General features: G+C 73.0%; 44 protein-coding genes and 2 pseudogenes (1 of these 46 only partly in view). 29 read left to right on the top strand and 17 right to left on the bottom strand.

Annotated elements, in window-relative coordinates; genetic code table 11:
- From B5D80_RS15695 to B5D80_RS15680, 4 genes are all read right to left on the bottom strand, one after another.
- Positions 1–2,222, bottom strand: a 2,222-nt coding sequence (locus B5D80_RS15695; protein WP_144081687.1) for an AMP-binding protein, incomplete at its 3' end; no start/stop codon positions are given.
- A 21-nt stretch (positions 2,223–2,243) separates the two neighbouring features.
- Entirely contained in the window at positions 2,244–2,462 is a 219-nt protein-coding gene (locus tag B5D80_RS15690; protein ID WP_088644613.1) for an MbtH family protein, read from the bottom strand.
- Between the two features lie 70 nt (positions 2,463–2,532).
- On the bottom strand, positions 2,533–3,831 hold the full coding sequence (locus tag B5D80_RS15685) for an MFS transporter (RefSeq protein ID WP_088644612.1): 1,299 nt from the start codon (positions 3,829–3,831) through the stop codon (positions 2,533–2,535).
- 63 nt (positions 3,832–3,894) lie between these two features.
- Entirely contained in the window at positions 3,895–4,254 is a 360-nt protein-coding gene (locus tag B5D80_RS15680; protein WP_088644611.1) for a winged helix-turn-helix transcriptional regulator, read from the bottom strand.
- 80 nt (positions 4,255–4,334) lie between these two features.
- Here B5D80_RS15680 and B5D80_RS15675 point away from each other — a divergent pair, with 80 nt between their 5' ends.
- Positions 4,335–5,315: a zinc-dependent alcohol dehydrogenase family protein gene (locus B5D80_RS15675; RefSeq protein ID WP_088644610.1), complete on the top strand. Its 981-nt coding sequence runs from the start codon at positions 4,335–4,337 to the stop codon at positions 5,313–5,315.
- Between the two features lie 118 nt (positions 5,316–5,433).
- Here B5D80_RS15675 and B5D80_RS15670 read toward each other — a convergent pair whose 3' ends face one another.
- Positions 5,434–6,024 carry a TetR/AcrR family transcriptional regulator gene (locus B5D80_RS15670; protein ID WP_088644609.1) on the bottom strand — a complete coding sequence of 197 codons (591 nt, stop codon included), beginning with the start codon at positions 6,022–6,024 and terminating at the stop codon, positions 5,434–5,436.
- Positions 6,025–6,133: 109 nt separating this feature from the next.
- On the opposite strand from B5D80_RS15670, the gene B5D80_RS15665 reads away from it, so the two are divergent.
- Positions 6,134–6,778 (top strand): O-methyltransferase, encoded by a 645-nt coding sequence (locus B5D80_RS15665; protein ID WP_088644608.1) that lies wholly within the window; start codon positions 6,134–6,136, stop codon positions 6,776–6,778.
- Here B5D80_RS15665 and B5D80_RS15660 read toward each other — a convergent pair.
- On the bottom strand, positions 6,756–7,397 hold the full coding sequence (locus tag B5D80_RS15660; protein ID WP_088644607.1) for a TetR/AcrR family transcriptional regulator: 642 nt from the start codon (positions 7,395–7,397) through the stop codon (positions 6,756–6,758). The genes B5D80_RS15665 and B5D80_RS15660 overlap by 23 nt on opposite strands.
- A gap of 96 nt (positions 7,398–7,493) precedes the next feature.
- Here B5D80_RS15660 and B5D80_RS15655 point away from each other — a divergent pair, with 96 nt between their 5' ends.
- Positions 7,494–8,543: an NAD(P)-dependent alcohol dehydrogenase gene (locus B5D80_RS15655; protein ID WP_088644606.1), complete on the top strand. Its 1,050-nt coding sequence runs from the start codon at positions 7,494–7,496 to the stop codon at positions 8,541–8,543.
- A gap of 159 nt (positions 8,544–8,702) precedes the next feature.
- Here the strand turns inward: B5D80_RS15655 and B5D80_RS15650 are convergent, their stop codons facing one another.
- Genes B5D80_RS15650 through B5D80_RS15640 form a run of 3 tightly spaced genes read right to left on the bottom strand, consistent with a single transcriptional unit; the run spans position 8,703 to position 11,349 of the window.
- Positions 8,703–9,617: an alpha/beta fold hydrolase gene (locus tag B5D80_RS15650; RefSeq protein ID WP_245854618.1), complete on the bottom strand. Its 915-nt coding sequence runs from the start codon at positions 9,615–9,617 to the stop codon at positions 8,703–8,705.
- A complete protein-coding gene (locus B5D80_RS15645; RefSeq protein ID WP_088644605.1) occupies positions 9,614–10,303 on the bottom strand; it encodes a TetR/AcrR family transcriptional regulator in 690 nt (229 codons plus the stop codon). Before B5D80_RS15645 ends, B5D80_RS15650 begins: the two co-directional genes overlap by 4 nt.
- Positions 10,304–10,362: 59 nt before the next feature.
- On the bottom strand, positions 10,363–11,349 hold the full coding sequence (locus tag B5D80_RS15640) for an aldo/keto reductase (RefSeq protein WP_088644604.1): 987 nt from the start codon (positions 11,347–11,349) through the stop codon (positions 10,363–10,365).
- Positions 11,350–11,477: 128 nt separating this feature from the next.
- Between B5D80_RS15640 and B5D80_RS15635 the strand changes: the two genes are divergently transcribed.
- From B5D80_RS15635 to B5D80_RS15625, 3 genes are all read left to right on the top strand, one after another.
- On the top strand, positions 11,478–12,326 hold the full coding sequence (locus tag B5D80_RS15635) for a helix-turn-helix transcriptional regulator (RefSeq protein WP_088644603.1): 849 nt from the start codon (positions 11,478–11,480) through the stop codon (positions 12,324–12,326).
- A gap of 72 nt (positions 12,327–12,398) precedes the next feature.
- On the top strand, positions 12,399–13,316 hold the full coding sequence (locus tag B5D80_RS15630; RefSeq protein WP_245854614.1) for an AraC family transcriptional regulator: 918 nt from the start codon (positions 12,399–12,401) through the stop codon (positions 13,314–13,316).
- Positions 13,317–13,457: 141 nt separating this feature from the next.
- Entirely contained in the window at positions 13,458–16,223 is a 2,766-nt protein-coding gene (locus B5D80_RS15625; protein WP_088644602.1) for an ATP-binding protein, read from the top strand.
- Here the strand turns inward: B5D80_RS15625 and B5D80_RS15620 are convergent.
- Positions 16,159–16,761: a ferritin-like domain-containing protein gene (locus tag B5D80_RS15620; protein ID WP_144081686.1), complete on the bottom strand. Its 603-nt coding sequence runs from the start codon at positions 16,759–16,761 to the stop codon at positions 16,159–16,161. The two genes, B5D80_RS15625 and B5D80_RS15620, sit on opposite strands and share 65 nt — an antisense overlap.
- Before the next feature lie 318 nt (positions 16,762–17,079).
- Between B5D80_RS15620 and B5D80_RS15615 the strand changes: the two genes are divergently transcribed.
- From B5D80_RS15615 to B5D80_RS15555, 14 genes and pseudogenes are all read left to right on the top strand, one after another.
- Positions 17,080–17,385 carry a putative quinol monooxygenase gene (locus B5D80_RS15615; protein ID WP_088644600.1) on the top strand — a complete coding sequence of 102 codons (306 nt, stop codon included), beginning with the start codon at positions 17,080–17,082 and terminating at the stop codon, positions 17,383–17,385.
- Positions 17,386–17,438: 53 nt separating this feature from the next.
- Positions 17,439–18,425, top strand: a complete 987-nt coding sequence (locus B5D80_RS15610) for an alpha/beta hydrolase (RefSeq protein ID WP_088644599.1) — start codon at positions 17,439–17,441, stop codon at positions 18,423–18,425.
- Positions 18,422–19,051: a class I SAM-dependent methyltransferase gene (locus tag B5D80_RS15605; RefSeq protein WP_088644598.1), complete on the top strand. Its 630-nt coding sequence runs from the start codon at positions 18,422–18,424 to the stop codon at positions 19,049–19,051. The genes B5D80_RS15610 and B5D80_RS15605 overlap by 4 nt, the downstream gene beginning before the upstream one ends.
- A 29-nt stretch (positions 19,052–19,080) precedes the next feature.
- Entirely contained in the window at positions 19,081–20,364 is a 1,284-nt protein-coding gene (locus B5D80_RS15600) for a low temperature requirement protein A (protein WP_088644597.1), read from the top strand.
- 62 nt (positions 20,365–20,426) lie between these two features.
- On the top strand, positions 20,427–20,966 hold the full coding sequence (locus B5D80_RS15595; RefSeq protein ID WP_088644596.1) for a 2Fe-2S iron-sulfur cluster-binding protein: 540 nt from the start codon (positions 20,427–20,429) through the stop codon (positions 20,964–20,966).
- Positions 20,963–21,958, top strand: a complete 996-nt coding sequence (locus tag B5D80_RS15590; protein ID WP_088644595.1) for an FAD binding domain-containing protein — start codon at positions 20,963–20,965, stop codon at positions 21,956–21,958. Before B5D80_RS15595 ends, B5D80_RS15590 begins: the two co-directional genes overlap by 4 nt.
- Positions 21,955–23,537: pseudogene (locus B5D80_RS35115) on the top strand (xanthine dehydrogenase family protein molybdopterin-binding subunit); the annotation flags it as partial. The gene B5D80_RS15590 and the pseudogene B5D80_RS35115, both read left to right, overlap by 4 nt.
- Before the next feature lie 42 nt (positions 23,538–23,579).
- Positions 23,580–24,068, top strand: coding sequence for a molybdopterin cofactor-binding domain-containing protein (locus B5D80_RS35110; RefSeq protein WP_425437211.1), 489 nt, complete (start codon positions 23,580–23,582; stop codon positions 24,066–24,068).
- Positions 24,058–25,044 (top strand): XdhC family protein, encoded by a 987-nt coding sequence (locus B5D80_RS15580; protein WP_088644594.1) that lies wholly within the window; start codon positions 24,058–24,060, stop codon positions 25,042–25,044. Before B5D80_RS35110 ends, B5D80_RS15580 begins: the two co-directional genes overlap by 11 nt.
- The gene (locus B5D80_RS15575; protein WP_088644593.1) at positions 25,037–25,690 is read left to right on the top strand and encodes a nucleotidyltransferase family protein; all 654 of its coding nucleotides are present in this window, start codon (positions 25,037–25,039) and stop codon (positions 25,688–25,690) included. The genes B5D80_RS15580 and B5D80_RS15575 overlap by 8 nt, the downstream gene beginning before the upstream one ends.
- Before the next feature lie 158 nt (positions 25,691–25,848).
- Positions 25,849–26,796: a helix-turn-helix domain-containing protein gene (locus B5D80_RS15570; protein ID WP_088644622.1), complete on the top strand. Its 948-nt coding sequence runs from the start codon at positions 25,849–25,851 to the stop codon at positions 26,794–26,796.
- 125 nt (positions 26,797–26,921) lie between these two features.
- On the top strand, positions 26,922–28,142 hold the full coding sequence (locus B5D80_RS15565) for a sensor histidine kinase (protein WP_088644592.1): 1,221 nt from the start codon (positions 26,922–26,924) through the stop codon (positions 28,140–28,142).
- Positions 28,139–28,801 carry a response regulator gene (locus B5D80_RS15560; RefSeq protein ID WP_211291513.1) on the top strand — a complete coding sequence of 221 codons (663 nt, stop codon included), beginning with the start codon at positions 28,139–28,141 and terminating at the stop codon, positions 28,799–28,801. The genes B5D80_RS15565 and B5D80_RS15560 overlap by 4 nt, the downstream gene beginning before the upstream one ends.
- A gap of 78 nt (positions 28,802–28,879) precedes the next feature.
- On the top strand, positions 28,880–30,373 hold the full coding sequence (locus tag B5D80_RS15555) for a serine hydrolase domain-containing protein (RefSeq protein ID WP_211291512.1): 1,494 nt from the start codon (positions 28,880–28,882) through the stop codon (positions 30,371–30,373).
- Between the two features lie 15 nt (positions 30,374–30,388).
- Here B5D80_RS15555 and B5D80_RS15550 read toward each other — a convergent pair whose 3' ends face one another.
- A complete protein-coding gene (locus B5D80_RS15550; protein WP_088644590.1) occupies positions 30,389–31,003 on the bottom strand; it encodes a TetR/AcrR family transcriptional regulator in 615 nt (204 codons plus the stop codon).
- A gap of 63 nt (positions 31,004–31,066) precedes the next feature.
- Here B5D80_RS15550 and B5D80_RS15545 point away from each other — a divergent pair, with 63 nt between their 5' ends.
- Positions 31,067–32,005, top strand: coding sequence for an NAD(P)H-binding protein (locus B5D80_RS15545; RefSeq protein ID WP_211291511.1), 939 nt, complete (start codon positions 31,067–31,069; stop codon positions 32,003–32,005).
- A gap of 139 nt (positions 32,006–32,144) precedes the next feature.
- Here B5D80_RS15545 and B5D80_RS15540 read toward each other — a convergent pair whose 3' ends face one another.
- The 3 genes from B5D80_RS15540 to B5D80_RS15530 form a co-directional block, all read right to left on the bottom strand.
- The gene (locus B5D80_RS15540; protein WP_088644589.1) at positions 32,145–33,125 is read right to left on the bottom strand and encodes a GlxA family transcriptional regulator; all 981 of its coding nucleotides are present in this window, start codon (positions 33,123–33,125) and stop codon (positions 32,145–32,147) included.
- Positions 33,115–33,714 carry a DJ-1/PfpI family protein gene (locus B5D80_RS15535; RefSeq protein WP_245854611.1) on the bottom strand — a complete coding sequence of 200 codons (600 nt, stop codon included), beginning with the start codon at positions 33,712–33,714 and terminating at the stop codon, positions 33,115–33,117. The genes B5D80_RS15540 and B5D80_RS15535 overlap by 11 nt, the downstream gene beginning before the upstream one ends.
- 345 nt (positions 33,715–34,059) lie before the next feature.
- On the bottom strand, positions 34,060–37,203 hold the full coding sequence (locus B5D80_RS15530) for an AfsR/SARP family transcriptional regulator (protein ID WP_088644587.1): 3,144 nt from the start codon (positions 37,201–37,203) through the stop codon (positions 34,060–34,062).
- Positions 37,204–37,345: 142 nt separating this feature from the next.
- On the opposite strand from B5D80_RS15530, the gene B5D80_RS15525 reads away from it, so the two are divergent.
- Complete coding sequence (locus B5D80_RS15525) at positions 37,346–38,305, top strand: hypothetical protein (protein WP_144081685.1); 960 nt, start codon at positions 37,346–37,348, stop codon at positions 38,303–38,305.
- Positions 38,306–38,475: 170 nt separating this feature from the next.
- Here the strand turns inward: B5D80_RS15525 and B5D80_RS15520 are convergent, their stop codons facing one another.
- Complete coding sequence (locus B5D80_RS15520) at positions 38,476–42,696, bottom strand: FG-GAP-like repeat-containing protein (protein ID WP_144081684.1); 4,221 nt, start codon at positions 42,694–42,696, stop codon at positions 38,476–38,478.
- A 402-nt stretch (positions 42,697–43,098) separates the two neighbouring features.
- Between B5D80_RS15520 and B5D80_RS15515 the strand changes: the two genes are divergently transcribed.
- From B5D80_RS15515 to B5D80_RS15510, 3 genes and pseudogenes are all read left to right on the top strand, one after another.
- The gene (locus tag B5D80_RS15515) at positions 43,099–43,392 is read left to right on the top strand and encodes a hypothetical protein (protein WP_144081683.1); all 294 of its coding nucleotides are present in this window, start codon (positions 43,099–43,101) and stop codon (positions 43,390–43,392) included.
- 102 nt (positions 43,393–43,494) lie between these two features.
- Positions 43,495–43,602: pseudogene (locus B5D80_RS32950) on the top strand (IS5 family transposase); the annotation flags it as partial.
- A 120-nt stretch (positions 43,603–43,722) separates the two neighbouring features.
- Positions 43,723–44,922: a pectate lyase gene (locus B5D80_RS15510; RefSeq protein ID WP_088644583.1), complete on the top strand. Its 1,200-nt coding sequence runs from the start codon at positions 43,723–43,725 to the stop codon at positions 44,920–44,922.
- A gap of 115 nt (positions 44,923–45,037) precedes the next feature.
- Here B5D80_RS15510 and xylB read toward each other — a convergent pair whose 3' ends face one another.
- Positions 45,038–46,435: a xylulokinase gene (gene xylB / locus B5D80_RS15505; RefSeq protein ID WP_088644582.1), complete on the bottom strand. Its 1,398-nt coding sequence runs from the start codon at positions 46,433–46,435 to the stop codon at positions 45,038–45,040.
- Between the two features lie 126 nt (positions 46,436–46,561).
- The gene (locus B5D80_RS15500) at positions 46,562–47,542 is read right to left on the bottom strand and encodes a helix-turn-helix transcriptional regulator (RefSeq protein WP_088644581.1); all 981 of its coding nucleotides are present in this window, start codon (positions 47,540–47,542) and stop codon (positions 46,562–46,564) included.
- 64 nt (positions 47,543–47,606) lie between these two features.
- Here B5D80_RS15500 and B5D80_RS15495 point away from each other — a divergent pair, with 64 nt between their 5' ends.
- The 4 genes from B5D80_RS15495 to B5D80_RS15480 all read left to right on the top strand — a co-directional run.
- On the top strand, positions 47,607–48,545 hold the full coding sequence (locus B5D80_RS15495) for an alpha/beta fold hydrolase (protein WP_088644619.1): 939 nt from the start codon (positions 47,607–47,609) through the stop codon (positions 48,543–48,545).
- Positions 48,546–48,907: 362 nt separating this feature from the next.
- A complete protein-coding gene (locus tag B5D80_RS15490) occupies positions 48,908–50,089 on the top strand; it encodes a Cmx/CmrA family chloramphenicol efflux MFS transporter (protein ID WP_088644580.1) in 1,182 nt (393 codons plus the stop codon).
- A gap of 36 nt (positions 50,090–50,125) precedes the next feature.
- Complete coding sequence (locus B5D80_RS15485) at positions 50,126–50,563, top strand: hypothetical protein (protein ID WP_088644579.1); 438 nt, start codon at positions 50,126–50,128, stop codon at positions 50,561–50,563.
- 160 nt (positions 50,564–50,723) lie between these two features.
- Positions 50,724–50,964: the 5' portion of a thrombospondin type 3 repeat-containing protein gene (locus B5D80_RS15480; RefSeq protein WP_144081682.1), read on the top strand. The gene runs 1,238 nt beyond the window's last position; only the first 241 of its 1,479 coding nucleotides appear in the window; the start codon lies at positions 50,724–50,726; its stop codon lies off the right edge, out of view.

Genomic DNA, 50,964 nt, shown 5'->3' with positions numbered 1-50,964 from the left:
GCGTTCTCGGTCGGCCCGTACGCATTGACCAGCGGGAGCCCGCCGCGGGCGGCGAGCACGGCACGGACCGTGCCCGGGTCGGCCACGTCCCCACCGGTGAGCAACTGCCGCACTCCCGCCAGCGCCGTGACGTCGGTTCCGGCGAGCTGCCGGAACAGCCCGGCGGTGAGGAAGGCGACGGTGACCCCACCGTCGCGGATCAGCGCGGTCAGGCCGGTCAGGTCCACCGGGTCCGGCGGTGCGACCACCGCGGCGGCGCCGGTCAGCAGCGCACCCCAGATCTCCCAGGTGGAGGCGTCGAACGCGGTCGGGGCGAACTGGAGCAGCCGCTCGCCGGGGCCGAGGGTGGCGAAGTCGGGGCCGGTCACCAGCCGCACCACGCCCCGGTGGGTGATGCCGACCCGCTTGGGTGCCCCGGTCGAGCCGGAGGTGTGCAGGACGCAGGCGAGCTGCAACGGGTGGATCCGTGGCGGCGGACCGGCCGGCACCGGGTCCCCGGCCGGGGTGTCGACGTCCAGCACCCGGACCGGCCCCAGGTCGGGCAGGCCGGCGGCGGTCGCCGGGGTGGTCAGCAGCAGCCGGGTGCCGCTGGCGGCGAGGAGGCCCGCGATCCGGGCCGGCGGGGTGGTCGGGTCCACCGGCAGGTACGCCCCGCCGGCCTTGAGCACCCCGAGCAGGGCCCGGATCAGTGGTTCGCCCCGGGGCAGCAGCACGGCGACCGGATTCTCCCCGGTCACCCCGTGCCCGCGTAGCGTCCCGGCCAGCCGGTCGGCCGCGCGGTCCAGTTCCGCGTACCCGACCGTGCGGTCACCGACCACCAGCGCGGGGGCGTCCGGGTCGTCGGCCACCCGGGCCGCGAAGACGTCGGGGATCGACGCCTGCCGGGGATAGGGCCGTCGGGTGGCGTTCCAGGCGGCGCGCAGCGGCGCCTCGGCGGCGGCACCGAGATCCAGGTCGGCCAGGGCGGCGTCCGGCTGCTCGGCGATCTCGCACACGGTGCGGTGCAGTTGGGCGAGGATCCGCCGGGCGGAGGCGTCCAGCAGCCGGGCGGCGTCCCACGTCACGCCCAGGCGCAGCTCCGGTTCGTCGAAGGCGTGCACCGTCAACGGCCAGCCGGGCAGCCGGTGCACCCGGGCGGAGCGTCGGGCCGGCTCCGGCCCGCCCTCGGCCAGGGCCGTGGCCAGGGTCTGCCGTTCGAACACCACGAGGCTGTCCAGCAGCGGCGTGTCGGGTATCAACCCCGCCTGACCGAGGATGTGGTGCAGCGGTGTGAGCTGGTGCGCGCGGAGCTGCCGGATCCGGTCGGCCACGTCGGCGAGCAACCGGCGCACCGGCCACCGCCGGTCGAGCCGGATCCGCAGGGGCACCGTGGTCAGGAGCAGCCCGAGGATCTGCCCGGCGTCCGGGACGCTGCCGTACCGGCAGGATCTGGTGACCGCGACGGTGACGTCGTCCACGCCGCCGTACGCGCCGCGCAGCAGCGCCCAGGCCGCGTGGACCAGCACACCGACGCTGACGTCGGCGTGCGCGGCGGCGGCGCGGACCCGGTCGGAGTCGGGTCGGGTCAGGATGATCTCGTGCGCCGCCGGCACGCTGCGCGCGCCGGCGGCCGTGGCGGTGTCCAGCCGGCCCGGGAGGGCCCGGGGGATCGGGGCGTCGGCGAGGTACCCCTTCCAGAACGCGTCGTCGGCGGCCGGGTCGCGCGCCTCCCACCAGCGCACGAAGTCCACGAACGGCGGCCGGTGCGGCGGGTGCGGCGGCCGGCCGGCGCGACGCGCGGCGTAGTCGGCGAAGACCTCGTCGAGCAGCATCCGGGTGGAACGGCCGTCGAGGATCGCGTGGTGGAACGTGACGACGACGTGGTGGTCACCCAGGACGGTGACCCGCAGCAGGGGTGCCCGGCCGACGTCGAAGGGTTCGCGCCGGTCGGTGGGCAGGAACCCGTCGACCGTCGCGTCCCGCCACCGCAGGTCGGGCGGCACGGCGGGGTGGACGACCTGGACCACGCCGTGCTCACCGTCGACCTCGAAGGCCGTACGCAGCACCGCGTGCCGGCCGGTCGCGGCCTGCCAGGCGGCGGCGAAGGCGTCCCGGTCCGGCGGACCGTCCCAGGCGAGGGTGACCTGCTGGACGTCGATCCCGGCGTCGGGCTGCCGGAGCGTCTGCAGCACCATCCCGCGTTGCACGGCGAGGGCCGGATACCGCTGGGGACTGCCGTTCATGCGCCCTCGCCCGTCACGATGTCAGCCGCTGGTGGCGTGCTCGTCCATCCACCGCCGCAACGACAGCGGCCGCATGTCCGTCCACACCTCGTCGATGTGGGCGAGACACTCGTCGCGTGACCCGGTGGTGCCCTCACGACGCCAGCCGGCGGGCAGTTCCCGGTCGTCCCACCAGATCGAGAACTGTTCCTCGTCGTTCACGACCACGGCGTACGTCCGGGTGTCATCGTCAGCGCCCATCGGACCCCCTTCCGCCCGAAGGATTTCAACGCGTCGATGTGCTGTCAAGGAGTTCGCCGGTCCTGCGCCGTCAACCGGAGGCGGGGCGTGCCGCGGTCCCGGAACCCGGATCGGGTCCCGCCGTCGCCGCGCCGGTGTGCCCGTCGGTGCGGGGCGTGCGGGCCACCCAGCCGACGACCGGACCGGCGGCGAGCGCACAGCCGACGAAGATCGCGGCGACGACCCACCAGCCCCAGCCGCCGGTGCCGACCGCGAGCAGGGTCAGTCCGACCGGGGCGAAGACGTCCGCCGCCGAGCTGATGGTCTGCGCCGTGCCGAGGTACGCGCCACGCTCCGCGGCGGGCGGCACCGTGGTCTGGAAGTACCAGAGTGCCGCCGAGAACCACAGTTCCGTCGTCGTCACCAGCACCACGACCCCGATCAGCGCGACGACGGTCCACCAGCCGCCGGTCCGCCCGGCGACCGCGGCCACCGGGCAGGCGACCGCCGTGACCAGAGCGCCGCGGCGGATCAGGCGGGCCGCGCCGGTGAGCGAGTCCGCACCCCGCGCCGCCGGCACCTGCAAGCTGATCACCAGCACCGTGTTCAGGGCCAGCATCGCGCCGAGCAGCGGCTTCGGAGCGTCGGTGTGGGTGATCGTCCACAGCGGCAGGATCTCGATGAGGATCACCGCGTGGAACATCATGACGGCGAGGAGCACCGCCGACGTCACGTAGGGCACGTCCCTGAGGACCGCCCACCGGGAGGGGCCGGCCGAGCGTTCGTGCCGCGCCGCCGGCGCGGCCGGCAGCCGGGCCACCAGGACGGCGTTGAGCAGTGACAACGCCGAGTTGAACAGCACCATGGCGACCAGCGCGGCGGTCGAGTCGAACGCCAGGGCCAGCGCGCCGAGCCCGGTGCCGACGGTGAACCCGGCGTTGAGGTACGAGCGCGCGTACGCCATCGTGCGCACCCGGTCCGCGGCGGGCAGGGCGGCGGCGGTGTAGACGGTGCGTCCGGCGTTGGCGAACGAGGCGGTGGCCGCGGCCACCACCATCAGTACCACGAAACCGACGAAGGACGTCACGAGCGGGTAGGCGGCGAACGTCACCGCCGCGCCGAGCGCACCGGCCGCCCAGGACCGCTGCCCGCCGAGCCGGTCGGCCAGCGTGCCCAGCGGCAGCGAGGTGAGCACCCCGGCGAGCCCGGCGATCGAGAAACCGACCCCGATCTGCACCGGGGTGAGGCCGAGCACCTCGGTGAAGAACACGATGCTGCCGCTGAGGAACGTGCCGCTGCCGACGGCCACCATGGCGGTCTGGTACGCGATCGCCCGGGGCAGTCCGGGGGGCGGCAGGAGCCGGTACACGGCGAATCGGTGACCGTCCATGGTGTCGGTCAGGCTACCCGGGCTGCGCGGCGCCGTGACCCTCCAAGGTGGAGGCGGGCCGGTTCAGTGTCCGTTCTGTTCCTGGAAGTCGACGATGGCTTCGCCGTGGTCGCGGGCCCAGTCGGTCAGGACCGTGATCGGCCCGACCAGGGTCTGCCCGAGTGCGGTGAGGCTGTATTCGACACGCGGGGGAGCTTCGGCGTACGCGCGGCGTTCGACCAAACCGTACGCCTGCAGGCGGCGCAGGGTCTGGGTGAGGACCTTGTGGGAGACGCCGCCGATGAGGTCGGCCAGTTCGCCGGGGCGTCGGGGTTGCAGACTGAGCGCGAACAGCACGATCACCGCCCACTTCTCGGTGATGATCTCGACGGCCAGGCGGGTGGGACAGTCGGCGAGGAAGACCTGACCGTGGGCGTCGGGCACAGGGCCAAAAGTTACCAGCAGGTTCCTATCGGCTCCGTAGCGTTCCCCGGTGACCCCATCAGGAGCACAGGGAGCCTTCCATGCCACGAGTAGTCGTGTTCGACGAGACCGGCGGTCCGGACGTGCTGCGCGTCGTCGACGAGCCGGTCGTCGAGCCCGCAGCCGACGAGGTCCGCGTACGGATCGAAGCCTTCGCCGTCAACCCGATCGACCAGCTGGTCCGGGGTGGGCAGTCCCCGCGGCCCGTGCGGTTGCCGCACGCGCGGCTGGGCGTCGAGGGAACCGGTGTGGTCGACGCGGTCGGGTCCACGGTGACCGGGCTGGCCGTCGGTGACCCGGTCATCCTCGGTGCGATACCCGACTTCGAGACCAGGGGCGCGTACGCCGAGTACACCACGCTGCCGGCCGACCGGGTGGTGCCACGGCCCGCCGGGCTGGAGCCCGTCGGGGCGGCGGCGCTCTGGGTGTCGTACTTCACCGCCTACGGTGCGCTGGTGGAGAGGGCCGGGATGCGACCCGGGGACCGGATCCTGATCACCGCGGCGTCGGGCGGGGTGGGGCGGGCCGCGATCCAGATCGCCCACCAGATCGGCGCGGTCCCGATCGCGGTCACCCGACACAGCGCCACGGTGGACGGCCTGGTGGCCGCCGGGGCCGCCGCGGTGATCGCCACCGACCGGGAGGACGTCGTGGAGGCCACCCGGCGGCACACCGGGGGAGTGGGCGTCGACATCGTCCTGGACGCCGTCATGGGTCCGGGCCTGGCCGAACTGTCGCTGGCCGCGAAGCTCGGCGGCACCCTGGCCACGGTGGGCTGGCTGGACCCACGGCCGGCGTCGTTCCCGGCGAATCCGTCGCTGACCATCCACCGCTACATGAGTCTCGCGGACATGGTCGACCCGGTGACCGCCGGGCGGGTCGCCGCGTTCCTGACCGCCGGTGTCCGCACCGGCGTGCTGCAACCGGCGGTGGACCGGGTGTTCACACTGGACGACATCGTCGGGGCCCACCGGTACCTGGAGCAGGGAACGGCGGCCGGCAAGATCGTGGTGACGCCGTAGTCGTCGGCGAGGCGCTGGAGGTTCCGGCCTGGCCGGCTCGACGAACTCGCCTGTCCGCTCCGCGACGCCCGCTACCGCCGTGATCGACGCCTGGCGGTGACCGGCGTCGACCCGGGGCCTAGGCGACTGCCGCGCCCGGCCGGTGCCGGGCGGCCGTGGTGACCAGCGCGTCCAGTAGGGCGGGTGTCACGGGTTCGCCCGTGACGAGTACCCGGAAGTGGATCGGCCCGACCGTCTGGTCGACGAGGAGGTCGATGTCGGCGTCGGCGGGCAGTTCGCCGCGGGCCGTCGCCCGGTCGAACGGCACCCGGTCGCGGGCGCGCAGCCGGGGCAGCACCTCCGTGCGTAGCCGGGCGGCCAGTTCGGGATCGTGCTGGGCCTGTCCGGCCAGGGCCCGGAACACCGCGCCGGAGTCGGACGCTTCGAGGAAGCGGACCAGTTCGTCGAGGTGGGCGCGGAGGTCGGTGCGGAAGGCGCCGGTGTCGGGCAGGGTGAGTTCCTGGGTGCTGTCGGCGGTGAACGCGTCGATCAGGATGTCGGTCTTGGATCGCCACCACCGGTAGATCGTCTGCTTGGCGACGCCGGCGCGGGCGGCGATGCCCTCGATGGTGACCCTGGCGTAGCCGATCTCGGCGACGAGGTCGTCGGCCGCCTGGAGCACGGCCTCGCGGGCCGCCTCGCTGCGGCCGTGCCGGTTGCCGCGGTGCATCGGGCGCTCCTTACCCCGTGAGGTGTCTCTGCCGTGTGATCCACGTCTTCCGAGACGCTACAAGACCCACGTCTTCCATAGACGCAACGTTGTGTCTAGTCTACCTTTCATGACGACGACACTGCACGACCCGGCGGTCCGCGACCTGATCGACCGGCTGTTCGCCGAGGCCGAGCGCGACGACGAGCGCTCGCCGGGTCGGCCCGTCCCCACGGCCACCGCCCAGGAACGCTCCGACCTGCTCGAAGACGTCTACATGCCGATCTCTGCCCGGGGCGGCGACCTGCTCTACGCCCTGGTCCGCGCGGCCCGGCCGCAGACGGTGGTCGAGTTCGGCACCTCGTACGGCATCTCGACGCTCTACCTCGCCGCGGCCGTACGGGACAACGGGATCGGGCACGTCACGACGACCGAGCTCAGTGCGACCAAGGTGAAGGCGGCCCGTGCCACCATCGAGGAGGCCGGGTTCGGCGACATCGTGACCGTGCTCGAGGGCGACGCGCTGACCACCCTCGGCGCGGTCGGCGGCCCGATCGGCCTGGCGCTGCTCGACGGCTGGAAGGAGCTGTGCCTGCCCGTCCTGCGTTTACTGGAGGACCGGCTCGCCCCGGGTGCCCTGGTCGTCGGCGACGACTCCACGTTCGCGTCGATGGGCGACTACCTGGCCTACGTCCGAGAGCCGGGCAACGGCTACGTCAGCATCGACTTCCCGGTCGAGGACGGCATGGAACTCAGCTGCTGGACGGGCCGCTGATCAGGGAACCGGGGTGGCCGGGTCGGTCCGGTGGTGCGGTGCCCGGTGAGACCGCGTCCCGGACGCACCCGGCCAGGAGCCTGCGCCGCCGCTCGTGGTGCTCGTCGGGTTCGTCGGCGGTCGCGGCGTAGCCGATGCTGGCCGCCGACCAGGCGAACGCCATGCTCAGGACCAGGGTGAACAGGTCGAAGGGATCGCCCGGGCGCACCCGGCCGGCGGCCTGCGCCCGGGCGATCGCCGCCAGCTTCGGCTCGTGGTCGACGGCCCGGCCCAGGCTGCCGGTGGGCTGCCGTTCCAGGCGCAGCCAGGTCAGCAGCCGGACCAGTCGGGGGTCGCGCAGGTTCGCGTCGTACATCGCCACCGCCGATCCGGGCAGGTCGTCCGCGTCGAACGCGACCGCGCTCATGAGCTGGTCGGCGCGGTCGGCGATGACGGCGTCGAACAGGCCGTCCTTGTTGCCGAAGTAGCCGTACACCTGGGCCTTGTTCGTGCGTGCCGCGGCCGTGATGCGGTCGATCCGGGCTCCGGCGATGCCCTGTTCGGCGAACTCGACGGCGGCGGCGTCCAGGATGCGGCGGCTGGTAGCCGCGCCTTTGGCGGTCACGGGACCTGAGGACATGGGACCGATTCTAACAAACCGACGAGTCGGTTGCTTTCGGCGTGACGACCGGCTAGGTTCAAAAAATACAGAACAGTTTGTTTGGAAGGGGTGTCCATGAGGACGACCATCGGCTGGCAGAGCGTGGACGGCACCGTCGCCCTGCAACGGGCGACGATCGAGCGGCGGGACCTGCGCAGCGACGACGTCGCGGTCCGCGTCGACTACTGCGGCGTCTGCCACAGCGACCTGCACCTGCTCAGCGGCATGATGCCGCACTACAAGAACGCCGCCGGCATCGTGCCGGGCCACGAGTTCACCGGCACGGTTACCGCCGTCGGGGCTGAGGTGACCCGCCTCGCTCCCGGCGACCGGGTCGCCGTGGGCACCCTCGTCGACTCCTGCGGGGCCTGTTCCATGTGCCTGGTCGGTCAGGAGAACTTCTGCCTCGAACGACCCACCAGCACCTACGGCAGCCCCGACCGGGTCGACGGCACCATCACCAAGGGCGCGTACAGCCGCGAGTACGTGCTGCGGGAGAAGTTCGCCTACCCGCTGCCCGCCGGCCTCGACCCGGCCGGCGCGGCTCCGCTGATGTGCGCCGGCATCACCATGTGGGAGCCGCTGCGCGCGGCGGGAACCGGCGTCGGCAGCAGGGTGGCGGTCGCCGGCCTCGGCGGACTCGGACACCTGGGTGTCAAGCTCGCCGCCGCACTCGGCGCCGAGGTCACCGTGCTGAGCCGTACCCCGGCCAAGGCCGACGACGCCCGCAAGCTCGGTGCCGTCGATCTGCTCGTCACGACCGACGACGCCCAGCTCGCGCGGGCCGCCAGCAGCTTCGACCTCATCCTGGACACCATCTCCGGCCCGCACGACCTGTCGCCGCTGCTGCGGCTGCTGACCCTCGACGGCACCCTCAGCGTGCTCGGCTTCCCCATGCAGACGCCGGTGAACCTCATGGAGCTGACCTTCGGCCGCCGGAAGCTCAGCTCGTCGGGCACCGGCGGCACCAGGCACACGGCCGAACTGCTGTCCTTCGCCGCCGAGCACGGCATCACCGCCGACATCGAACTGCTGCCCTCCGCCCAGATCCACCAGGCCCTCGACCGGCTCGCACGCGGCGACGTCCGCTACCGCTTCGTGCTGGACCTCGCCGACCTCGACTGAGACACCACCGCCACCGGGAAGCCGCGTCCGCGTCGGCCGGGGCCGTCACCGGCCGCCGGGAGGTTCCGCCCGTCGGCCGCCGCCTGGTTCGCAGAACAGTGGCACGTGCGGGCCGCAGGTGCCGTTCCTCGTACGCCCCGGGCGTGCCACCCGGCCGTGTCATTCCCCGTTGCGGTGCCCGGTGGCGGGAGCGCGCCCGGCCAGCCCGGCGATGAACGTGACGATCTCGTCGGGGTTCTCCTCGGCCATGAAGTGGCCGCTGGTGGTGGCCCGGTAGGTGAGGTCCGGGGCCCACGCGCGCCAGAGCGCGGAGGCGTCGAAGCCGAGTTGGGCGCCCCAGTCCTGGGAGATGACGCCGACGGGCATCGTGAGTCGTGCGCCGCGCTCACGGTCGGCGACGTCCATGTCGAGGTCGATGCCGGCCGTCGCGCGGTAGTCGGCCACGATCGAGTCGATCGCGGCCACGGAGCTGTCGACGTAGTGGTCGCGCTCCTCGCGGGTGAAGGTGGTGCCGGCGGGGTCCCAGGCGTCGAGGAAGGAGCCGAAGAACTCGGGACCGACGGCGGCGATCATCTTCTCGGGCAGGCCGGCCGGCTGGGCCATGAGGTAGAGGTGCCAGGCGACCTTGGCGTCGACGCCCTGCAGGACCGCCCACGTGTCCAGGGTCGGCAGGACGTCGAGGATGCCGAGGTAGCGCACCGCCTCGGGGTGGTCGAGTCCGGTGCGGACGGCGACGAGGGCACCGCGATCGTGGCCGACGAGCCCGAACTGGTCGAAGCCGAGCTGGCGGGCGACGGCGAGCACGTCGTTGCCCATCGTGCGCTTGGAGTAGGTGCCCGGGTCGGCGGCGACGGGCTTGCCGCTGGCTCCGTAACCGCGCAGGTCGGGGACGATGACGGTGTGGTCGGTCGCGAGCTTCGCGGCGACGTGCCGCCACATGTAGTGGGTCTGCGGGAAGCCGTGGAGCAGCACGACGGCCGGTCCCTGGCCGGCGACGGCGACGTTGAGGTCGACGCCGCCGTCGCCGGCGATCGTGCGGTAGGTGAAGTTGTCGATCACGAATGGTGTGGTCACGAGTCCTCCTGGGACCGGTCGGTGGTGCGGGTGTCGGGATGGCCGGAGAAGATGCCGGCGGGCAACGTGGCGGCGTCGGTGGCGGAGGCGACGAGCGCCGGGATGACCACGGTGTCCACGAGTGCGGACAGGTAGGCGTCGTCGACCGCGAGGCCGTTCGCGTGCCGGAGCAGCAGCACCGACCCGACGACCTCCTCGAAGGCGAACGGGCTCGCACCGGCGGGCAGTTCGCCGCGGGCGACGGCGGCGTCGATGACCGGCTGCGGCAGCCTGGCCCCCGTGGGGCCCGTGGAGTTCTCGATGGCGTCGCACAGTTCGGGGTCCTTCAGCCCGGCCTGGAGCAGCATCAACGCGGTGCCGGTGTCGCCGGCGGCCATCGTGCGATCCAGCCGCCGGGCCAGGGCCAGCAGGTCCTCGCGCAGGGTGGCCCCCTGCGGCAGCGGGGACGTCGAATGCCGGGCGGGTCCCGCCTTCACCGCGGCGATGACCATGTCCCGCTTGGAGCCCCAGCGCCGGTACAGGCTGGCCTTCGACGTCTGGCAGCGTCGGGCCACCGCCTCGAAGGTCACATCCTCGTACCCGTGCTCGGCGAGGATCCCGAGGACGGCCGCGGTGATCCGACGCTCAAGCTCGGCATCGCGCGGTCGTCCTCGGGATACTGACGATTCCCCATTTCGATACGGCACGCCCCGTATCGTATGTCAGGGTGTCGGGGCCGTCCACCGGCGGCCCCCGGTCGGCACGTTCAGTTGCCGACGCCGAGGCTCGCCATGAACCCCGCCGGGTAGCGGTCACCGCGCGCGGCCCCCTTCGGCACGGCCGCCTCGATCTCTTCGAGATCACCGGCCGACAGTTCCACGTCCAGCGCCGGCAACGCCTCGGCCAGCCGCTGCCGGGTACGCGCACCGACCAGCGCGACGATGGACGGGTCCTGCGCCGCCACCCAGGCGATCGCCAGCTGCGCCACCGTGCACCCCTTCGCGTCGGCGACCCGGCGCAACGCCTCCACCAGGGCGAGGTTGTGCGACGCGTTCTCGGCGGAGAAGCGGGGAGCGTGGTTACGCGGATCGTCCGCCCGCCCCGGCACCCAGTTTCCCGAGAGCAGGCCACGGCCCAGCACCCCGTACGCGGTCAGCCCGATGCCCAGCTCCCGCAGCGTGGGCAGCACGTCGGCCTCGACGGCCCGCGACAGCAGCGAGTACTCGATCTGGAGATCGGCAACCGGGTGTACGGCGTGCGCCCGCCGGACGGTCTCCGCGTCGACCTCGGACAGCCCCACGTACCGCACGTAACCGGCGTCGATCATGTCCTTGATCGCGCCGACCGTGTCCTCGACCGGCACCGACCGGTCGAGCCGGGCCGGCCGGTAGATGTCCACGTGGTCGACGCCGAGCCGGGTCAGCGAGTAGCTCAGGAAGTTGCGCACCGAATCCGGGCGGGAGTCCTGACCGGCGAACCGCATGCCCGGCCCCACCTGCTGCCCGAACTTCACACTGAGCAGGTAGCTGTCCCGGTCGCGTCCCCGCAACGCCTCCGACAACAGCAGCTCGTTGTGCCCCATGCCGTAGAAGTCGCCGGTGTCGACCAGGGTGACCCCCGCGTCCAGCGCCGCCCGTACGGTGGCGATGCTCTCCCCGCGATCGGCCGGGCCGTACGCACCCGACATGCTCATCGCCCCCAGCCCCACCGCGGAAACCGTCGGACCCGTGGTGCCCAGCGTGCGTGTCTGCATCGAAACTCTCCCTCATCGGTCGATCCCGGCTCCACCCTGCGCCGCTTCCCGGCCCGCCGGCAGCGGAGCGCTCATCGTGGGAGCGCCGCTCCCTGGCTCGGTGCCCGTCCCCGGGGCAGCATGGAGGCATGCAGCGTGAGCAGCTCGCCGACTTCCTGCGGCGTCGGCGCGAGGCCATCCGGCCCGCCGAGGTCGGCATCGCCGACGGCCCCCGCCGCCGCACCGCCGGCCTGCGCCGCGAGGAGGTCGCCATGCTCGCCGGCATGTCCGTCGACTACGTCGTCCGCCTCGAGCAGGGGCGCAGCAGCCAGCCCTCCACCCAGCTGCTCGGTGCCCTGGCCCGCGCCCTGCGCCTGACCGACGACGAGCGCAACCACCTGTTCCACCTGGCCGGCCACCAGCCGCCGCCCGCCGAGGGCATCGCCCGCCTGGCCCGGGCCGGCCTGGTCCGCCTGCTCGACCTGGTGGGCGACACCCCCGCCATGGTCCTGTCCGACCTCGGTGAGGTCCTGGCGCAGAACCGCATGTCGATCCTGCTCAGCGGCGACCACACCGGGCTGACCGGCGACCGTCGCTACGTCGCCTACCGCTACTTCACCGACCCGGCCGTCCGCGACCTCCACGACCCCGGCGAATGGCGGCGGCACGCCCGCCAGCAGGTCGCCGACCTGCGCGCGGTGGCCGGCCGGCGACCCGGCGACCCGGCCGTGACGGGCCTGATCGACCGGTTGCGGGCGGCGAGCGAGGACTTCCGGCGGTTGTGGGCCGAGCACGAGGTGGCGGTACGCCGGTCCGACCGCAAGACGTTCGTGCACCCGCGCGTGGGCCGCATCACGATGGACTGCGAAACCCTGGTCACCCCCGACCTCGGCCAGCAACTGCTGGTGCTGACCCCGGCCGACGCCGAGGCCCGGGAGCGGCTTGAGCTGCTGCGCGTGCTGGGCGTCGAGGAGTTCCCGGCCGGCGTGCCCCACTGACGGCGCGCGATCGACCTCGGGGCGGCCACCGGCGGCGACCTTTGCCCGGGGCCCGCCGGTCGCGGTGCTTGAATGGTGGGCATGCCGCTCGACGAGTTGCGTGTTCTGCTGGCCCGGCACGCTCGGCCCGACCTGGGCACCGGCATCGCCGACGTCCGCATCTTCCGCGCCGACCGGCCCACCCCGCCGACGCCGACCACCTACGGCCGGGTGCTGGCCCTCGTCGCCCAGGGCACGAAGCGGTTCGCGCTCGGCGACCGGGTGTACGAGTACCAGGCAGGCGAGTACCTCGTCGCCTCGATCGACCTGCCGGTGACCGCGTACTTCGCCCGGGCCAGCCCGCAGGAGCCGGCATTGGGCTTCGGCCTGACCCTCCACCCGGCCGCTGTCGCCGAGGTGCTGCTCCAGGCGGACCCGGCGGGCCTGCCGGCACCCGCCCCCCGTCCACCAACCGGCCTGACCGTCAGCAGAGCCCCCGTCGAGCTGCTCGACGCCGCCGTCCGGCTGCTGCGCCTGCTCGACCAGCCCCGCGACATTCCCATGCTCGCGCCCCTGATCAAGCGGGAGATCATCTGGCGGCTGCTCACCGGCGAGCAGGGCGGCGTCCTGCGCCAGTTCGGCCTGCCCGACAGCAGCCTCAGCCACGTCGCCCGGGCCGTCCAGTGGATCCGCGACAACTACGCGCAGCCGTTCCGGGTCGAGGACGTCGCGCAGCGGGCGGGGATGAGCGTCTCCTCGTTCCACCGCAACTTCCAGGCCGTCACCTCGATGAGCCCGATCCAGTACCAGAAGCAGATCCGCCTGCAACACGCCAGGCTGCTGCTCGCCGCCAACCCCGGCGACGTCGCCGGGGTCAGCCGCAGCGTCGGCTACGAGAGCGCCGCACAGTTCAGCCGCGAGTACCGCCGGCAGTTCGGGGGCCCGCCCCGCCAGGACGCGGTCCGCCTGCACGCCCGGACCGCCACGCGGGCCGCGTCGCGCGACAGTTGACGAGAACTCGCGTTGTCTTGCCCGTTCCTGCCTGACTGCGCGACGGACGATCCCGGTGGCGGAACACCCCGGTAGCCTGCCCGGACACAGGGGCGAGGTCGGCCGCGGGTCGACGGACAACGACGGGCGCGTGAGGTACGGGTGGCCGGAAGCGAACTGTTCGGACGCCACGACGACCTGGCGCAACTCGCCGGGTTCCTCGACGGGGTGCGCCAGGGCGGCGGCGCGCGGCTGATCTGCGGCGAGCCGGGGGTCGGCAAGTCCTCCCTGATGACCGCCGCGTCGGAACTCGCCCTCGCCGGCGGGATGCGCGTGCTGCGGGCGTCCGGGTCGGAGTTCGAGGCCGACGTCAGCTACTCCGGCCTGCACCAGCTGCTGCTACCCGCGTACGCGGCCCTCGACCGCCTCCCGCCCGGGCCGCGCGAGGCGCTGTCGGTGGCGCTCGGGTTCGGCGTCGGCGCGCCCCCGGACGTCCTGCTGGTCTGCAACGCCGCGCTGCTGCTCGTCACCGAGCTGACCACCGACGGGCCGGTCGTGCTGGTGGTCGACGACGTGCACTGGCTCGACCGGGCCAGCGCCGTCGTCCTCGGCTTCGTCGCCCGGCGGCTGGCGGGCCGCCGGGCCGGGCTGCTGGCGTCGACCAGGACGGGATCGGTGAGCTTCCTCGACCTGCGGGGGCTGTCCGAGCACGTCGTCGGGCCGCTCGACGACGAGTCGGCGGGGCGGCTGGTCGACGTCCGCCACCCGCAGTTGCCGGCACGGGTACGCCGCCGCCTGCTCGACCTCGCCCAGGGCAACCCCCTCGCGCTGATGGAGTTGCCCGCCGCGCTGCTGGGTTCCGTGCGGCGCACGCAGACGCACCCCGAGGTGGTTCCCCTCAGCGACCGCCTCCAGGCGATCTTCGCGGCCCGGTTGACCGGGCTGCCCGAGGCGACCCGGCAGGTGCTGTTGCTCGCCACCTTCGAGGGCACCGGCGACGTCGGGGTGCTCCGGGCCGCGCTGCCCGACCGACCCAGCCTGGCCGACCTGGCCCCCGCCGAGCGGGCGCAACTGGTACGGGTGGACGACGCCACGGCCCGGATCGCGTTCCGGCATCCGCTGATCCGGTCGGCGATCGTGGCCATGTCCACCCACGAGGAGCGTCGCGGCGCGCACGTCGCCCTCGCCGGAGCCCTGGTCGACGACGAGGAGCGTCGCGCCTGGCACCTCGCGGCGGCGGCCGTCGGCCCGGACGAGGCGGTGGCGCAGATCCTCGAGGACGCGGCGCACCGGGTGATGCGCCGTGGGGACGGGTTCGCGGCGGTGGCGGCCCTGGTCCGCGCCGCCGAGCTGAGCGCCACGAGCGCCGGTCGGGGACGGCGGCTCGCCGAGGCCGCGTACATCGGCGCGGAGGCCAGCGGCACCATCGACGACGCGAAGATCCTGCTGACCGACGCGCGTCGGGCGGCTCCCGACTCCGTCGGTTCCCTGCACGCGGCCAACGCGACCGCCTTCCTCATGATCAACGGGGACGGTGACGTGAGCACCGCCCACCGGCTGTTGGCGGGGGCCATCGAGACCGGGGACCACGGCTACCGGGCCGACGATCCGGCGCTCGTCGAGGCCATGCACACCCTGCTGCTGCTGTGCTGGTACGGCAGCACCCCGCAACACTGGGTGCCGTTCTTCACGGCGCTGCGCCGGATCCGGCCCCGGCCGCCGGACGTGCTCGCGTTGGCGAGCGACAGTTTCGCCGACCCGGTGCGTACCGGGAAGGCGGCGCTGCACCGGATCGACGCGGTGCTCCGGACGCTGACCGACGACGCCGACCCCGCCCGCGTCATGCGGATCGGCACCGCCTCGGTGTATCTCGACCGTCTCGGCGACTCGCGGGAGGCGTCCTGGCAGCTCGTCCGGCACGGGCGCGACGGCGGTGCGCCCCGCCGGCACCTCGGGGCCCTGATGCACCTGTGCCTCGACGACTTCCTGACGGGCCGGTGGGACGAGGCCGAGGAACTCGCCGAGGAGGGCCAGCGGACCTGCGACACCAGCGGCTTCTCGTTCTTCGCGTGGTACTTCCGGTACAACCGGGCGATCCTGGCCGCCGGGCGGGGACGGTTCGCCGAGGCGTACGCGCTCGCCGACGAGATCACCCACTGGGCGCTGCCCCGGGGCGTCGCCGCCGCGGCGTTGTTCGCGCAGCATCCCCGGGTCCTCGCCGCCCTCGGGCAGGGCGACTACGACGCCGCCTTCGGGTACGCCGCCGCGATGAGCCCGCCCGGCGTGCTCGCCTCCCATGTGCCGCACTGCACCTGGGTCATGTTCGACCTGGTCGAGGTGGCCGTCCGCACCGGTCGTACGGCCGAGGCCCGGGCCCACGTCCGGGCGATGCGCGACGCGGACGTGGCTGGCCTGTCGTCCCGGACGGCCCTGCTCCAGGCCGGCGCCGAGGCCGTCGTTCGCGACGACGACGAGTCGGTGACCCACCTGGAGACCCTGCTGGCCGACCCCGCGACCCGACGCTGGCTGTTCGACGGGTCCCGGGTGCGGTTGGCTCTCGGGGAGAGGCTGCGGCGGACCCGGTCGCCGGTGGAGGCCCGCCGGCACCTGCTCGCCGCACGCGACGGATTCGCCGCCATGGCGGCCGAACCCTGGCTCGCCCGGGTGGAGGGGGAACTGCGCGCCTGCGGCTATCGACCGCCCCCACGGCAACGGGGTGACCTGACCGCGCTGACGGCGCAGGAACGCCAGATCGCCGAACTGGCGGCGAGTGGCATGACCAACAAGCAGATCGCCGAGCGCCTGTACCTGTCGCACCGGACCGTCGGCGCCCACCTGTACCGGATCTTCCCCAAGCTGGGCGTCACGTCCCGGGCCGCGCTCCGGGACGCCCTGTCACCGCCTGCTGCTGAGCAGACTGCGCGCTGAGCTCGTCGGCCTGCGTCTCCTTCGCTTCGAGCAGCCGCTCCAGGAGCCGCCGGGTGGTGGGGTCGTCGTCGCCGATCCAGCGCACCGCCTCCTGCAACGTCTGGACCAGGATCCGTGCCCCCACGAGGTTCTGCGTCACGATGCCGACGACGTCACCGTCGGGGAACGCCCGGAAGGCGACCCGGGACCGGGCGCTCAGGTGCCGTGGGTCGTAGTCGCCGACGCACCCGAGTTGCCGGATCCGGGTCGCGACCAGCCGGGCGTCGCCACGGTCACGGTCGGCCCCGGCGAACAGGAGTTCCGCGAGCGGCCGCAACGCCGGGGCGCGGACGACCAGCGCGTGCTGCTCGTACTGCAACGAGGACACGACCAGGCTCGCCAGCAGCACGTTGAGCAGCCGCGTGGCCGCCGTCAGGTCGACCCGGTTCGACGGCGTGACCGGCCCGTCGTCGAGGTCGAACAGGGCCCGGTCGCGGACCTCGCGCATCCGCAGCACGGTGGGCGGCGATGCGGGGTGTTCCCGTCCTGATGGCGTCACGCCGTCGATGGTGCGGCGCGCCGGCCGGCCCGCGCATCTGTCGAATGACCTAACCCGGGGCCGAGGCGCCGGTGTCGGATGGTCCCGGCAGCCCCCGGGCCAGGGCACCGGGGCGCGGTGGGAGCCGGCGACTCCGCTCACGCCCGGCCACGGCCTGCCCGATTACAGCACCACCGGTTAGGTCATCGGCCGCCGACGCCGCGGATCCCGGAAGTCGGATGACTGATGGGGGCCGACCGGGCGGCCCCGAGAGTGGATCCCAGCCAGGCAACACCGTCGCCGCCGACATCCGGTGGCAGCCGCCGAGGAGAGTGCCCGATGACCGCAGGCTACGGCTTCCACGCCACCATGACCGCCCGCCCCGGCAGGGGCGACGAACTGGTCGACTTCCTGCTCGCCTCGCCGTCGTTGGCGAACGAGGACTGTGTCGTCTTCCTGATCGGCCGATCCGCCGCCGACTCCGACGTCGTCCACGTCACCGAGGGCTGGACGACCCAGGATGCGCATCACCGGTTCTTCGCCACCGACGAGGCGCAGGCCCTGGTGACCCGGCTCCAGCCGCTGATCGCCGGCGAGCCGGCCTACCTCGACGAGGTGCCGATCGGTGGCAAGGCCGCCATCTGAGATCCGGCACGGACATCCGCCCCCGCGCACCGAACACGAACAGGAAACCCCGCATGGCACTGACACGTCCCCCTCTCGACCCCGAGTTGCGCGCGCTGCTCGCCGACCTGCCGCTCGTGCCCGAACTCAACCGCGAGGTGCTCCCGCAGATCCGGCAGTTCTCGTCGATGCCCGTGGAGCCGCTGCTCGAAGGGCGGGCGATCGACCGGCGCGAGGTCAGCATCGCCGGCGCCGACGGCGCGGACATCCCGCTGTCCGTCTTCAGCCCCGCCGGCCAGGACCACACCGCCCCGGCCCCGTGCGTCTACTGGATGCACGGCGGCGGGATGGTGATGGGCGACCGCTTCTCCCAGCTCGACATCCCTCTGGAGTGGCTCGACCTGTTCGGTGCCGTCGTGGTCTCCGTGGACTACCGGCTGGCGCCGGAGGCCACCGGCACCAGCCTGGTCGACGACTGCTACCTCGGTCTGCTGTGGGTGGCCGGGCACGCCGACGAGCTGGGCGTCGACCCGGGCCGGATCATCGTCGCCGGGGTCAGCGCCGGTGGCGGCCTCACCGCCGGGATCGCCCTGCTGGCCCGCGACCGCGGCGGCCCGCCGCTCGCCGCCCAGGTGCTGATCTGCCCCATGCTCGACCACCACAACGACACCACCTCCAGCCGCCAGTACGCCGGCGAGCCCGGCGTGTGGACCCGCGAGATGAACGAGTTCGGCTGGCGGTCGGTCCTCGGTGACCTGGCCGACGACGCCGTACCCGCTCACGTCTCTCCCGCGACGGCCGGCGACCTGTCCGGCCTCCCGGACACCTACGTCGACGCCGGCACCGCCGAGGTGTTCCGCGACGAAGCCGTCACCTACGCCACCCGCGTCTGGGCCGCCGGCGGCCAGGCCGAGCTGCACGTCTGGGCGGGTGGCTGCCACGGGTTCGACGCCCTGTACCCGCAGGCGCTGATCTCGGCCCAGGCCCGCCGCGCCCGCACCGACTGGCTCGCCCGGGTCCTGACCCCACGACCGCAGACCGCCGGGCGGGCCGGGCGATGAGCGACAACCACCGGGCGCAGTTCCTGCGCGAGTTCCTCCGTGACCCGTTCACCGTCGCCGCGGTCGCCCCCAGCGGCGGACCGCTGGCCGACCTCGTCACCGCACCCGTGCCCGCCGTCGGCGAGCCGCTGGTCGTCGAACTCGGCCCCGGCACCGGAGCGTTCACGGCCGCCATCCAGCGCCGGCTCGCCGGCCGGGGCCACCACCTCGCGGTCGAGGTCAACGGGCGGTTCGCGGGCCTGCTGGCCACCCGGTACCCGCGCCTGGACGTCGCCGTGGCCGACGCCCGCGACCTCGGCGAGGTGCTCGCCGGGCGGGGTCACCGCCGGGCGGACGTGATCGTGAGCGGCCTGCCGTGGGCGGCGTTCGCCGGGAACCAGCAGGACGAACTGCTGCAGGCCGTCACCGACGCGCTCACCCCGGACGGGGCGTTCACCACGTTCGGCTACACGCTCGCCCGCTGGGCCCCGCCCGCCCGGCGACTGCGGCGGGCGCTGGGCGACCGGTTCGAGGAGGTCGTGACCTGTCGCACCGTGTGGGCGAACCTACCGCCGGCGTTCGTGTACTTCTGCCGGCGACCCCGGGTCGCGGCGCGCGGGCGCACGCTGGTGTCCCTGGCCCGCTGAGCGACGAGACACCGAGAGGAGGACCGGCCATGGGGAAGCGGCAGGGGTCCGATCCGGCCGTACGCCCGGTCGGCGAGGACCACCGCGCGACGCCGTTCGAGCTGTTCTTCGACCTCGTCTACGTCTTCGCGACGACCCAGATCACCGCCTACCTGGCCCACGAGCACAGCCCGTACGGTGTCCTGCGGGGTCTGCTGGTCCTCGCCCTGCTGTGGGGCACGTGGTCCGGCTACACCTGGCTGGGCAACCACTCCCGTGCCGACGAGGGCCTGCTGCGGGCGGGAATGGTCGGCGCGATGGCGGCGATGTTCGTGGTCGCTCTGGCCGTTCCCGAGGCCTGGCGGGACGCTCCGGGCGGCCTGCCCGGACCGGTCGTCCTGGTCTGCGCCTACCTGCTCGTCCGGTGGGTGCACCTCGCGGTCTACGCGGTGGCCGCGACCGGGGACGCCGGGTTGCGGCAACAGATCGCGGTCACCTGGCCGCCCCTGCTGGTCGGCGCGGCGCTGCTGCTCTGCGGGGCGCTGTTGGGTGGCTGGGCCCAGGTGCTGCTGTTCGGTGTCGCGTTGCTGGTGGACTGGGCCGGCATCTACCTCACGGCCCGGCGCGGCGCCTGGCGGCTGCACAGTCCGGCGCACCTCACCGAACGGCACGGCCTGTTCGTCATCCTGGCCCTCGGTGAGTCCACTGTCGCGATCGGGGTGGGGGCCGCCGGCCAGCCCGTCGGCGTGCCGCTGCTGACCGCCGCCGTCCTCGGCGTCGGCACCGCCGTCTGCCTGTGGTGGCTGTACTTCGACGTGGTGGCGCCCGCGGCCCGGCGTCGCCTCGTCGCCGCGCACGACGCCGCCCGGGTCAGCCTGGCCGTTGACGCGTACACCTACGGTCACTTCCCCCTGGTCGCCGGGATCGTGCTCACCGCGCTGGGGGTGGAGGGTGTGGTGGCCAACGCCGACGAGACCGGGCCGTTGGGTGCCTTCTACGCCCTGTCCCTCTACGGCGGCGCGGCCCTCTACCTGGCCGGTCACCTGCTGTTCGAACGGCTCGTGCACCGCGCGACGAGCCTGCCGCGTCTGGTGACGGCAGGTGTGCTCGCCGCCGCCGGTCCCGCTGCCGCCGTGCTCGCGCCGATGGCCGGCCTGGCCGGGCTGGTCGCCGTCCTGACCGTCCTGATCGTCGTCGAGACCCGCCGGCACCGTCGGAATCCACGTCCGTCGGTCATGTCGGGCGACGTGGCGGCGGTCGTCGGCGGACCGGAACCGCGCAGGATCGAGCAAGGAATCGCGAGGATCGAGATCGATATCGCCCCCGACAACTGATTACCTGAACTCTTCTTCCAAAAGACGCGATACCCGAATTCAATCAGCGGGAAGTGACGACGATGACCGATCAGACACACAGCACGATATCGCTGCTGGTGAACGACGTGACTCACCGGCTGTCGGTGGACAACCGTCGGACGCTGCTCGACGTGCTGAGGGACGACCTGGACCTCACCGGGCCGAAGAAGGGGTGCGACCACGGGCAGTGCGGTGCCTGCACGGTGCTGCGTGACGGCCGGCGGGTGGTCTCCTGTCTGATCCTCGCGGTCGCCGCCGATGCCGCCGCGATCACCACCGTCGAGGGGCTGGCCGTCGGGGGCCGGCTACAGCCGATCCAGGAGGCGTTCGTGCGCCTGGACGGCTTCCAGTGCGGTTTCTGCACCCCGGGGCAGATCTGCTCGGCGGTCGGGATGCTCGCCGAGCACGCGGCCGGCTGGCCGAGCGCCGTCACCGTCGACGACGCGCCGCACGCCGCGCCGGAACTGGACGAGGCGGAGGTGCGCGAGCGGATGAGCGGCAACCTGTGTCGCTGCGGGGCGTACCCGGCGATCGTCCGAGCGGTGGTCGAGACCGCCGCCCGGCCGGGGGTGGCGGGGTGAAGGAGTTCGCCTATCAGCACGCCACGCAGGTCCACGAGGCGCTCACGGCGGTCGCCCGTAACGCCGGCGCCCGGTATCTGGGCGGTGGCACCAACCTCGTCGACCTGATGAAGTGCGGGGTCGAGGAGCCGACCCGGTTGGTGGACGTACGGCGGCTTCCCCTCGACGGCGTCCAGGTGGCACCGGACGGCGGGCTGGTCATCGGTGCGACCACCACGAACAGCGACGCAGCCGCCCACCCCGAGGTGCGCCGCCGGTTCCCGGCGCTGGCCCAGGCCGTGTTGGCGGGCGCATCCGGCCAACTGCGGAACATGGCCACGGTGGGTGGCAACCTGTTGCAGCGGACCCGCTGCGGCTACTTCACCGACCTCTCCTCACCCTGCAACAAGCGGATCCCCGGCAGCGGGTGTGCCGCCATCGAGGGGGTGCACCACAACCACGCGATCCTCGGCCACACCGCGCACTGTGTGGCCACCCACCCCTCGGACCTGGCGGTGGCGCTCTGCGCCTTCGACGCGGTCGTGCGCTACGAGACGCTCGACGGCACCGGTGAGATCCCGTTGGAGCAGTTCTACCTGCCGGTCGACGACCGTCCGGACCGGGAGACCGCGCTGCCGCCCGGCGCGCTGATCACCGCCGTCGTCCTGCCCGGGTCCGCGCACACCCCTCGGTCGTGTTACCGCAAGGTCCGCGAGCGCGCGTCGTACGCCTTCGCGACGGTCTCCGTCGCCGCCGCGCTCGACATCCGCGACGGCGTGGTACGCGACGTGCGCGTCGCCCTCGGCGGTGTGGCGTCGCATCCGTGGCGGGCCCGTACCGCCGAGGCGGTGCTCCGCGACGCCCGGCCCACCGCCGAGCTGTTCCGCGCCGCCGCCGAGGCGGAACTGAGCACCGCCCGGCCCCTGCGCGACAACGGGTACAAGGTGGCCCTGGCGCGGAACCTCGTCGGGGCCGTGCTCGGTGGGCTCGCCGCAACGGAGGGAAACCGATGAGCACGAACCTCGACCCTGGTGCCGTCGGCGCTCCCCGCCCCCGGATCGAGGGTCCGCTGAAGGTCACCGGTGCCGCCCGCTACGCCGCGGACGTGCCGATGCCGGACCTGGTCCACGGCTGGATGGTGACCGCGCCCATCTCCCGGGGCCGGATCCGCGACATCGACACCTCGACCGCGCTCGGCATGCCGGGCGTGCTGGGGGTGCTCGACCACCGCAACGCGCCCCGGCTCAACCCCCGGGCCGGCAACTACTTCGGGCCGGACGGCAGCATGCAACTGCTCCAGGACGACGTGATCCCGTACGCCGGCCGGCCGGTGGCACTGGCGGTGGCCGAGACGCCCGAGCAGGCCAGGGCGGCAGTGGCGGCGCTGCGGGTGACCTACGACGTCGAACCGCACGACCTGGACTTCAGCCTGGAGCACCCGGCCGCACGGCCGGGATCGACCGCCTTCGGCCCGGAGGCGGACACCGGCGACGTCGACGCGGAACTGTCGAGGTCGGCGGTCGTGGTCAGCGAGCGTTACCGCACTCCGGAGGAGAGCCACAGCGCCCTGGAGCCGCATGCCGCGACCGTGTGGTGGGACGGGGCCACGTGTACGCCGTGGACGCCAACCAGGGTGCGTTCAGCGTGTCCGAGGTTCTGGCCGCGCTGTGGTCCATCGACCGGGAGCGGGTGCACATCCGCGCCGAGCATGTCGGGGGCGGCTTCGGCGGCAAGGGCGCCTGCGGCCCGCAGGTGATCCTCGGGTCGATGGCCAGTGAGCGGTTCGGACGCCCGGTGCGGGTCGTCATGACCCGGGCGCAGGTCTTCGAGGCGACCGCGTCGCGGCCCCCGACGGACCAGCTGGTGCGCATCGGCGCCGACGCCGACGGCCTGCTGCGTGCCATCCACCACCGGCCGGCGTACGCCCTCTCACCGCTGGCCGAGTACATCGAGTGGTGCACCGAGCAGGCCAAGATCCTGTACGCGGCACCGGCGATCCGCACGCAGCTCACCGCCGTGCCCCTCGACATCCTGCCGCCGGCCTCGATGCGCGGGCCGGGCGCGACACCCGGCTCGTTCGCCCTGGAGTCGGCGATCGACGAGGTGGCGGAGCGGCTCGACCTCGACCCGCTGGAGTTGCGCCTGCGCAACCAGCCCGTGGTCGGGCCCGTGTCGGGGTTGCCCTTCAGCAGCCGCCGCCTGGTCTCCTGCCTGCGGGAGGGCGCGCGCCGGTTCGGCTGGGCCACCCGCGACAGGCGTCCCCGTGTCCGGCGCGAGGGTCCGCTGCTGGTCGGCACCGGTCTGGCCGCCACGTCGTTCAGCGCCGGGGTGTTCCCGTCGACGGCCTCGATCACGGCCGAGGCGGACGGGACGTTCACGGTGTCGGTCGGCGCGAGTGACATCGGCACGGGTGCCCGTACCGTGCTGACGGCGGTCGCCGCCGACGCGCTCGGGGTCGGCACGGAGCGGGTCCGCATCCGGATCGGCGACAGCGACCTCGGCATGGCCTGGGGCGCGGGCGGCTCCCGGGGCACGACGTCCTGGTCCTTCGCCATCATCGAGGCCGCCAGGGAACTGCGGACGAGGCTGGGCGACCCGGCCCGGCCGGTGACCGCGACGGTGGACACCACCACGATGATCGACTACCAGCCCGGCCGGGAACGGCAGACCTACAGCGCCGTCTTCGCGGAGGTAACCGTCGACCCGTCGACCGGCGAGGTACGGGTACGCCGCCTGCTCGGCATGTTCGCCGTGGGCCGGGTGATCAACCCGCTGCTCGCCCGTAGCCAGGTGATCGGCGGAATGATCATGGGGCTCTCCATGGCCCTGCACGAGGAGACCGTGCGCGACCCGCGCACCGGCAGGCAGACCAACGGCGACTTCGCCGGCTACCACGTCGCCGCCCACGCCGACGTGCCCGACGTCGAGGCCGACTTCGTGCCCGACTACGAGCCGCAGGACCCGTCGGGGTTCAACGGGCTCGGCGAGATCGGCACGGCCGGCACCGCAGCGGCGATCGCCAACGCCGTGTGGCACGCCACCGGCACCCGCCAGCGGATCCTCCCGATCCGCCTCGACCGGGTACTGGAGCCCGCCGACCCGGGCGCACCCGATGCTGCGTGAGGTCTGGTCGTTCGTCGACGCCCACCGCCGGGCCGGACGCCCCGTCGCCCTCGCCCGGCTGGTGGCCCGCGACGGCCCGGGAGCACGGCCACTCGGATCGACGATGGCCGTCGCGGCGGACGGCACCTGGCGCGGCTCGGTGTCCGGGGGCTGCGTGGAGGCGGTCGTCGTGGAGGCCGCCCGCGCGGTCCTCGCCGGAGCGGCGGCGCACGTGCTGCCCGTGACGCCGGGGGAGTTCCTGCTGCCGTGGGAGGAAGCGCCCGCCTGCTCCGCCACCATGCAGGTGCTGGTGCTGCCCGCGCCACCGCCGCCGGTGCACGACGCGATCACCGTGGCGTTACGGCGGGACAGACCCCTCGCGGTGGGCGTCGGACTACAGCCGCCGTACCGGTGGTCGGTGGCCCCGACCAGGGCCCAACTTCCCGACAGTCAACCGACGTACGTCGAGGAGCTGCCGCGCCGACGGCGACTGGTGCTCACCGGAGCGACCGACCTGGCCGCGGTGGTGGCCACCCTGGCGGAGTCACTGGACCTGGCGGTGTCCGTCATCGACCCACGGCCCCTCCACGTCGGGTCCGGGGCGCTGCCGGCCAGCGTCCGGCTGGTGCGCGCCTGGCCTGGCGAGTGGCTGACCCACCACCCACCCGGACCCGGCGACGCCGTGGTCGCGGTGAGCCACGACCCCCGTATCGACGACCAGGCCATCCGCGCGGCACTGGCCGGCGGCGCGGGACACGTGGCGGCCCTCGGCAGCCGGGCCACCCACACCCAGCGCCTGCGACGCCTCGCCGGCACACCCGGCCTGGACCGGCTCGCCGGCCCCGCCGGACTGGACCTGGGCGGCGCGTCGCTGGCCGAGGCGGCCCTGTCCATCCTCGCCGAGGTGGTCGCGGCGGGAAACGGTCGGGCCGGCGGCCGACTGCGCGACTCCCGGCTCCCCATCGGCGTCCACGCGACGACGACGGCCCATGGTTGACGCCCGGCCACCGGTCGGCCGGACACCCCCTCCCCACGACCTCAGCCGCCCCAACAGGTCGACGGACGTCCCACGGGCGGGGACGAACCCGGACAGCGCGGCGAACTCCGTCGCCGGACTGGTCCTGGCCGCCGGGGCGGGACGCCGCTACGGAGGACCGAAGGCACCGGTGTTCCTCGGGCAGGCGCTCCGCGCGCTGCGCGACGGGGGGTGCGACCCGCTCGTCGCGGTCCTCGGCGCCGGCGCCCACCAGGCCCGGTCGGCCGTCGACCTGGCGGGCGTCCACGTCGTCGACAATCCGCTCTGGGCCGCGGGAATGTCCTCGTCGTTACGGCTCGGCCTGAACACGGCCGCCGGCCTGCCCGGGATCTCCGCCGTGTGCGTGCACCTGGTGGACATGCCCGGGGTCACCGCGGCGGCGGTGGCCCGGCTGCTGACCCACACGCACCCGGGCTGCCTGGTCCGCGCCTGCTACGACGGCGAGCCGGGCCATCCGGTGCTGCTGGGCCGCGACCACTGGGCGCAGGCAGCCGCGACCGCGCGGGGCGACCAGGGTGCGCGGGCCTACCTGCGCCTGTGGGCCGACCAGGTGAGTGTCGTCGAGTGTGCCGACGTGGCCGCCGGCTACGACATCGACGAGCGGTAGGGACGGTTCCCCTGCCGTCAGGGGTCCGGGTGCCCTTCCGCGCTCGGTCCACACCCCGGTGCCGCCGGGTGGGGGAGCCCGGTCGACGGCATCGCGCTGTCCGGCTCGCCGGGTCCGCTGTTGACTCTCCAGTGGCTTGAGACGTCAGGGTGGTGGTCATGGACGAGTGGTTGTCGATCGGTGAGGTGGCCCGGCGTACGGGCCTGAGTGTCAGCACCATCCGGTTCTATGCCGACGAGGGCGTCGTCGCGCCCGCCGGACACACCGGGGCCGGGTACCGGTGCTACGACGCGCGGGGCGTGGCGGCCCTCGAACTGGTGCGTACGCTGCGGGACCTGGGCGCGGGGCTGGACGAGATCCGTCGGTTGCTGGCCGAGGAGATAACGGTGCGGGACCTCGCGACCGCCCATCTGGCGCTCGTCGAGCGGCAGCTGGGGCGGTTGCGTACCCGGCGTGCCGTGCTGCGGGCGGTGGTGCGGCAGGACAGCGAGGCCGGGCAGGTGGGTCTCGTGCACCGGCTGGCGTCGATGTCCGACGACGACCGTGAGCAACTCGTGGAGGAGTTCTGGCGCGAGGTCACCGACGGCCTCGACATGGGGGAGTTCGTCGACCACCTGCGCCCGCGGCGGCCCCGGCTACCGGAGGACCCCACCGGTGGGCAGCTCGACGCGTGGATCGAGCTGGCCGACATGGTGCGTGACGCCGGGTTCCGGCGGGCGGTCCGCCAGTACTTCGGTGAGACCTTCGCCGACGCGGCGGACCACGGGCGGGACGACCCGTCGACGCAGGCGCAGATCGCGGAACAGGTCGAGATCCTCGCGCAGGCCAGGGCCGCGTCCGGGGCCGGCGTACCTGTCGACTCCCGCGAGGCCCGGCAGTTGGCGACGCGGTGGGTGGCGCTGACCGGCAGTCTCTGCGGCGAGCGGGACCTGACCGAGGTACGGCGGCAGGTCGTCGCCGCCGACCCCGGGCCGCAGGTGGCCCGGCACGTCGAGCTGCTCGGCAGGTACCACGCGCTGACCGCCACCATCAACGGCGCACCGCAGCCCCTGGTGCAGGCCCCGGCGTCCACCTGGCTGCACGCGGCCGTCGCCGCGCTGCCCTGACCGGGCGGGACGTACAGGCGCCAGGGGCGCGTGGGAACCGGCGCGGGGCGTCGCCTGCCTGGCTATTCTGTGGCACGTCGTGACGGGCTCGGCTCGCACCAGGAACCCACCAGAAGGCGACCACCGTGACAGCCACCCCACGCCAGGACGCCCGGCCGGCGACGGTGATGGCGCACGTGGTCCTGGCTGTGTCGACGGTGCTCGCCCTGGCGGGCAACCGGTACTACGGCGCAGCCGGGTGGCAGATCCTCGCCGCGGCGGGCGCCGCCGTCCTGCTCCACGGGACGGCCGTGGTGTCCCGCCGCCGGCCGTGGCCGGGGTACGCGACCGCCGCGCTGGGCATGCTCGTCCTGGCCACGATCTCCTCTCCGAGCTGGTCGGCGATCCTGCTGCCGTCGGCCCTGTGGTTCCCCGTCACGTTGTGGCGGCTGACCGGCCTCGTCCCGGTCAGGTCCTCGGTGGTCGCGCTGGCGGTTGCCGTGCTCGGGATCGTCGTCACCGAGCTGGTGGCCTGGGGCCGGTTGCCCCCCGGGATCCCCGGCTGGACCCTCCTGGTCGAGGGCGGGCTGCTGACGCTCGTGGTCGGCGGGGTGTGGGGTGCGGCCCTGCTGGCGCGTCGGCGGCGCGAGGCGGGCCGGCGGGCCGAGAGCGGACGGCTGGCTGCGGCCGTCGCGGACGAGCGGGCCAGCATCCGCCGTGACCTGCACGACGTGATCGCCCACACGGTCACCGTGATGGTCGCGCGGATCGAGGCCGCGGCGGTGACGACGACGGACCCGGCGACCCGCCGTGAACTCGGCGACATCGCCGAGGCGGGCCGGGACGCCCACCAGGGTCTGCGGGCGATGCTGGCCACCCTCGGGCCGGCCACCACGGCGTCGCGCGCCGGTGCCCGGCGCGACCAGGTGCCGATCTCGCTGGACGCCGTCGCCGACCTGGTGGCCGCGGCGGCCAGCCCGCTGCACGCGGTGACGTTCGCGGAGGTGGGCCCGCGGCGACCGCTGAGCCTGAGCGCCGAGGTGGCGGCGTTCCGTACCGTGCAGGAGGGCGTCACCAACGCGCTGCGGCACCTCGAACCGCCGGTCGAGGTGACCGTTCAGCTCCGGTGGGGCCCGGCCGAGCTGGAGGTGGAGGTACGCGACGACGGCGGCTCGGCGCTCCGCGCCCCCGGTGGCTCGGCGCTCCGCGCCCCCGGTGGCTCGGCGCTCGGTGCCGCCGGCGGCCGCGGCACCGGCCTGCTGGGCGTCGGGGAACGCGTGCGCGCCGCCGGGGGCACCCTGTCGGTGACGCAGGGGGACGACGGATGGGTGCTGCGAGCGCTGCTGCCCACGAAGGAGGGGGCATGACCAGGATCCGGGTGATGCTCGTGGACGACCAGGAACTGTTGCGGACCTCGTTGCGTACGGTCCTGTCGGCCGACGGACGCATCGAGGTCACCCACGACGTCGCCAACGGCAGGGACGCGGTCGAGGTCGTCCGGCGGCACCGTCTCGACGTGGTGCTGATGGACATCCGCATGCCGCGCATGGACGGGGTGGCCGCCACGGCGGAGATCGTCCGGATCGCACCGGCGACCCGGGTGCTCATGCTGACGACGTTCGACGACGACGAACTGGTGGTGGCCGCCATCCGGGCCGGCGCGAGCGGCTACCTGACCAAGGACGTCCGGCCCGCCGTCCTGGCGCAGGCCGTGTGTGACGTGGCCGCCGGGACGTCGGCGCTGGCCCCGGGGGTGGCGGCGACGGTCCTCGACCTCGTCCGGCAGGTGCCGACGCGCCGGACGCGGGCGCTGGACGGCCTCACCCCGCGCGAGGTCGAGATCTTCGGCCTGCTCGCCCGGGGCAGGTCCAACGGCGAGATCTGCGCGGAACTGGTGCTGAGCGAGAACACGGTGAAGTCGCACGTCCGGGCCGTGCTGCAGAAGCTGGACCTGCGTGACCGCGTACACGTGGTGATCCACGCGTACGAGAACGGGCTGGTCGGTCGGCACGATCTGCCCGGCTGACATTTCACTCTGCCGGGTGGTGCCGGCTCACCCCGTGGTGTGATGACCGTCGGTGACGGCCTGCCTAGGTTCGACGTCATGCCTCTCCAACGTCTGCGTTCTCCCCGGGTGACCTGCCTGTCCGCCGTCGCCGCTGTGCTCGTCGCCGTACTGTTCGGCTCGGCGACGCCGGCCCACGCCACCGGCAGGGGGCTGGTCGACGACTACCGTTCCGCCTACGCGACGCCGGGGATCGCGGCGGCCGTGATCGACGGCTCGTCGGTCGAGACGACCGTCCGCGGCCGGGACGGGGACGGGGACGCGGTGACGACCGGGACGTCGTTCCGGATCGCCTCGATGAGCAAGTCGATGACGGCGACAGCGGTCATGCTGCTGGTCGACCGGGGCCGCGTCGTGCTGGACGACCCGGTCGTCACGGTCCTTCCTGAATTCCGGATGGCCGATCCGCGCTTCACCGCGATCACCGTGCGGCACCTCCTCAGCCATACCTCGGGCCTGTCGAGCAGCACCAACAACGACTACGTGTTCCCGCCTCCGCGCGACGCGCGGCAGGCCGTGGCCCGGCTGGCCGACGAGACCCTGGCCGCCGATCCGGGCAGCGAACCGGTCTACCACAACACCAACTTCACGATCGCCGCGAGGATCGTCGAGGTGGTGTCGGGCCGGCCCTTCGACGAGTTCCTGCGTGCCGAGCTGTTCACCCCGCTGGGGATGACCCACACCCGCTCGACGCCGGGATGTTCCGATCGCGCCGAGGGGCTGCCGTCCGGGTACGAGGTCGTGCTCGGCTTCGCCGTCGCGGTGCCGGAGATGCCGGGGACGTGCGCCGGCAACGGCGGGGTGATCTCGACCCTGGACGACATGGTGCGGTGGCTGCGGTTCAACCAGGGCGGCCCCGGCGCCGGCCTGCTCAGCGCCGCCGCCCTGACCGAGCTGCACACCGTCCAGCCCGGGGCCGGCGACTACGCCCTGGGCTGGCAGGCCCGCCCGGCCGCCGCCGGCGTCCCGCCGACGATCGGCCACGGTGGGACCCTGGCGACGTGGACCGGGGACATGGTCTTCTCGCCCACCACGGGCAGGGCCGCCGTCGTCCTGACCAACAGCGTCGGCGCGCCCGGCGAGCTGTCGGCCAACCTGCTCGCCGAACGGACCGGGACACCGACGAGGCCGATGAGCAATCCGCTCGACACCGTGAACGCGGTCCTGCTCGGGCTCACGGTGGTGCTGGCGGCGCTGCTGGTCACCGCGGTCGTCCGGGCGCGCCGCTGGGCCGTCCGACGCCGTACGACGCGACGACCGCTGCTGATCCTGCGGCTCGTGCCCCTGACCCTGGCGACGGTGCTGGGTGCGACGCTGCCCGCGGTGCTGCCGATCCTGCTCTTCGGCGCGACCTTCGACGTCGGGTACTGGATCGTCTTCGCCTGGCTGCTGCCGCTGCTGCCACTGCTGTCCCTGGTCAGCTGTGTGCTGGGGGCGGTCGCGCTCGCCCGTCGCCTCTGGTGCCTGCGCCACGCCGGTCAGACGGCCGCCGCCGGGGACGGCGCTTCGGCGACCGGGCCGACGACGGCGTGACCACCGCGGGCGGGGCTAGGAGTCGTCCGTTCCGTGGCGCAGTTGGGTGAAGGCCCGGTCCGCGTCGGCGACCGCCTCGGGCTGGACGTCGCGTGCGGTCCGCCCGTCGGCGATCTTGCGCCAGTTGGTCCGGGCAAGTACGCGGTGTACCGCGATCACCTGGGCGGCCTGGAGCCGGCCCTCGATGCCCCGGTCGAGGACGGCGGCCAGCGCGTCCTCGTCGTCGAGCGTGTACTGCACGAGTCGTCCCGCCAGGCTCGGTGTGTCGAACACCAGCCGGTGGAACGCCACCACCTCGGGTTGGTCGTTGAGGCCGGTGACCGGCTCGAAGCGGTCGAGACCGGCCCGGAAGTGCCGGTGCAACGCCGTCATCGGCGCGGTGTCGGGCCGGCGGTCGCGTACCACCCGGGCGGCCTCGCCCTGGTGGTCGGCGAACCGGTGCAGGATCAGGTCTTCCTTCGTCGCGAAGTAGCGGAACAGGGTCGGCTTCGACACCTCGGCCGTCGCGGCGATGTCGGACACCGACACCTGGTCGAAGCCGTGCGTCAGGAACAGCGAGATCGCCACGTCGGCGATGACGTCCCGGGTCCGCGCCTTCTTGCGGGCCCGCAGCCCGACCCGTTCGACCATGCCGTCAGGGTAACATTCGTTACCGGGTTGCATTTCTAACTCGGTAACGCTTCGATGAAGGTCATGACGCAGGCAGACACCCACCGCACCCCCGCGGCCGACCGCGGGGGTGCCCCGGCACCGGCCGACCGGCCGCCGGTGCTCGTCACCGGGGCGACCGGCCGGGTCGGACGCCACGTGATCGACCTGCTCACCGACGCGGGCGTGCCGGTCCGCGCCCTCGTGCGCCGCTCCGAGTCGGCCGCGACGCTGCCCGCCACCGTCGAGGTCGTCACCGGCGACCTCACCGTGCCCGCGTCACTCGACGCCGCGCTGCACGCCGTCAGCACGGTCCTCCTGGTCTGGACCGCCCCGCCGCAGACCGCGGCGGCCGTCGTCGACCGGCTGGCCGCCCACGCACAGCGCATCGTCCACCTGTCCGCGCCGCACCGCACCCCGCACCCGTTCTTCCAGCAACCGAACCCGATGGCGGCACTGCACGCCGAGGTCGAGCGGCTCATCACCGGCACCGGACTCGGCCTGACGGTCGTCCGGCCGGGAATGTTCGCCTCGAACGCCCTGCTCTGGTGGGCCGCCGCGATCCGTGCCGGCAGCCCGGTCCGGTGGCCGTACGGGGCGGCCGAGACGGCACCCGTCGACGACCGTGACGTGGCGGCGGTCGTCGCGCGGACGCTGACCGAGGAGGGACCCGCCGGTGGCGACCACGTCCTGACCGGCCCCGAGTCCCTCAGCCAGGCCGAGCAGGTGGGCATCATCGGTGACGTCCTGGGCCGCCCGGTCGCGTTCGAGGAACTGTCACCCGACGAGTTCCGGCGCGGGGCCCCGCAGGCCGCGCGCCCGGCGGTGGACATGCTCCTGAACGCCTGGAAAGCCGCGCTGGGACAACCGGCGTACGTCACCTCCGGTGTGGCCGAAATCCTCGGCACGCCCCCACGGACGTTCCGGCAGTGGGTCGTCGATCACGCCGCAGCGTTCACCGCAGGCCCCCACCCGACGAACTGATCCACGCCGCCGGGTCGCAGCAGTCGAGGCGCCGCCCCGGGCGGGCGACGGCCGCGTACCCCGTCCGGGCGGCAGGGGTGGGGCTGATGCCTGGCAGCGGCCGTCGACGGTGGGCGAAGATCGGTATGTTGCTCGGATTTCACGGTCGGGCGGGGTGATCGCCCTCGCCGAAGCCGCGCCGGTAACGGTCCGGGCTGGTGTGCAGGATGCGTTGGAAGTGGGCGCGCAGGGCGGTCGCCGAGCCGTGACCGCTGCGCTCGGCGACGGCTGGCACAGGTAGATCGGTGGTTTCCAGGAGGCGGCGGGCCAGGTTCAGGCGGCGGCTCTGCAGCCAGGCCAGGGGCGTGGTGCCGGTCTGTTCACGGAAGCGGCGGGTCAGCGTGCGGGTACCCAGCCGGGCGTGGCGGGCGATGTCGGCGACCGTGAGTGCCTCGGCGGCGTGCTCGTCCAGCCAGGCCAACGTGGGTGCCAGTGTCCCCGTGGTGCCTGCCGGGACATGGTCGACGAACTGGGCCTGGTCGCCGTCGCGGCTCGGTGCCATGACGACGAAACCGGCCGTACGGGCGGCGACTGCTGCGCCATGGTCGCGGCGTACCAGGTGCAGGCACAGGTCGAGGCCGGCCGCGACCCCGGCCGAGGTGAAGACCCGGCCGTCACCGGTGAACAGCGACGCCGCGTCCACCTCGACCGCCGGGTGCCGGCGGCGCAGATCGGCCGCGGCCCACCAGTGGGTGGTGGCACGGCGTCCGTCGAGGAGCCCAGCCTGGGCGAGGACGAACGCCCCGGTGCAGATCGAGACGGTACGCGCGCCCCGGGCGGCCGCTGCCCGCAGCACGTCGAGCACCGCCTTCGGAGCCTGCCAGGGCATGGCCACGCCGGGCACGACGATGGTGTCGGCCTCGCGGGCCGCGTCCAGCTCGTAGGGCGCCTCGATCCGGTAGTGGCTGATCCCGGACACGCTGGTCCGCACGGCCGGGCGCTGGCCGCAGACCCGGATCTCGTACGGGTAGCCGCCGTCGGCCAGCCGGGTGCTGCCGAAGACCTGGCACGGGACGGCGAGGTCGAACCCGACCACGCCGTCGAGCGCCAGCACCGCGACGACGTGAGGATCAGCGGCCACGGACCGTCCACACGGTGCCCCGCGGCTCGAACTCGAGTACACCGGCGATCATCAGGGCGAAGTCCGGCCCGAACTCGCGGGCCAGCACGTGCAACGCGAGGTCGATGCCGGAGGTGCTGCCGGCCGAGGTGATCAGGTCGCCGTCGTCGACCACCCGGGCGTCCTTGAGCACCGCGCCGCTGTCGGCGAGCTGGTCGCGCACCGTGTGGTGGGTGTTGCACGGTCGTCCGCGAGTGAGGCCGGCGGCGGCCAGCAGCAGTGCCCCTGTGCAGACCGAGCTGACCACCAGCCCGCGGCGGGCGGCCGCCGCGATGCTGCGCGGCAGCTGGCCCTTCTTGATCTCGTGGGCCACGCCGGGCTCGTCGGGGCCGGTGGGTCCGCCGCCGGGTACGAGCAGCAGATCGGTGTCGTCGGTCGACCACCCCTGGCTGACGACGACCCTGGTGCCGCCGAGGGCGTCGACCGTCCGGGGAACCGTGCCGGTGACGTAGTCGACGGTGACGGCTCCGCCGCTGGCGAAACCGGCGATCGTGAACGCCTCGTTGGGCCCGATGAAGTCCTGCTCGGCCACACCGTCGAAGAGCACCATCCGTACTCGGAAGGGCCGGGCCGGCGACCATCGGCGGCCCGCGGTGGCCGGGGTGGCAAGGACAGTCGTGGTGAGGGTGCCGGCTGCGGCAGCACTGAGGATGGTCCTGCGTTGCATGCGATCACTCCCGTGGTCGGTGGTGTGACCAGTTCACCCGCCGGACCGCCGCCGGGAAAGTGGCCCGAGCGTCAACCTCCGCCCGCTTCCTGCCCGGCCACCGGGTACAACCCTCCCGGTTCATCAGTCGCTCACGCCGGCCACGGAGTTCCCCGCCCGGACCGTCCGGCGCGGCACCGGTGTCGCCGTCGCCGTCGACGGGTGCGGTCGAAGGGCGGATGGTGGTGATCAGGTGTGCCAGGAGACGGCGGATTCCGCTTTCGGGGACTCCGACGCGAGAAGGGCGAGCAGCTTCTCGATGCGCTCCGTGCCCGGCTGGTGGCCGGTACGGGCGTGCGACTGTGCCGCCAGCAGTGCGCTGCGCCGGGCGGCGGCCACGTCACCAGCCCGGAACTCGGCCGCGGCACGGGCGGCGAGCGCCCGGCCTTCGAGCAGCCGATAGCCGCACTGCCGCGTGACGGACAGCGCCGCGTGGCACCAGGACGGTGCCGTGGGCTCGTCGATTTCGGCGAGGCTGACGGTGATGTCGGCCTCGATGTACCGGTCCGCGGTGGTGCGGGCGGTTCGCAGGGCGTCCAACAGGGTGCCGGTCCTCCTCTCGACGATGCCCAGGATGTGGAGGGCGAGCGCTTCGACCCGGGGCTCGGCCGGTGCGCGCGCCATGTCGAGCGCCTGCCGGGCGAGGCGGGCCGCGTGCGGATGGTCGCCGCGATCGCAGTGGACCCGGGCCAGCGCGCACAGGGTGGTGGCCCGGCCCCGGCTGCCCGTCTGCTCATGCAGTTCCAGTGCCTCGGTCAGCGTCCGTAGCGCGTCGTCGGACCGGCCGAGCAGGTGGTGGACGACGCCCAGGTTGCTCAGGATGAGTGCCCGGCTGGAGGTCGCCCCGCCCTGGTGGGCCAGGGTGAGCGCCGCGTGGTGGTGGTCGGCGGCTTCGCGGAGCCGTCCGAGGTCGGCGCAGACCAGTCCGAGATTGTTGTGGTTGACGGCGACGCCCGCGGTCCGGCCGTTGCGCCGGTTGAACTCCAGCGCCTGCTCCATGACCCGCAGGGCTTCGACCGGCTGGCCGGTCATCCGGAATACCGGGCCCAGGTTGCCCAGCGCGGCTGCCTCGCCGTCGTGCCATCCCGAACGGTTCGCGCAACCCAGCGCCAGCCGGTAGTCGTCGATCGCCTCGGGGAACCGTTCGAGTCGCCAGTGCAGGGCGGCGAGACTCAACCGGGCCGCCGCCTCGGCCTGCTCGTGCCGGTCGGCCCGGGCCGCGGACAGACCGATCCCCGCGACCTCGGACCATTGCGTGGTGTGCAATCCCAGCCACAGGTATCCGCGCAGCGCGTCCGCCAGCGACCAGGCGAAGGCGTGCAGGCCCTGGTGCGCCGCATGGCGTACCACGGCGACGAGGTTGTGCCGGTGCGCGTCGAGCCAGGCGAGGGCGTCGACGTGGGTGGCGAACCGCATCGGTGGGCCGGCGGGCGCGGGTAGCTGCGTGGGCACCCGCAACACCTGCGGATACAGCCGGTCGGCTGCGGCGTACACGCTGAAGAGGTACCACGACAGCAGGTCGACCAGGGTCTCCCGGTTGTCCTCAGTCGTCGCCAGCTCGGTCACGTACCGGCCGAGCAGGTCGTGGGTGCCGAAGTGACCGGGTGTCCGCTCCTGTGCCAGGTGCGCGTCGGCGATCCGGGACAGCATGTCCGCCGCCTCGCCGGCGTCACAGCGGAGCATCGCGGCGGCGGACTCCGCTGTCACCTCGCAGCCGGGCACCAGGCCGAACAGTCGGAACAGCCGCTGGAGCCGCGGGGGCAGAGTCTGGTAGGAAACGGCGAACGCCGAACGCACCGCGATCTGTTCGTCGTCATGGACGGTCAGCATGGTCAGCGGGTCGCCCGCCCGGAATCGCGCGAGGTACCCGCTGACCCGCTCGTGCGGGCGGCCGTGCAGGTCCGCTGCGGCGATGCGCAGGGCCAGCGGCAGGCGTGCGCAGTCACGGGCCAGTTCCGCGAGAGCGTCCCGCTGCCCGGCGACCCGTTCCGCGCCGATGACGCGGGTCAGCAGCTCGGTGGCCTCCTGCGGCGCGAGCACGTCCAACGACAGCCGCTGCGCGTCGTTCCGGGCGGCCAGCCCACCGAGGCGGTCGCGGCTGGTCACGATCACCAGGCAGCCGGCGCCGCCGGGCAACAGGGGCCGCACGTGCGCGGTGTCGCGGGCGTTGTCGAGCAGGATCAGCACCCGCCGGTCGGCGAGCACGCTGCGGTAGAGATCCGTCGCCTCGTCGATGTCGTCCGGCACCCGGGTGGGCGGCACGCCGAGCGCGCGCAGGCAGCGTGACAACGCGTCCAGCGGCGCTGTCGCCGCGCCGGGCGAGTAGCCGCGCAGGTCCAGGAAGAGCTGCCCGTCGTCGAAGAGCGGCCGTACCCGGTGCGCCCACCGCACCGCCAGCGCCGTCTTGCCCACCCCGGCCGTCCCGATGATCGCGACGACCGCCAGGGCGCCGTTGTCCCGCGCCCGGCTGAGCATCGTGTCCATCGTGGCGAGGGCGTCCCCCCGGCCGGTGAAGGTGGCCAGACCGGCGGGCAGTTGGGCGGGCCGCGGACCAGATCCGGTCTCCCGGACCGGTGGGGCGGGCGTGCCCGGCGCAAACTGTTGCCGCAACACCCGCACGTGGGCCTCCGCGAGCTGCGGTCCCGGCTCGATGCCCAGCTCGTCGGCGAGGAGGCGGCGGATCCGCTCGAACACCCGCAGCGCCTCGGCCTGGTGCCCCGATCCGGCCAGCGCCGTCATCAGCCGCGCGGCCAGACCCTCGTGCCACGGGTTCGCGGTGACCAGCTCGCGTAACGGCGCCACCGCGGCGGCGTGCCGACCGAGCGCGAACTCGGCATCGAACAGATCCTCGGACGCGACGAGCCGCTTGTCGTGCAGGCCGGCGGCGGCCGCCGGCACGAACGCGGCGGACGCGCCCGCCAGTGCCGGCCCCCGCCACAACGCCAACGCCTGGCGCAACAGGGTCGTGGCCCGCTCGTGCTGGCCGGAGCCGGCGTGCCGACGCGCGGTTTCGGTCAGTCCGGAGAAGACCACCACATCCAGGTCGTCGCCGCCCAACTCGAAGCGGTAACCCCCGGAGTCCGAATGGATTGTTTCGGGTATACCGGCCGCGCGGGTCAGTTGGCGCAACCGGGAAACGCAGACCTGGACCTGTGCCCGTGCGCGGGTGGGCAGAGCCCCGCCCCACAGCGCCTCGGCCAACTGTTCCGCCGACACCACCACGTTGGCGTTGAGCAACAGATACGCCAGCACCGCGCGTTGCTGGGGTCGCCCCAGCGGCACTCGCTCGCCCCGCACCACGGCCTCGACCGGGCCGAGCAAGCGCCATGTCATCCGGCCCCCACATCGATGTATCGAACATGATTCTATGTGCCGCCGCCAGGGCGGCTATCGGACGGCTAGCCGATGGCAAGCGGGGCCGCGCAGCCTGATGGAGCCGGGCGGACGGCCCGGAATCCGAGATAAAGGAGCTTCAATGGGACGAAGAATCCGCGCGGTTCTCCTCGCGGTGACGGCGCTCAGCATGGTCGTCGCATCGTCAGGGGTCGCGCAGGCGGGTGCGTCGCCGCAACCGTCGCAGCCGGCACTGCGCGACGCACGGGCCGCCGCAGTGGCGTCGAACGGACTGGGCCCCGCCGCGAAGGGCGGGATCGGCACCGCAGCGGCGTGGTTCACCGGCACCGTCGCGGCCGGCGGCACCCAGGGCTGGACCTGGACCAACGCCCCGGCCGACGCCGCCTACGTGGTCGGCTACAACCCGGCCGGCGCCACCACCTCGGCCACCTGCCAGTTCGAGACGATCAGCACCCGGTACGTCCAACTGTTCAGTGGGGAGCGGCAGTTCCAGTTCACCCTGAAGAACGTCGGCTCGATCGCCTGCGGTGCGACGGTGCAACTCGCGGCGGTGACCAGCACGTCCCTGGTCTCGACCGGCGGCGTCAACCCCGGTGGCACCCAGACGCACCTGTGGAACGTCCCCTGGAACACCATCTGGGTGGCCGGTCTCAATCCGAGCGGCGCCACGAGCTCGGCGGCCTGCCAGTTCCAGGTGACGCGCATCTGGACCGTGCAGCCGGGCAGCTCGCTGCGGCAGATCTGGGTGGAGGTCAAGAACGTGGGGACCGTCACCTGCCAGACCGACATCCGGCTCGGCTCCACCACCATCGGGTCGCAGTTCACCATCGGAACCGTGGGCGGCGGCGGCACCTGGTCCACGACCTGGAACAACGCGAATCCCGTCACCTCGGCCTACGTGATCGGCCCGTCGCCCCAGGGCAGCGCCCCCACCTACTGCCAGTTCGAGGTCACGCGCGTGGTCTACGTCCAACGCATCAACAGTGACGGCTCCTCCCAGCGCCAGATCGCGATGTGGTTCAAGAACCTCAGCACGGTCTCGTGTGGCGGGCTCGCCTACCTGCAGACCATCGCGGCCTGATCCCGCACCCGTCCCCGCGGTCACCGTGCGACGACCACCGTCGTCGCACGGTGACCGCGCCCCTTTCCGTCGCCACTCGTGTCCGGGCTCCGGGCGGACTGCTCCGCCGGGGCACCGGTCCGGGCCCGTCACCGCACGAACCTGGTCGGCGGCGGCTGCCCACCTGACACCTAGCGGCGCAGCCAGGCCCGGACCGCGCTGTCGGCACCGACGATCAGGTAGTCGGCCCGACGGTCACCGTTCAGGTCGGCCAGGCGGACCTGGTCGCCGGAGGCTCCGATGCCGGTGGCGATCTCCCCCGCGAGGGTCCACCCGCCGGCGGGATCGTTCAGCCAGGCCCGCACCCGGCCCGCCTCGTCGACGGCCAGGTAGTCGGCGCGGCGGTCACCGTTGACGTCGGCGAAGCGGACCTCGGCATCCGTGACCCCCACCCCGGTGGCGATCAGGCCCAGATCGCCCCAGGGCGCCCCGGAGCCGCCGCGGTTGTTGTGCCAGGCCCGCACCCGGCCTGCGGCGTCGACCACCAGGTAGTCGGCCTTGCGGTCACCGTCCACGTCGGCGAAGCGCACCTGCGAACCGGCGACGCCCACCCCGGCCGCGATCTCGCCCACGGAGTTCCAGACCCACCGGCCGTTGCCGTCCTTCCCGCCGTTGAGCCAGGCCCGGACCCGGCTGGAGTCGTCCACGACCAGGTAGTCGACGCGGCCGTCACCGTTGATGTCGGCCAGCCGCACCCGGTCACCGGTCGACCCCACCCCGGGTGCCGCGATGCCCTGGTAGACCCAGCCCCAGTTCTGGTCGCCGTCCCGGCCGGCGTTCAGCCACGCCGCGATCCGGCCGGTCTCGTTCACCACCAGGTAGTCCTCGCGGGCGTCCCCGTCCAGGTCGGCGAACCGTACCTGGGCCCCGGGCACGCCGGCACCGGGAGCGACCGTTCCCTGCCACGCCCACCGGTCGACACCGCTGAACCGGTCGTTGAACCAGGCGGTGATCATGCCGTTCTCCCGGATCGTCAGGTAGTCGGCCCGGCCGTCCCCGTTGATCTCGGCCATGGCGACCCCGGACCGGGCCACCCCGACACCGGAGGCGATCTCACCCTGGTACTTCCACCCGCCGACGCGGGTGGCGAAGTCGTTGAGCCAGGCCTTGATCCGACCGGCGTCGTCGATGAAGAGGTAGTCGTCGCGGCCGTCGGCGTCGAGGTCCTTGAGCACCAGCCCGTCCCGGGTGACTCCGGCGGCGGCGGCGACCTGTCCCTGACCGACCCAGGCCGACCCCGTGCCGCCCCGGTTGTTGAACCAGGCCGTGACCGTGCCCTGGTCGTCGACCACGAGGTAGTCGTCGCGGCCGTCGCCGTCCAGGTCGGCGAACCGCACCCGGTCCCGGGTGGTGCCGACACCGGTGGCGACGACGCCCGCCCCGATCCAGCGTGAGCCGGTACCGGGCTGGTAGTCGTTGATCCACGCGCTGACCCGCCCGGCGTCGTCGACCACCAGGTAGTCGGCCTTGTGGTCGCCGTTGAGGTCGGCGAAGCGTACCTGGTCGCGTGTCGCGCCCACTCCCGAGGCGACGACGCCGGCGTACTTCCAGCCCCATCCGTTCGGTCCCGGAGCGTTCAGCCAGCCCGAGACCTGGCCGCCGGCGTCGACCACGAGGTAGTCGTCGCGGCCGTCACCGTCCAGGTCGGCCAGCCGGACGTGGTCCCGGCTCGCCCCGACGCCGGAGGCCACCACGCCGGCCCAGTTCCAGCCGTCGTCGCCACCATCGCCCGGCGACGGCGTCTCGGCGGCACACGCCTTGGCGGTGCCGGACACCGTGGCCGGCGGGGCGATCCAGTGCTCGTGTAGCGCGTCGCCGATCGCCGCCCGCCACGCGGCGGCCATCTTGGCGAATCCGGCGGCGTTCGGGTGGAGGTTGTCGGTCATGTCGGCCGCGGTCACGGCGGACATGTCGACCGTCCGTACGTACCTGCCCTGCGCGCGCAGGTTCGCGACGATCCCCGGGATCTGCCGGTTGTAGTCCTGCACCCGCGCGTTGACGGCCGGATCTTTGGACAGGATCAGGGTCGCCACCAGCACGGTGGTCTCCGGGGCCTGGTCGAGCACGTCCTCGATCAGCGCGCGCAGGCGCTTCGGGGCACCCTCGGCGCCCTCGGAGCTGCGCATGTCGTTGGTGCCGATGTGCAGGGTCACCACGTTCGGGCGGTAGGACGGGATCGAACAGCTCGTCGCCAACTTGTCGATCTGGTCGATCCGCCAGCCGGGGTGACCCTCGTGGTCGGGGTCGGCGAAGTCGCCCTGGCGCATGGAGCCGACGAAGTCGAGCGAGGTCGTCACCGACTGGAGGGAGTCGAACAGTTCGCGCCGGTACCCGTTGTTCCCCGCCGCGCCGACGCCGTAGGTGATGGAGTCGCCCAGCGGCATCAGCCGCAGGTCGGTGCTGGGATTGGAGCGTGGCGGCAGCCGGGTGGGGCGCGGCGACGGGTCACGGTCCGGCGGCGTCGTCGGCCCCGGGCCCGGGGCCGGGCTCCGCGGACCGATGCGCCAGCGTTGGGAGTGGCTGTCGTCGCAGACGGCGGCGACAGCCGGGGCCTCGGCCCGGTCCGAGGCCTCCAGGCACAGGTGGGTGGCCTCGTTGCGGAACGTCACCTCGGTCGGGAGGCCCGGGTCGTCCGGTTGGGAGTCGGCGATGTACTCCACCCGCCAGCGGTGCCCTTCGCCGTCGTTGGTGGATCCCGGGTCGTCGCAGCGGTAGACCACCGCCTGCTTGGGCTGCACGTCGTCGTCGCTGCGGTAGACGTCGAGGCAGTCCTCGGTGGCGTGCTCGGGCCGCAGCCGGACGAGGTTGTCCGCCGGGTCCACGGTCTCGAGCCGCCAGCGCTGGTTGCTGACGTCCCGGGGCGGATAGGTGATCACGGGGGAGTCGTCCCCCGACAGTCCCCGGAAGACGTCGAGGTAGCTGCCGGAGGTGACGGACTGGATCGTCTGGTTGGTGAGCGTCGTCTCCCACTGGCTCTCGGGGATGCGGGCGGCGACCTCCCAGATCCGCTGCGGCCTCTTGTCCGGGTCGCAGTACTCGGTGACCATCGGCTGGCCGTCGAGCTCGGGCATGCTGAGGCAGGCGTCCGGGTAGGAGACGTTGCGCCACATGGCCGGGCCGCCCTCCGCCGGCGGGTCCTCGATCGCCCACCGGGCCCCCGGGTCGTCGCAGTCCACCGGCAGCACCGGGTTCAGCGTCCGGTCCTCCAGCGGCTTCGCCATGCCCACGCACTGTTTCGTGCGGCGGTTGCGCAGGACGTTCCAGAAGTCCTCGGCGAGCAGGTGCTCGAACACCTGGTTCTCGTTGTTCTGCCGCCGGTAGGCGACGAAGGTGCCGTTGGCGGTCTGATCCAGGAACTCGCCGTGATCGCTACGGATCAGCACCGGGTTGACGTGGATCGGTCGGAGCGGCGCCGGCAGGGTGCGTACCGTGTTGTAGTAGACTGGGCGGTGGTCCGAACGCGGCGTGTCGGGCGACCAGGCGACGAAGTTCAGGCCGGGGACGTTGCTGATCGCGTAGTCGAGTTCGCTCCGGCTACCCGTGCGGGAGTCGACGTGGGTCCACTGTCCGGTGCGGATGAGGTTCTCGTTCGGCTCGAGGTGCAGGCTCAGGTCCCGCGCCTCCTGGGTGGTGCGGTTGATGATGTTGACGTTGTAGTCACCGGCGATCACGTAGGTCTGCCCGGGCCCCATTCGGGCCCGCGCCCGGGCCAGCAGGTCCTGTACGTCGCTGCCGCGGGCGTGGACGTTGAAGTACCAGACGTTGCCGAACCGGAGCCCCAGCAGCGGACGGAAGCGGTAGGCGTCCGGGTCGCCGGTGACAGGGTCCGCCCGGAAGCGGGGGTTCTCGATGACCATCACGTCGTCGGCGGGCTGGTCGGTGATCGTGACGAGGTTGACCCGGCCGCCCTCCCAGAGCATCACGTTGGTGCGTTCGATCCACTGCGGGTCGGTCTGGAGGAAGTAGACGTGGTGGAGGTCGCCGCGTGAGGAGCCATCAGAGGCCCACCGGGAGTGCTGTACGTACTGGACGCCGCGGGGCACGCTCGGCCGTCGGATCGGTATGTCCTCCACTTCCCCCTCGAAGGGAACGGGAAGACTCGGTCCGGCCTCCTGGATCATGACCACCGGGAAGCGGGCCGCCATGTCGGCGACATGGTGCTTCCACCGGTTGCCGTTGTCGCTGCCCTGCATGTTGTAGCTGACGAAGGGCGACACGCCGTTGGGGTCGACGGCGTGTGCCGGCGCGCCACCGCCGATCGCCACGGCGAGGCCGGCCAGCAGGGCGGCGACCATACCGCCCGCCAGACTGCGACGGGAGAACCCGTTCCGCCGGCCGGTTCGGGCCGACACCGATGGACGCTGGGACGACGACATGGACGCCTCCGCCTGCCGGGCCGGTCACGGACGGCCACCCGCTCGGCGCTCCTGCGCCGTCAGCGGGGAAGGCGGACGGCACAGGGCCGGCGCGGTTCCCTGCCGCCGGAGAGCGTATCGCCCGTCGGGTGGTCAAGCTGACCCGCAAAGCTCGGCTCCGTGGTTGAAACGGACCACGGCGACCGGGCCGTCCGCCGATCCCGTCGTCGGGGCTGGCCGGGAGCCGGCGAGGCTACGCTGCAACGAACGTGACTTCGATGAACCCGAACCTCACTCGGTGAAGCGGGGCCGGCAGCGAAGCGTGGACCGTCGTTACCATCCCGTCCGGTACGGCTCCGCCACAATGGACGCAGCGCCAACTACTCCGGAGGGACCCCGGTGAAACGCCGACTTCTGTCCGTACTGACGATCGCGGCTGTCAGCCTCGCCAGCATGGCCGTGGTGGCCGCGCCGGCCCATGCCAGCGACGCGCCCGGCTTCGTCTGCAACCTGACGCAGAACACCTGGCTGCGGGCCGCACCGCACGGCTATGTCCTGCGTACCCTGACCGCCGGTCGAGGGTTCCGCGCGCACGCGGGCTGGGGCGAGGACGACGACAACTGGGTCTACGGCCACGGCGCCGAGGACCCGTCGCTGGATGGCTGGGTCCCGCTGGGCAACACCACCTGCTGAACGGGCACGATCGGGCGGATCTTCCAGGGCCAGCCGGTCGGCTGCTCGCAGTTGCGGGTCGAGCCGCCCGGCGGAGTCGATGACGAGCTCGATGGTCACGACCTGGGACGGCCCCGAGGCGGGTTGACCACGAAGCCGCACCTCGCCTGTGGACAGGGCCGCAAGCCGTTGCCAACGGTGCTCACCGCCGGACAACGCGGGGACAGCCCCTTCCGGAAGACAGCACAGACGAGGATGGTGTGACCCTTGCCTCACCATCGACCAGTCCCTATGGTTGATGGAAAGCGCTTTCCCCGTCCCAAGCGCTCACGCTCGAAAGGGTGAAACCAGATGAGACGCAAAGTCGCCTCGCGGTGGCTGGCCGGCGGTGCCGCCGTGGTCGCAGGCACCGTCGTCGCCCTGGCGCTGCAGATCCCCAGCGCCTCGGCCGCCACCAACCTCAGCCTCGGCGCCGGCGCCGACGGCTCCAGCAAGGCCAGCGGCACCAGCTACGGCAACGTCGTCGACGGCAACGCCAGCACCTACTGGTCGCCGAGCGGCTCGACCGGCACGGTCTCGGTCAAGTGGGACAGCGCCACCACGGTGTCCTCGGCCGTCATCGTGCAGGCCTCGGGCGGCGGCTCGATCAGCGGTTGGCAGCTCAAGAACTACGACACGGGCGCCGTCCTGGCCAGCGGCGGCAGCGCCCCGAGCACCATCAACTTCTCCTCGACGTCGCTGAAGAAGGTCTCCTTCGTCATCACCAGCGCGTCCGGCACCCCACGGATCGCCGAGTTCGAGACGTACGCAAGCGGCGGGTCGAACCCCACCACCGGCCCCACCAGCGGTCCGACGGCCAGTCCGACCAGCAACCCGGGCACGCCGACCGGAGCGTGGCCGTCGTCGACCGGCTCGGTCAACATCTCCGGCACGGTCAACGTCTCCGGCACCTTCGACGGCGGGATGAAGACCTACTGCTGCATCGGCGACGGTGGGCAGAGCGAGTCGCAGGACCCGATGTTCAAGATCGCCAACGGCGGCACGCTGCAGAACGTCATCCTCGGTTCGCCCGCCGGCGACGGCGTGCACTGCGAAGGCACCTGCACCCTGCGCAACGTGTGGTGGAACGACATCGGTGAGGACGCCGCCACCTTCAAGCAGACCAACGGCGGCACCTCGTACGTCATCGGTGGCGGCGCGCGCAGCGGCAGCGACAAGACCTTCCAGCACAACGGCAACGGCACGGTCAACATCTCCGGCTTCTACCTGAAGGGGTCCGGCAAGCTGTACCGCGCCTGCGGCAACTGCACCACCTCGTACACCCGCAACGTGCGCATCGACAACGTCCTGGTCGACGACATCGACATGCTCGCCGGCATCAACAGCAACTGGAACGACACCGCGACGATCACCCGCGTGGTCGTGATCGGTTCGGCCACCATCTGCGGCAAGTACAAGGGTGTGCCCAAGGGCAGCGAACCCAGCTACCTCGGTGAGGGCTGGAACGACGCCAACTGCAAGGTCAACAGGAGTGACGTCACCTTCCGGTAGTCACCCCGGACGGGTGGGGCACCCGCCGCCGGGCGGGCGCCCCACCGCGTCGCGTCGGGCGGGACGCGACCCCTCCGACGTCCACCAGCAGGAACGGAACCGGGCGCTGCCGGTGTCACGTCAGCAGCGGCAGCGCCCGCTGGCGGACGTCGACGTAGCGTTCGTACACCCCGGGGGTGCCGGCGGCGGTGACCTCCTCCGCCTCGACCGGCCACGGCGGCGGCTCGGCGTCGCCGGACAGCGCCCAGGCCGCCTGCCGCGCCGCGCCGAGCGCCACGTACTCGGCCGGGCGCGGCACGCTCACCGGCGCGCCGAACAGGGCCGGCGCGACCGCCCGCACCGCGCGGGACCTGGCCGCGCCGCCGATCAGCAACACCCGGTCGACCGGGACGTCCTGGGCGCGCAGCGCGTGCAGAGCGTCGGCGATGCCGCCGAGCATGCCCTCCACCGCGGCCCGCGCCAGGTTCGCCGCCGACGCGTTCGCCCGGGTCAGGCCGGCGAGCAGACCGCGTGCGTCGGGCAGGTCGGGGGTGCGTTCCCCGTCCAGGTACGGCAGCAGCGTCAACCCGCCCGCGCCGGGTCGTGCCGAGAGCGCCAGGTCGTCCAGCTCGGTCAGTGACCGGCCGAGCAGGTCGGCGACCGTGACGAGCACCCGGGCCGCGTTGAGCGTGCACACCAGCGGCAGGAACCGGCCGGTCGCGTCGGCGTATCCGGCCACCAGGCCGCTCGCGTCGGCGGTCGGTACGTCACCGAGGCCGTACACACACCCCGAGGTGCCCAGCGAGACCACCACGTCACCCGGCCGCAGGCCGACGCCGAGCGCCCCGCCCATCGTGTCGCCGGTGCCCGCCGAGAGCAGCGCGCCGGAGGCGGTCTCCCCGACCACCTCGGCCGGGCCGGCGACCCGGGGGAGTGCCACGTCCCGGCCGAAGGCCAGCCGTACCAGGTCGTCCCGGTACGCGCCGGCGGCCGGTGACCAGTAGCCGGTGCCGGACGCCTCACCCCGGTCGGTGGTCGGCGCGCCGCCGTCCGCGCGCAGCCGGTGGGTGAGCCAGTCGTGCGGCAGCAGCACCGTGGCGGTGCGGTCCGCGAGTTCGGGTTCAGCGCGGGCGAACCAGCGCAGTTTGGTGACGGTGAAGCTGGCCACCGGTACCAGCCCGACGGCGTCGGCCCACGCCTTCGGGCCGCCGAACTCGGCGGTCAGGTCGACGGCGGCGCGGGCCGAGCGGGTGTCGTTCCAGAGGATGGCGGGACGCAGCACCTCGCCGGCCTCGTCGAGGCAGATCATGCCCTGCTGCTGGCCGGCGACGCCGATCGCGGCCACACCGTCCAGCAGGCCGGCGCTGGCCTGCTGGTACGCGGCCCACCACGACCGTGGGTCGACCTCGGTGCCGTCGGGGTGCGGGGCGCGGCCTTCGCGGAGCACCTCGCCGGTGTCGGCGTCGCAGACCACGACCTTGGTCGACTGGGTCGACGAGTCGACCCCGGCGACGAGGGTTCTCGCGCCACCCATGGCGGTGCCTCCGTAGCTCGGCGGGACCCGACCCTACGTCCAACAACCGTATTAGTTCAATGGCTTGACAAAATTCGCCGTCGCGGCAGCGGCACCCGGACCGTGCAGCGCCAGCGCCGCCCCCGGTCACCGTTCCGCCGTACGGGTTCCCCGCCGCTCCGGGCCGTATCGCTCGACGAGCACGGTGCCGATCGCGGCCAGGTGGTCCAGCAGCCCCGCAGGGCCGGTCACCTCCAGGTAATCGACCAATCCGGCAAGCTCACCGGCGAGTTTGTGTGCGTCGTTGCCGCGGATCACGACCTCGACGCGGCCGTCGGTCGTGGCACCTCCCACGTCGAGCCGGGCGCCGAACCCCATCCGGAGCACGCCGATCCCGTGGGGCGCGCACAGCGCGTGCGCCTCGACGGGCATCCGCCTGCGTTCGACCTCGTCGGCGATCTCGCGCCAGCTCCCGGCAAGGTCGAAGTCCTCCGGCCGGTGCACGGGATCGGCGGTCGGGTCGACGGACGACACCCGGTCGATCCGGAAGGTCCGCCGGCCGGCCTCGGTGCCGGCGACGAGATACCACGCCGGGCCCTTGGCGACGACGCCCAGCGGGTGGACCGTTCGCCCGGTGGCGGTGCCGTCGCGGTCGACGTAGCCGAGCCGGACCTGGACGCCGCGGATCACCGCGTCCTGGAGTTCGTCGAGGAAGCGGGGCGGGCGGGGCTCGACCCGGCTCGACCCCCACCGCTGCGGGTCCGTCACGAGCGCCGACGCCGCCGCTTCGGCCTGCGCCCGGAACGGCTCCGGCAGGGCGTGGACGAGCTTGCGCAGCGCCGCTTTCACGGCGGGCGTGACGGTCGAGGCCGGGCCGGCTACCAGGAACAGGGCGCGGGCCTCACCCGCGGTCAACCCGGACAGGTCGGTACGGGCACCACCCACGAGCCGCCAGCCGCCGCCCCGGCCCTGCACGGAGTACACCGGCACGCCGGCCATGCCCAGGGCGTCGAGGTCGCGGCGGGCGGTGCGCTCGGAGACCTCCAACTCCCGGGCGACCTCCGCCGCGGTCACCTGCCCGCGCTGTTGTAGCAGCAGGACGAGGGCCATCAACCGGTCGGCGCGCACCCGGACGACACTGCCACGGAAAACCGGTCAGGAGGTGACCGGTTTCGGTCCGCAGGATGCCGGCATGACCATCGACTTTCCCGAGCCCACCCACATTCCGGTCAACGGCGTGCACCTCGAAGTCTTCGAAGCCGGCCGGCAGAACGCGGGGAACCCCGTCGTGCTCTGCCACGGCTGGCCGGAACTCGCCTACTCCTGGCGCTACCAGGTGCCGGCCCTGGCTGCGGCGGGCTACCACGTCATCGTCCCGAACCAGCGGGGCTACGGCACCTCGTCCCGGCCCGCCGACGTGACGGACTACGACCTCGCCCACCTGTCGGGTGACCTCGTCGCCCTTCTCGACCATTACGGCTACGCCGACGCCACCTTCGTCGGCCACGACTGGGGCGCATTCGTCGTCTGGGGCCTGACCCTGCTGCACCCGGACCGGGTCAACGGCGTGGTGGCGCTGAGCGTGCCCTACCAGGAGCGCGGCGAGACGCCCTGGGTCGAGGCCATGGCGGCCGCGCTCGGTGGCGACTTCTACTTCGTGCACTTCAACCGGCAGCCGGGCGTCGCGGACGCCGTGTTCGAGGAGGATACCTCCCGGTTCCTGCGGAATCTGTACCGCAAGAACCTGCCCCCGCTGACGCCTGAGCCGGGCAATGCGCTGATCAACCTGGCCAGGGCGGAAACCCCACCCGGTGAACCCCTCATGAGTGACAGCGACCTGGCCGTCTTCATCTCGGCCTTCGCCTCGACAGGATTCACCGGCGGCATCAACTGGTACCGCAACCTGGACCGCAACTGGCACCTGCTGGCCGACGTGGACCCGGTCGTCCGCCGGCCCACCCTCATGATCTACGGCGACCGCGACCCGGTCGCGAAGGCGGAGAGACTGACGGAGTTCGTGCCGAACGTGGAGGTGGTCAGCCTGGACTGCGGTCACTGGATCCAGCAGGAGAAGCCGCAGGAGACGACCGAGGCGATCCTGACGTGGCTGGGCCGGCGGGGGACCGCCTAGCACCTCGTCGGACACGCGTTTCACGACCTGACGGATCGCGTGTGCTCGCTGCTGGTGACGTCCCAGGCGTGGTGGGTTGGTGGCGTCGCCACCAACCCACCCGGAAGCTGTCGGCGACTGTTGCCGATGCGCGCGCCCATCAGCGACGACGGGCCCGTTTGGTAGCCTCGTGGGGTGAGTTCTCCCCAAGCGGACTGGTCAGGGCTGCCGGCCTCCCGGTAGCCCCAGATGCCCCAGTCCCTCCTCTGACGATCCGCGCCGATCCGGTCGGCGGCGAGGTCGTTCGAGTTCCTGCGCATCCGAAGCACCGGCAGTGCCACCCGCCTGCCACCCATCACGTTCCTGCTTCGGAAGGCACCCTCATGCCCGTCCTCCTCTACCTGCTCGCCGTCGCGGTCTTCGCCCAGGGAACCTCGGAGTTCGTCCTCGCCGGCATCCTTCCCGGCATCGCCACCGACCTGAAGGTCTCGCTCGGCCGGGCCGGGGTTCTCACCTCCGGCTTCGCCCTGGGAATGGTCGTCGGCGCGCCGGCGATGGCCGCCGCTGCCCGCCGGCTCCCACCCCGCTGGACCCTGACCGGGTTCCTGACCCTGTTCATCGCCGCGCACGTCATCGGCGCGGTCACCGACAGCTTCGCCATGCTGGTGGCCGCACGGATCGGGGCCGCGTTGGCGAATGCCGGGTTCCTCGCCGTCGCCCTCTCGACCGTGACGCGCATCGTGCCGGCCGAGCGGCACACCCGCGCGCTGGCAGTCATCCTCGGTGGCACCACCCTCGCGCTGATCGCCGGAGTGCCCGCCGGTGCCTTCGTCGGCGACGTGCTGGGCTGGCGCGCCACCCTGTGGGCGATCGCGCTGCTGTGTCTGCCTGCGCTCGTCGCGGTTCTGGCGGCCACGCCGACCCGCCCGGGGCAGGACGCCGGAGCGGGGGCCGGGAGCGCCATCGGCCGCGAGCTGGCGAGTCTGCGTCGGCGTCCGGCGCAGGTGAGCATCGTGCTGGCCGTGCTGGTCAACGCCGCGACGTTTTGCACCTTCACCTACCTGGCGGCGATCGCCACCGGGCCGGCCGGGTTCACCGACCGCACCGTACCGTTGCTGCTCGCTGTCTTCGGGATCGGGGCGTTCCTCGGTGTCACCGTGGCCGGGCGGTTCGGTGACCGGCACTGGCGACCGCTGATCACCGTCACCGGGCCGCTGCTCATGGCGGGCTGGGCGCTGCTGGCGTTCACCGTTGCCCGCCCCGTGGCACTGTGGTCTCTCGCCCTGACCCAGGGCGCGTTGTCCTTCGCGTTGGGCAGCACGTTCATCGCCCGGATCGTCGCCGCCACACGCGACGCGCCGACGATTGGTGGTTCCTTCGCGACCGTCGCGTTGAACATCGGCGCGGTCACCGGACCCATCGCCGGTGGTCTCACCATCGGAGCGCTCGGCGTGCGTGGCCCGGTCGTCGTCAGCTGCGTGCTGGCGGTTCTCGCCGTCGGCGTCTGGTCCACCTGTCGAGCTGCGTACCGGCAGGATCGAGGCTCATCGGGGCGATCCGCCTGAGGAGGCGAGGATCTTGCCGCTCGGTAGCATGCGCGCATGTATGCGCTCTACGCCTGGGGAAACTTCATCAGCGAGGTCGGACTCGACCGGCGGCCGGCCTGGCTCGACCCGGCGGTGCTCCGCGGCGAACGACAGATCGTCGACGACGGCCTGATGATCGGCGACACCGACACGCTACCGGTCGACGGTCCCGGCACGCTCTTCGCGATCGACGACGACGACGAGAACCTCGTGCCCGGCAGTGAGCTCGTCGGCCGCGACCTCAGCGGTGTCACGTGGCGGGTCTCCCGCATCCGCGCGGCCACCGACGGCACCCGCGAGGACGCCCTGCGCATCGTCGCGGCGGCCGAGGAGGATGGCGACTACTACGAGGAAGACGAGCGGCACGGGTACAACTCGGTCCCGGTCGGCGAGATCGTCACCCTCTGGGAAGACGCTCACGGCCAGTGGACGCTGGCCCTGGTCAAGCTCTGAAGCAGGGTGACCACGGACGGCACCCGGCATCAACCGGACACGGAGCCGTGATCAACACCCGGTGGCGGACCCGGCGTCGCGCCGCGCCGTCCAGGCGCGGCGCACGGTTGAGTACGCACTACTCAGGACATGCCTGCGGCGGATACCTAGGTTCGCCCCCATGATGTCCCTTCCCATTGCCACTTCCGCACCTACCTGGTTCCGGCGCGCACTGACGACCCTGGCCTGCGGCGCCCTTCTGCTCCCCACGACCCTCGCCTCCTCGGCCCACGCCGCCGACGGCCGACGCGGCGACAGGCTCGCCGACCTGCGGGTGTGCGACCTGTCCGCCTGCTACCTGGCGGTGGGGGTGGTGGACTCCGACGGTGACGGCGTGGCCGACGCCGACGAGACCGCCCTCG

Origin of the sequence: Micromonospora wenchangensis (genome assembly GCF_002210435.1) — a bacterium.
GTDB lineage: Bacteria > Actinomycetota > Actinomycetes > Mycobacteriales > Micromonosporaceae > Micromonospora > Micromonospora wenchangensis.
This window is presented reverse-complemented; position numbering and strand designations above follow the sequence as displayed.

What these genes read in the sequence shown, in the direction of transcription:
- B5D80_RS15690 (WP_088644613.1), bottom strand. Translation starts at nt 2,462, where the DNA reads ATGGGCGCTGACGATGACACCCGGACGTACGCCGTGGTCGTGAACGAC.
- B5D80_RS15685 (WP_088644612.1), bottom strand. Translation starts at nt 3,831, where the DNA reads ATGGACGGTCACCGATTCGCCGTGTACCGGCTCCTGCCGCCCCCCGGA.
- B5D80_RS15675 (WP_088644610.1), top strand. Translation starts at nt 4,335, where the DNA reads ATGCCACGAGTAGTCGTGTTCGACGAGACCGGCGGTCCGGACGTGCTG.
- B5D80_RS15670 (WP_088644609.1), bottom strand. Translation starts at nt 6,024, where the DNA reads ATGCACCGCGGCAACCGGCACGGCCGCAGCGAGGCGGCCCGCGAGGCC.
- B5D80_RS15665 (WP_088644608.1), top strand. Translation starts at nt 6,134, where the DNA reads ATGACGACGACACTGCACGACCCGGCGGTCCGCGACCTGATCGACCGG.
- B5D80_RS15660 (WP_088644607.1), bottom strand. Translation starts at nt 7,397, where the DNA reads ATGTCCTCAGGTCCCGTGACCGCCAAAGGCGCGGCTACCAGCCGCCGC.
- B5D80_RS15655 (WP_088644606.1), top strand. Translation starts at nt 7,494, where the DNA reads ATGAGGACGACCATCGGCTGGCAGAGCGTGGACGGCACCGTCGCCCTG.
- B5D80_RS15640 (WP_088644604.1), bottom strand. Translation starts at nt 11,349, where the DNA reads ATGCAGACACGCACGCTGGGCACCACGGGTCCGACGGTTTCCGCGGTG.
- B5D80_RS15635 (WP_088644603.1), top strand. Translation starts at nt 11,478, where the DNA reads ATGCAGCGTGAGCAGCTCGCCGACTTCCTGCGGCGTCGGCGCGAGGCC.
- B5D80_RS15630 (WP_245854614.1), top strand. Translation starts at nt 12,399, where the DNA reads ATGGTGGGCATGCCGCTCGACGAGTTGCGTGTTCTGCTGGCCCGGCAC.
- B5D80_RS15615 (WP_088644600.1), top strand. Translation starts at nt 17,080, where the DNA reads ATGACCGCAGGCTACGGCTTCCACGCCACCATGACCGCCCGCCCCGGC.
- B5D80_RS15610 (WP_088644599.1), top strand. Translation starts at nt 17,439, where the DNA reads ATGGCACTGACACGTCCCCCTCTCGACCCCGAGTTGCGCGCGCTGCTC.
- B5D80_RS15605 (WP_088644598.1), top strand. Translation starts at nt 18,422, where the DNA reads ATGAGCGACAACCACCGGGCGCAGTTCCTGCGCGAGTTCCTCCGTGAC.
- B5D80_RS15600 (WP_088644597.1), top strand. Translation starts at nt 19,081, where the DNA reads ATGGGGAAGCGGCAGGGGTCCGATCCGGCCGTACGCCCGGTCGGCGAG.
- B5D80_RS15595 (WP_088644596.1), top strand. Translation starts at nt 20,427, where the DNA reads ATGACCGATCAGACACACAGCACGATATCGCTGCTGGTGAACGACGTG.
- B5D80_RS35110 (WP_425437211.1), top strand. Translation starts at nt 23,580, where the DNA reads ATGATCGACTACCAGCCCGGCCGGGAACGGCAGACCTACAGCGCCGTC.
- B5D80_RS15580 (WP_088644594.1), top strand. Translation starts at nt 24,058, where the DNA reads ATGCTGCGTGAGGTCTGGTCGTTCGTCGACGCCCACCGCCGGGCCGGA.
- B5D80_RS15575 (WP_088644593.1), top strand. Translation starts at nt 25,037, where the DNA reads ATGGTTGACGCCCGGCCACCGGTCGGCCGGACACCCCCTCCCCACGAC.
- B5D80_RS15570 (WP_088644622.1), top strand. Translation starts at nt 25,849, where the DNA reads ATGGACGAGTGGTTGTCGATCGGTGAGGTGGCCCGGCGTACGGGCCTG.
- B5D80_RS15560 (WP_211291513.1), top strand. Translation starts at nt 28,139, where the DNA reads ATGACCAGGATCCGGGTGATGCTCGTGGACGACCAGGAACTGTTGCGG.
- B5D80_RS15555 (WP_211291512.1), top strand. Translation starts at nt 28,880, where the DNA reads ATGCCTCTCCAACGTCTGCGTTCTCCCCGGGTGACCTGCCTGTCCGCC.
- B5D80_RS15550 (WP_088644590.1), bottom strand. Translation starts at nt 31,003, where the DNA reads ATGGTCGAACGGGTCGGGCTGCGGGCCCGCAAGAAGGCGCGGACCCGG.
- B5D80_RS15545 (WP_211291511.1), top strand. Translation starts at nt 31,067, where the DNA reads ATGACGCAGGCAGACACCCACCGCACCCCCGCGGCCGACCGCGGGGGT.
- B5D80_RS15535 (WP_245854611.1), bottom strand. Translation starts at nt 33,714, where the DNA reads ATGGTGCTCTTCGACGGTGTGGCCGAGCAGGACTTCATCGGGCCCAAC.
- B5D80_RS15530 (WP_088644587.1), bottom strand. Translation starts at nt 37,203, where the DNA reads ATGACATGGCGCTTGCTCGGCCCGGTCGAGGCCGTGGTGCGGGGCGAG.
- B5D80_RS15525 (WP_144081685.1), top strand. Translation starts at nt 37,346, where the DNA reads ATGGGACGAAGAATCCGCGCGGTTCTCCTCGCGGTGACGGCGCTCAGC.
- B5D80_RS15510 (WP_088644583.1), top strand. Translation starts at nt 43,723, where the DNA reads ATGAGACGCAAAGTCGCCTCGCGGTGGCTGGCCGGCGGTGCCGCCGTG.
- xylB (WP_088644582.1), bottom strand. Translation starts at nt 46,435, where the DNA reads ATGGGTGGCGCGAGAACCCTCGTCGCCGGGGTCGACTCGTCGACCCAG.
- B5D80_RS15495 (WP_088644619.1), top strand. Translation starts at nt 47,607, where the DNA reads ATGACCATCGACTTTCCCGAGCCCACCCACATTCCGGTCAACGGCGTG.
- B5D80_RS15490 (WP_088644580.1), top strand. Translation starts at nt 48,908, where the DNA reads ATGCCCGTCCTCCTCTACCTGCTCGCCGTCGCGGTCTTCGCCCAGGGA.
- B5D80_RS15485 (WP_088644579.1), top strand. Translation starts at nt 50,126, where the DNA reads ATGTATGCGCTCTACGCCTGGGGAAACTTCATCAGCGAGGTCGGACTC.